The 57,671-nt window shown below is 31.2% G+C and carries 69 protein-coding genes (1 of these 69 running past the window's edge); 68 read left to right on the top strand and 1 reads right to left on the bottom strand.

The features are described from left to right. From FM121_RS13645 to FM121_RS13545, 23 genes are all read left to right on the top strand, one after another. Positions 1 to 480, top strand: the 3' portion of a protein-coding gene (locus FM121_RS13645; protein WP_086952739.1) for a helix-turn-helix transcriptional regulator. It extends 57 nt beyond the left edge of the window; the window shows 480 of its 537 coding nt (coding positions 58-537); the start codon falls outside the window, past its left edge; its stop codon occupies positions 478 to 480. An 8-nt stretch (positions 481 to 488) separates the two neighbouring features. Then, positions 489 to 1,214, top strand: coding sequence for a helix-turn-helix domain-containing protein (locus FM121_RS13640; RefSeq protein ID WP_086952738.1), 726 nt, complete (start codon positions 489 to 491; stop codon positions 1,212 to 1,214). Then, complete coding sequence (locus FM121_RS13635; protein WP_086952737.1) at positions 1,211 to 2,104, top strand: helix-turn-helix domain-containing protein; 894 nt, start codon at positions 1,211 to 1,213, stop codon at positions 2,102 to 2,104. Before FM121_RS13640 ends, FM121_RS13635 begins: the two co-directional genes overlap by 4 nt. Positions 2,105 to 2,139: 35 nt before the next feature. Next, on the top strand, positions 2,140 to 3,123 hold the full coding sequence (locus tag FM121_RS13630; RefSeq protein WP_086952736.1) for a DUF2786 domain-containing protein: 984 nt from the start codon (positions 2,140 to 2,142) through the stop codon (positions 3,121 to 3,123). Between the two features lie 147 nt (positions 3,124 to 3,270). Continuing rightward, positions 3,271 to 3,636: a hypothetical protein gene (locus FM121_RS13625; RefSeq protein WP_086952735.1), complete on the top strand. Its 366-nt coding sequence runs from the start codon at positions 3,271 to 3,273 to the stop codon at positions 3,634 to 3,636. Between the two features lie 186 nt (positions 3,637 to 3,822). Next, entirely contained in the window at positions 3,823 to 3,981 is a 159-nt protein-coding gene (locus tag FM121_RS14535; RefSeq protein ID WP_179203889.1) for a hypothetical protein, read from the top strand. Positions 3,982 to 4,070: 89 nt separating this feature from the next. Further along, positions 4,071 to 4,259, top strand: coding sequence for a hypothetical protein (locus tag FM121_RS13620; RefSeq protein WP_086952734.1), 189 nt, complete (start codon positions 4,071 to 4,073; stop codon positions 4,257 to 4,259). Positions 4,260 to 4,334: 75 nt separating this feature from the next. Further along, positions 4,335 to 4,724, top strand: coding sequence for a hypothetical protein (locus FM121_RS13615; protein ID WP_143597097.1), 390 nt, complete (start codon positions 4,335 to 4,337; stop codon positions 4,722 to 4,724). Between the two features lie 35 nt (positions 4,725 to 4,759). Beyond that, entirely contained in the window at positions 4,760 to 4,894 is a 135-nt protein-coding gene (locus tag FM121_RS14705) for a hypothetical protein (protein WP_256958480.1), read from the top strand. Between the two features lie 90 nt (positions 4,895 to 4,984). Then, a complete protein-coding gene (locus FM121_RS13610; RefSeq protein WP_086952732.1) occupies positions 4,985 to 5,731 on the top strand; it encodes a hypothetical protein in 747 nt (248 codons plus the stop codon). A 66-nt stretch (positions 5,732 to 5,797) separates the two neighbouring features. Beyond that, complete coding sequence (locus FM121_RS13605; RefSeq protein ID WP_086952731.1) at positions 5,798 to 6,109, top strand: hypothetical protein; 312 nt, start codon at positions 5,798 to 5,800, stop codon at positions 6,107 to 6,109. Positions 6,110 to 6,251: 142 nt separating this feature from the next. After that, complete coding sequence (locus tag FM121_RS13600; protein WP_086952730.1) at positions 6,252 to 6,581, top strand: type II toxin-antitoxin system RelE/ParE family toxin; 330 nt, start codon at positions 6,252 to 6,254, stop codon at positions 6,579 to 6,581. A gap of 131 nt (positions 6,582 to 6,712) precedes the next feature. Then, positions 6,713 to 7,030, top strand: coding sequence for a helix-turn-helix domain-containing protein (locus FM121_RS13595; RefSeq protein WP_086952729.1), 318 nt, complete (start codon positions 6,713 to 6,715; stop codon positions 7,028 to 7,030). Positions 7,031 to 7,160: 130 nt separating this feature from the next. Further along, positions 7,161 to 7,643 carry a DUF6075 family protein gene (locus tag FM121_RS13590; RefSeq protein WP_086952728.1) on the top strand — a complete coding sequence of 161 codons (483 nt, stop codon included), beginning with the start codon at positions 7,161 to 7,163 and terminating at the stop codon, positions 7,641 to 7,643. 137 nt (positions 7,644 to 7,780) lie between these two features. Further along, positions 7,781 to 8,173 carry a hypothetical protein gene (locus FM121_RS13585; RefSeq protein WP_086952727.1) on the top strand — a complete coding sequence of 131 codons (393 nt, stop codon included), beginning with the start codon at positions 7,781 to 7,783 and terminating at the stop codon, positions 8,171 to 8,173. Between the two features lie 66 nt (positions 8,174 to 8,239). Further along, positions 8,240 to 9,082, top strand: coding sequence for a hypothetical protein (locus tag FM121_RS13580; protein WP_086952726.1), 843 nt, complete (start codon positions 8,240 to 8,242; stop codon positions 9,080 to 9,082). A 600-nt stretch (positions 9,083 to 9,682) separates the two neighbouring features. Continuing rightward, positions 9,683 to 10,315 carry a hypothetical protein gene (locus tag FM121_RS13575; RefSeq protein ID WP_086952725.1) on the top strand — a complete coding sequence of 211 codons (633 nt, stop codon included), beginning with the start codon at positions 9,683 to 9,685 and terminating at the stop codon, positions 10,313 to 10,315. A 160-nt stretch (positions 10,316 to 10,475) separates the two neighbouring features. Next, positions 10,476 to 10,727 carry a hypothetical protein gene (locus FM121_RS13570; RefSeq protein ID WP_086952724.1) on the top strand — a complete coding sequence of 84 codons (252 nt, stop codon included), beginning with the start codon at positions 10,476 to 10,478 and terminating at the stop codon, positions 10,725 to 10,727. A 346-nt stretch (positions 10,728 to 11,073) separates the two neighbouring features. After that, positions 11,074 to 12,690: a primase C-terminal domain-containing protein gene (locus FM121_RS13565; protein WP_143597096.1), complete on the top strand. Its 1,617-nt coding sequence runs from the start codon at positions 11,074 to 11,076 to the stop codon at positions 12,688 to 12,690. 205 nt (positions 12,691 to 12,895) lie between these two features. Further along, positions 12,896 to 13,270: a DNA topoisomerase gene (locus FM121_RS13560; RefSeq protein ID WP_256958479.1), complete on the top strand. Its 375-nt coding sequence runs from the start codon at positions 12,896 to 12,898 to the stop codon at positions 13,268 to 13,270. A gap of 21 nt (positions 13,271 to 13,291) precedes the next feature. Beyond that, positions 13,292 to 15,379: a type IA DNA topoisomerase gene (locus FM121_RS13555; RefSeq protein WP_086952722.1), complete on the top strand. Its 2,088-nt coding sequence runs from the start codon at positions 13,292 to 13,294 to the stop codon at positions 15,377 to 15,379. Between the two features lie 70 nt (positions 15,380 to 15,449). Further along, on the top strand, positions 15,450 to 16,025 hold the full coding sequence (locus tag FM121_RS13550) for a metal-dependent hydrolase (RefSeq protein WP_086952721.1): 576 nt from the start codon (positions 15,450 to 15,452) through the stop codon (positions 16,023 to 16,025). 23 nt (positions 16,026 to 16,048) lie between these two features. Further along, on the top strand, positions 16,049 to 16,645 hold the full coding sequence (locus FM121_RS13545; protein WP_086952720.1) for a type III toxin-antitoxin system ToxN/AbiQ family toxin: 597 nt from the start codon (positions 16,049 to 16,051) through the stop codon (positions 16,643 to 16,645). Positions 16,646 to 16,695: 50 nt separating this feature from the next. Here FM121_RS13545 and FM121_RS13540 read toward each other — a convergent pair whose 3' ends face one another. Continuing rightward, the gene (locus FM121_RS13540) at positions 16,696 to 17,166 is read right to left on the bottom strand and encodes a hypothetical protein (RefSeq protein ID WP_256958478.1); all 471 of its coding nucleotides are present in this window, start codon (positions 17,164 to 17,166) and stop codon (positions 16,696 to 16,698) included. Positions 17,167 to 17,313: 147 nt separating this feature from the next. On the opposite strand from FM121_RS13540, the gene FM121_RS13535 reads away from it, so the two are divergent. The 45 genes from FM121_RS13535 to FM121_RS13325 all read left to right on the top strand — a co-directional run bounded on the left by FM121_RS13535 (position 17,314) and on the right by FM121_RS13325 (position 57,430). After that, entirely contained in the window at positions 17,314 to 17,961 is a 648-nt protein-coding gene (locus FM121_RS13535) for a hypothetical protein (protein WP_086952719.1), read from the top strand. Between the two features lie 222 nt (positions 17,962 to 18,183). Next, positions 18,184 to 18,504, top strand: a complete 321-nt coding sequence (locus tag FM121_RS13530) for a hypothetical protein (RefSeq protein ID WP_086952718.1) — start codon at positions 18,184 to 18,186, stop codon at positions 18,502 to 18,504. 17 nt (positions 18,505 to 18,521) lie between these two features. After that, on the top strand, positions 18,522 to 18,743 hold the full coding sequence (locus FM121_RS13525) for a hypothetical protein (RefSeq protein ID WP_086952717.1): 222 nt from the start codon (positions 18,522 to 18,524) through the stop codon (positions 18,741 to 18,743). Positions 18,744 to 18,952: 209 nt separating this feature from the next. Further along, positions 18,953 to 19,168: a hypothetical protein gene (locus tag FM121_RS13520; RefSeq protein ID WP_086952716.1), complete on the top strand. Its 216-nt coding sequence runs from the start codon at positions 18,953 to 18,955 to the stop codon at positions 19,166 to 19,168. Between the two features lie 86 nt (positions 19,169 to 19,254). Further along, positions 19,255 to 20,097 carry a ParA family protein gene (locus FM121_RS13515; protein WP_256958476.1) on the top strand — a complete coding sequence of 281 codons (843 nt, stop codon included), beginning with the start codon at positions 19,255 to 19,257 and terminating at the stop codon, positions 20,095 to 20,097. 11 nt (positions 20,098 to 20,108) lie between these two features. Then, positions 20,109 to 20,597, top strand: a complete 489-nt coding sequence (locus FM121_RS13510) for a hypothetical protein (protein WP_086952714.1) — start codon at positions 20,109 to 20,111, stop codon at positions 20,595 to 20,597. Between the two features lie 18 nt (positions 20,598 to 20,615). Beyond that, complete coding sequence (locus tag FM121_RS14530) at positions 20,616 to 20,921, top strand: hypothetical protein (protein ID WP_086952713.1); 306 nt, start codon at positions 20,616 to 20,618, stop codon at positions 20,919 to 20,921. Further along, positions 20,918 to 21,358 (top strand): CPBP family intramembrane glutamic endopeptidase, encoded by a 441-nt coding sequence (locus FM121_RS13500; RefSeq protein ID WP_179203888.1) that lies wholly within the window; start codon positions 20,918 to 20,920, stop codon positions 21,356 to 21,358. Before FM121_RS14530 ends, FM121_RS13500 begins: the two co-directional genes overlap by 4 nt. Before the next feature lie 146 nt (positions 21,359 to 21,504). After that, the gene (locus FM121_RS13495) at positions 21,505 to 21,849 is read left to right on the top strand and encodes a hypothetical protein (RefSeq protein WP_256958475.1); all 345 of its coding nucleotides are present in this window, start codon (positions 21,505 to 21,507) and stop codon (positions 21,847 to 21,849) included. A gap of 384 nt (positions 21,850 to 22,233) precedes the next feature. Beyond that, positions 22,234 to 25,608: a prealbumin-like fold domain-containing protein gene (locus FM121_RS13490; protein WP_143597095.1), complete on the top strand. Its 3,375-nt coding sequence runs from the start codon at positions 22,234 to 22,236 to the stop codon at positions 25,606 to 25,608. Between the two features lie 49 nt (positions 25,609 to 25,657). After that, on the top strand, positions 25,658 to 26,023 hold the full coding sequence (locus tag FM121_RS13485; RefSeq protein WP_086952709.1) for a hypothetical protein: 366 nt from the start codon (positions 25,658 to 25,660) through the stop codon (positions 26,021 to 26,023). An 18-nt stretch (positions 26,024 to 26,041) separates the two neighbouring features. Beyond that, entirely contained in the window at positions 26,042 to 26,191 is a 150-nt protein-coding gene (locus FM121_RS14525) for a hypothetical protein (protein WP_179203887.1), read from the top strand. A 160-nt stretch (positions 26,192 to 26,351) separates the two neighbouring features. After that, the gene (locus FM121_RS13480) at positions 26,352 to 26,681 is read left to right on the top strand and encodes a hypothetical protein (protein ID WP_256958474.1); all 330 of its coding nucleotides are present in this window, start codon (positions 26,352 to 26,354) and stop codon (positions 26,679 to 26,681) included. 14 nt (positions 26,682 to 26,695) lie between these two features. Next, on the top strand, positions 26,696 to 28,138 hold the full coding sequence (locus FM121_RS13475) for a CpaF/VirB11 family protein (protein WP_256958473.1): 1,443 nt from the start codon (positions 26,696 to 26,698) through the stop codon (positions 28,136 to 28,138). After that, entirely contained in the window at positions 28,138 to 28,959 is an 822-nt protein-coding gene (locus FM121_RS13470; RefSeq protein ID WP_086952707.1) for a hypothetical protein, read from the top strand. The genes FM121_RS13475 and FM121_RS13470 overlap by 1 nt, the downstream gene beginning before the upstream one ends. Positions 28,960 to 28,983: 24 nt before the next feature. Beyond that, positions 28,984 to 29,805, top strand: a complete 822-nt coding sequence (locus tag FM121_RS13465) for a hypothetical protein (RefSeq protein ID WP_256958472.1) — start codon at positions 28,984 to 28,986, stop codon at positions 29,803 to 29,805. Positions 29,806 to 29,823: 18 nt separating this feature from the next. Continuing rightward, positions 29,824 to 30,183: a hypothetical protein gene (locus tag FM121_RS13460; protein WP_086952706.1), complete on the top strand. Its 360-nt coding sequence runs from the start codon at positions 29,824 to 29,826 to the stop codon at positions 30,181 to 30,183. A 12-nt stretch (positions 30,184 to 30,195) separates the two neighbouring features. Next, on the top strand, positions 30,196 to 30,339 hold the full coding sequence (locus FM121_RS14520; RefSeq protein ID WP_179203886.1) for a hypothetical protein: 144 nt from the start codon (positions 30,196 to 30,198) through the stop codon (positions 30,337 to 30,339). 12 nt (positions 30,340 to 30,351) lie between these two features. Next, positions 30,352 to 30,600 carry a hypothetical protein gene (locus FM121_RS13455; RefSeq protein ID WP_086952705.1) on the top strand — a complete coding sequence of 83 codons (249 nt, stop codon included), beginning with the start codon at positions 30,352 to 30,354 and terminating at the stop codon, positions 30,598 to 30,600. Positions 30,601 to 30,619: 19 nt separating this feature from the next. After that, positions 30,620 to 30,895, top strand: coding sequence for a TrbC/VirB2 family protein (locus FM121_RS13450; protein ID WP_086952704.1), 276 nt, complete (start codon positions 30,620 to 30,622; stop codon positions 30,893 to 30,895). Positions 30,896 to 30,960: 65 nt separating this feature from the next. Then, complete coding sequence (locus FM121_RS13445) at positions 30,961 to 32,775, top strand: hypothetical protein (protein WP_086952703.1); 1,815 nt, start codon at positions 30,961 to 30,963, stop codon at positions 32,773 to 32,775. 11 nt (positions 32,776 to 32,786) lie between these two features. Continuing rightward, the gene (locus FM121_RS13440) at positions 32,787 to 33,506 is read left to right on the top strand and encodes a hypothetical protein (protein WP_086952702.1); all 720 of its coding nucleotides are present in this window, start codon (positions 32,787 to 32,789) and stop codon (positions 33,504 to 33,506) included. Between the two features lie 14 nt (positions 33,507 to 33,520). Then, positions 33,521 to 36,412: a VirD4-like conjugal transfer protein, CD1115 family gene (locus FM121_RS13435; RefSeq protein WP_256958471.1), complete on the top strand. Its 2,892-nt coding sequence runs from the start codon at positions 33,521 to 33,523 to the stop codon at positions 36,410 to 36,412. A gap of 13 nt (positions 36,413 to 36,425) precedes the next feature. Then, positions 36,426 to 38,849: a pLS20_p028 family conjugation system transmembrane protein gene (locus tag FM121_RS13430; protein ID WP_086952701.1), complete on the top strand. Its 2,424-nt coding sequence runs from the start codon at positions 36,426 to 36,428 to the stop codon at positions 38,847 to 38,849. A gap of 52 nt (positions 38,850 to 38,901) precedes the next feature. Continuing rightward, positions 38,902 to 39,210 (top strand): DUF5592 family protein, encoded by a 309-nt coding sequence (locus tag FM121_RS13425; RefSeq protein ID WP_086952700.1) that lies wholly within the window; start codon positions 38,902 to 38,904, stop codon positions 39,208 to 39,210. Further along, positions 39,207 to 39,827 carry a hypothetical protein gene (locus FM121_RS13420; RefSeq protein ID WP_086952699.1) on the top strand — a complete coding sequence of 207 codons (621 nt, stop codon included), beginning with the start codon at positions 39,207 to 39,209 and terminating at the stop codon, positions 39,825 to 39,827. The genes FM121_RS13425 and FM121_RS13420 overlap by 4 nt, the downstream gene beginning before the upstream one ends. An 18-nt stretch (positions 39,828 to 39,845) precedes the next feature. Continuing rightward, positions 39,846 to 40,193, top strand: a complete 348-nt coding sequence (locus FM121_RS13415; RefSeq protein ID WP_086952698.1) for a hypothetical protein — start codon at positions 39,846 to 39,848, stop codon at positions 40,191 to 40,193. A 2-nt stretch (positions 40,194 to 40,195) separates the two neighbouring features. Beyond that, the gene (locus FM121_RS13410) at positions 40,196 to 42,136 is read left to right on the top strand and encodes a VirB4 family type IV secretion system protein (RefSeq protein ID WP_086952697.1); all 1,941 of its coding nucleotides are present in this window, start codon (positions 40,196 to 40,198) and stop codon (positions 42,134 to 42,136) included. Between the two features lie 2 nt (positions 42,137 to 42,138). Beyond that, entirely contained in the window at positions 42,139 to 43,278 is a 1,140-nt protein-coding gene (locus FM121_RS13405) for a bifunctional lytic transglycosylase/C40 family peptidase (RefSeq protein ID WP_086952696.1), read from the top strand. 19 nt (positions 43,279 to 43,297) lie between these two features. Next, entirely contained in the window at positions 43,298 to 43,936 is a 639-nt protein-coding gene (locus FM121_RS13400; RefSeq protein ID WP_086952695.1) for a hypothetical protein, read from the top strand. A 15-nt stretch (positions 43,937 to 43,951) separates the two neighbouring features. Next, entirely contained in the window at positions 43,952 to 44,851 is a 900-nt protein-coding gene (locus FM121_RS13395; RefSeq protein WP_086952694.1) for a hypothetical protein, read from the top strand. Positions 44,852 to 45,236: 385 nt separating this feature from the next. Beyond that, positions 45,237 to 45,521, top strand: coding sequence for a hypothetical protein (locus FM121_RS13390; protein WP_086952693.1), 285 nt, complete (start codon positions 45,237 to 45,239; stop codon positions 45,519 to 45,521). 10 nt (positions 45,522 to 45,531) lie between these two features. Then, a complete protein-coding gene (locus FM121_RS13385) occupies positions 45,532 to 46,014 on the top strand; it encodes a hypothetical protein (protein ID WP_086952692.1) in 483 nt (160 codons plus the stop codon). A gap of 31 nt (positions 46,015 to 46,045) precedes the next feature. Next, positions 46,046 to 47,563, top strand: a complete 1,518-nt coding sequence (gene mobP2, locus FM121_RS13380; RefSeq protein ID WP_086952691.1) for a MobP2 family relaxase — start codon at positions 46,046 to 46,048, stop codon at positions 47,561 to 47,563. A 92-nt stretch (positions 47,564 to 47,655) separates the two neighbouring features. Further along, a complete protein-coding gene (locus FM121_RS13375; protein WP_143597094.1) occupies positions 47,656 to 48,003 on the top strand; it encodes a hypothetical protein in 348 nt (115 codons plus the stop codon). Positions 48,004 to 48,026: 23 nt separating this feature from the next. Then, positions 48,027 to 48,542 carry an AP2 domain-containing protein gene (locus tag FM121_RS13370; RefSeq protein ID WP_143597093.1) on the top strand — a complete coding sequence of 172 codons (516 nt, stop codon included), beginning with the start codon at positions 48,027 to 48,029 and terminating at the stop codon, positions 48,540 to 48,542. Further along, on the top strand, positions 48,543 to 48,932 hold the full coding sequence (locus FM121_RS13365) for a hypothetical protein (protein ID WP_086952688.1): 390 nt from the start codon (positions 48,543 to 48,545) through the stop codon (positions 48,930 to 48,932). A 151-nt stretch (positions 48,933 to 49,083) separates the two neighbouring features. Continuing rightward, positions 49,084 to 50,469 (top strand): pentapeptide repeat-containing protein, encoded by a 1,386-nt coding sequence (locus tag FM121_RS13360; RefSeq protein WP_086952687.1) that lies wholly within the window; start codon positions 49,084 to 49,086, stop codon positions 50,467 to 50,469. Between the two features lie 26 nt (positions 50,470 to 50,495). Beyond that, positions 50,496 to 53,666, top strand: a complete 3,171-nt coding sequence (locus tag FM121_RS14370) for an ArdC-like ssDNA-binding domain-containing protein (RefSeq protein ID WP_143597092.1) — start codon at positions 50,496 to 50,498, stop codon at positions 53,664 to 53,666. A gap of 18 nt (positions 53,667 to 53,684) precedes the next feature. Next, positions 53,685 to 54,695: a DUF3991 domain-containing protein gene (locus FM121_RS13350; protein ID WP_086952686.1), complete on the top strand. Its 1,011-nt coding sequence runs from the start codon at positions 53,685 to 53,687 to the stop codon at positions 54,693 to 54,695. Positions 54,696 to 54,701: 6 nt separating this feature from the next. After that, positions 54,702 to 55,283, top strand: a complete 582-nt coding sequence (locus tag FM121_RS13345) for a hypothetical protein (protein WP_086952685.1) — start codon at positions 54,702 to 54,704, stop codon at positions 55,281 to 55,283. Beyond that, on the top strand, positions 55,283 to 55,609 hold the full coding sequence (locus FM121_RS13340) for a hypothetical protein (RefSeq protein WP_086952684.1): 327 nt from the start codon (positions 55,283 to 55,285) through the stop codon (positions 55,607 to 55,609). Before FM121_RS13345 ends, FM121_RS13340 begins: the two co-directional genes overlap by 1 nt. Before the next feature lie 239 nt (positions 55,610 to 55,848). Beyond that, positions 55,849 to 56,214, top strand: a complete 366-nt coding sequence (locus tag FM121_RS13335) for a phage holin family protein (protein ID WP_086952683.1) — start codon at positions 55,849 to 55,851, stop codon at positions 56,212 to 56,214. 26 nt (positions 56,215 to 56,240) lie between these two features. Then, entirely contained in the window at positions 56,241 to 56,627 is a 387-nt protein-coding gene (locus FM121_RS13330; protein WP_179203885.1) for an ArpU family phage packaging/lysis transcriptional regulator, read from the top strand. Positions 56,628 to 56,743: 116 nt separating this feature from the next. After that, the gene (locus FM121_RS13325) at positions 56,744 to 57,430 is read left to right on the top strand and encodes a hypothetical protein (protein ID WP_143597091.1); all 687 of its coding nucleotides are present in this window, start codon (positions 56,744 to 56,746) and stop codon (positions 57,428 to 57,430) included. The last annotated feature ends 241 nt before the right edge of the window (positions 57,431 to 57,671 follow it).

The raw sequence follows: 57,671 nt of genomic DNA, 5'->3' as shown, positions 1-57,671 counted from the left end.
AAGGAAATAGGAATGAGCAAACAAGCGTTAGGGGCTTATGAAAGAGAAGAAAGATGGCCTAACAAAGAAAGGTGGGTCAAATTGGCGGAATATTACAATGTAGATCCGGCATATATTATGGGGTTATCTAAGTTTAGAAATGCGGAATCTGATCGTGTAGAGAGGGATATTTCTGAAACAGGAAAAAGAATTCTATTAATTAGACAGTCAAAAAGTTTAACTATGGAAGAATTTTCTTCTTTGATTGGGGCTTCCAATTCCAGTGCCGTTAATAATTGGGAAAAAGGGTATAACCTACCTAATAAAACAAGGTTAGAGAGAATAGCTGTTATTGGTGAAAATACAGTTGATTGGCTACTATCCGGACATACTAATTATCAAGAAGAAATTATTCAGAATTTGAAAATGGAAAATGAAATACTTAATAATAAAATAAATGAAATGAAAAAAATATTATTTGGGGAAACAATAGATGTGTGAGGTGGCAAATGAAAATTAATCTTGTAGAGTCCGGAATTCGTATCAAACAGATTAGAGAAGAACATAACTACACTATGGCAGATTTAGGGAAGTTAGTTGATACTAGTAGCCCAAGCACGATTAATAATTGGGAAAAAGGTAATAATTTACCTAATAAAAATAGATTAGAAAAAATTGCCCTTTTAGGCAATACTACGACTGATTGGATTAAGTACGGGGGGGTTGGTGATTACGTCTGTAAATTGACTTATCTACAGGAAAAAGAAGTTCTTACTCGCTCTGGTGAGGATTCCCTTATTAAGTACCGAAATAATTTGTTAGAAATTTTAAATAGGCAAAAAATAAGTTATGAGGAAGACCTAGTTATAATTCAATGTGCCAACCATTTGTTAGAAATATTATATATGAATGAAAATGATTCCCCAGATAATAAGCCAAATCCTAAATTAACAGGACAAATAATACGAACCATTAGAAAATCTAAAAATATGACTATGAAAGAATTTGCTGATTTAATAGGAAGTTCACAAAAAGGAAATGTTAATAATTGGGAACGAGGGTTTACATTACCGAACAAAAAAAGGTTGTCTAGGATTGCTGAAATTGGTGATACAACAGTTGAATGGTTGCTACATGGCCGTATTGATTATAAAGATGAAGTTATCAAAAATTTGAAGTTAGAAAATGAAAAGTTTAAAAAAATAATAGAGAATTTGAGGGGAAAGCTATCATGAATAGGTTTAGTAATAAAGAAGGGGAAAAAGTTAAGGCTATAGGTTATGGTGAACGAATCGAACAAATCAGAAAAAGTATGAAGTTAACCTTAGAACAGTTTGGAAAACTTTTTGACCCACCTGCTTCTAAAGGATTAGTTAGAAATTGGGAAATAGAAAATAATTTACCAAACAAAGATCGTCTGTTAGACATCGCTATGATAGGAAACGTTACAGTGGATTATATTATATACGGGGAAAGTAATCAAAATATACTTGAAAAAAATAATACTAATATAGATCCACAAAAAGTAGGCCAAAGAATAAAGCAAATCCGTTTGTTAAATGGGTGGACTATGGAACACTTAGGAAGATTATTGGGGGGATCTCCGAAAAGCACTATCGCAACTTGGGAGAGCGGAAGAAATTTGCCTAAAAAGAAATATATAGATAAGTTAGCTGAAATAAGTCAAGTAACGGCGGAATGGATATTACTTGGTGAAGAAGATTTTAAAGATATTATTATTAATAATTTAAAAATTGAAAATACAAAGTTAATAAGAATAATTAATGATATTGAAAATACTAGTTATGAAAAAAAAATTAATCCTTTAGCAGTTGGAAAAAGAATAAAAGAATTAAGACAATTGAAAGGTTGGACAATGGAAGAATTGGGAGAGAAATCAGATAACTCACCTAGAGCAACTGTTTCTAATTGGGAACGTGGAACTAATTTTCCTAGCAAAAAAAAATTACTGTTACTAGCCAACGTTGGTGAAACAACAATTGATTGGCTGTTATCCGGTCAAATTGATTTAAAAGATCAAACCATTCAAGAACAAGAAAAAGAAATTAAATCACTAAAAAGAAAAATAGAACAAATTAAAGAAATAGTAGTTAACTACCACTAACAAAGACTACAAGTAGTCGGATTGGAAGGCGTAAAATGGGTCAAGCGAACGAACCTAAATATGATAAGATTGTAAAAAAAGTGAAAGGGTTATTAGCAATTTCTAAGGATCAAAAAAATGATGAAGAAAGCCAATCAGCTTTTGTACTCGCTCAAAAACTAATGATCCAGTATAACATTAACAAAATTGATGTGGAAGATTCAGAAGTTTCTACAGAAATTATCGGTGAAGACAGCGTGACAATTTATAAAAAATTATTCTGGTGGGAACGCCAACTAGCTATTATTATTGCAGAAAATTTTAGAGTGAAAAATTTTATTTCTAGTAAACGGTTGTCTGGATCAATGCACCAAAAAAGAAAAATTGTTTTTTATGGAATGGAAAAAGATTTAGAGTTGGCCAAAGAAATGTATTTATTAGCTTATGAAATTATTGTTTTTCATAGTAAAAAATTCATTAATGATTTTTATTTAGAGAATGATTTAATTAGAGAGAGATACTATACAGAAAGCCTTAAATCAAGCTATATAAGAGGTTTTTTGATAGGTTTAGATAATAAATTTAAAGAACAGGTTTCAGAATTGAGAAAAAGCTATGAATTAGTGGTTCTTATGCCGAAAGAGGTTGAGGACGCCTACAAAATCAAAACAGAAAGTTTTGGTAAACCTTTAGAAACAAACATACCGCCAGTAGAAATTATAGAAGCTTATAAAAACGGATTAAAACAAGGTGGTTCGGTAGATTTTACAAAAAGTAGTATCTATACAGATTATTCTAGTTTAGTAGGTAAATGTATTCGGTTTTCACAAGGCGTAACTAGCGATTTACAAGCTAAAGTTACTAGAGTAGACAATGACACTCTTTATATGATAGTTGTTAACACAACAAGTAATGGAGCTTTAAAAGGGCGTCCTAGCGTCTACGAATGGGAATTACCAGTAAGTTATGACTTTGATTTTGTTAATGAGAGTGATATTGAATTTATAGAGAATTCTATAAAGAAAGAATTCCCGTCCTAGTATATTCTAAGGCGGTTTTGAAAAGATGAATAGTAAGTATTTTTTTATATAAATTAAGATAATAGAAAGAAGGAGCTAAACAGATGTATTATCAATTGGTGTTAGATAAGTGCCTAAATATAGAAAATTGTAGAAAGGATTGAGATTATGAGAGATAAAAATAAAAAAGTAACAGCTGTATCACTTTTAAGAGAAAGTTTTGGAATGGTATTCGCTGTAACGGTCTTAATAGTTGGTTTAATCGTTTTAAATGAATTATTCTTATCAGATTCAATTGATACGGAAAAGACGCCTACAATCACTGATACGGAAAAGAAGCCTATAATCATTGATAAGAAAAAGATACATACAATCATTGATAAAGTAACGTCTGACGCTCTTGCACCAATCCTTGTAGGCGTAATGTTTGTAAATCTTGATAGGTATTATAAGAATATAGAAGCAGTTGAAAAAGCGAATGATTTAAAAAAGATCCGTAAACGGCGAAAAGGTAGGAAAAAAGTATGCGTATAATAGGAAGAATGATGGGATTGATTTTAGCACTGGAACTAATTATGTTTTTTGGATTTGTTTTTATATCTAAACCTTTCTTTTTTGTATTTGGACTAATGGTTCATTTTTTTCTTGCTTATGTGATAACAAAAGTAGGGCAGAGATTTTAGATAATAACAACAAATGTGTAATGGGGTGACGGACAGAATGAATGAACGGAAAAGAAAAAAACAATTAGAAAAAAAATTGAGAAGGAATAAAAGTTTAATTGCTTTTTTATCTCCTAAAATAAAAACAACATTTTTTTTTAAAAAAGAGATTGTTGAGAATGTACCTGTTTCAAATTTAAAAAAATTGAAGCACTAAAAAAAGAAAATTTAAAAATTATTGCAGAACTCAAATCGCATAACACATGATTAGTATTACTTAAAATAATAAAAAGTGAGGTAATGTAAATGAATGAAGTATTCGAAAAGATTTACGCTAACCGTAAACAAATGGAAAAAGAAGTTTTTAATTTAGATACAGGTCAAACCGAAACAGGATACGACATAGTAAAAGTTAGAAAAGTCTGTGTAGAAGAAGGCGTTAGTTTCTATGAGTTTTTAAAATTCGCACAAGCAAAAGTCGTTATGGAAAATTAGTGATTACCTAGAACAATAGCAACGTGTGTATTACTTAAAATAATAACAAGAAGATTAATAAGAAAGTGTAAACAGGTGAGCAATATGGCAAGGGATTGGTTAAAGGCTTTTGAAGAAAAGTATGACTTGAATTTTTTTGAACAAAAAAACGTAAGCATTAAAAGAAAAGCATATTTTGAAAAAACAAATCATTTTGAATGGTTTATTGAAATTGATGAAAACAAAAAAACTATTACTCTACCTAAGTTTAATCTAAATAGTTACAGGGAAAGTGAACTTAAAGAAAAACAAATTATTGGTGATTTATTAGAGAATATAAGTAATTGGAACATAATTGGTCTATCAAATTGTAGTGGGGTATATGAAATATCAAAAATTACTCCGTCTAACGATAAATATATTATTCATTATGCAGAAAAAGAAAGTATCAATGCCTTTGGCTATTTGGATTGGGATAATTTTTAGGGTGGGAAAGGATAGATAGTAGTAATATAAGTCCTATGAAGGATTTAAAAGCATTAAAAGTTTACGATGACATGTTATTATTGGAAAAAATTAAAGGCTTTAGAACGCATATTAACAATGAAAATACTATCAGAAATGCTAACCTAATTATTAAAAAGTTAGGTTTTTAATTTTTAACCTATTGACTACTTGTAGTCGAGTGTGCTATATTAGTTGTAACAGCAAATGACTACAAGTAGTCATTTAGAAAGAAGGGTTTTATGAAAAAAGAATTGACGTTTGCAAGTGTTAAAAATGGTGAGTTTGAATTGGTTTATCAGATAGCTAGTGAGGTAGGCGAACGCTACGAAGATTTAACATCATTCCGTAGAGGGCGAGATTTCAATGTAGAAGTTAAAGGCTATATAATAGATTTTGTATCTAAATTTCAAGATTTATCAACTAGTGAGAATGAAAATGAATTGAATGAAAGGTTAGTACAATACAATAAATTAGTAGTCGATTTAAGAACTAGTATTTTACAAGGAACTACCATTCCCTCGGTTATGATTTGTGGTGGGGCTAACTATCCCGTTAGAAAAAAAGAAAAAGAACTAGCTAGGATTCACGAACGAGAAAAAGAACTATATTCAAAATCTGGAAAACACGCAAAATTTTTAAATAATACAAGAAAAATGTTCGATCCGGTATTGCTAGATCAACAAGTTAAAACAGAGAAAATGAGGAAAGAAAGAGCAGAAGAAAAAGGGTGGCAATCATTTTATAAAGAATTAAATCATGATGAACTGGTGGGCTATGGCATAGACTTAGAAAATAATCGAGTATATATAAAGACTGACGGAAAACCTTGCGATGAAACTAGAACGCTATTAAAAAAGGGTTCTCTTAGATGGTCACCAAAAAATGAAAGATGGCAAAGGATATTAACTGACAATGCTATCTATAGTATAATTAGAAGTGTGTTTAATGAATTAGAATTAGAAGTAAATGTAACTGATTTTAAATAATATAATAGAATTCTTAGAGTGACTTCTTGTAGTCATTCTAAGTTAATTATAAAAAGGGCTAATAATATGAATACAATCAAAGTTAATTTACCTAGAAATGAACAAGGCTTTAATGGTGGATATGGTGAGGGGTGCTTTGTAGAAGTCGCTAAAGAGGTTTCAGATAAATATGATAGTAATGATCGTGGCGGACATTTTGAAGGCGTCTTAGCCAATGACAGCTATTATTATCCAGAACTGAAAACAGGCGACAAAATACAGTTTACAATGAGGGGTGACAAAAGACCAGTTGCATTGATAGAAAAATTTTTAGAAAATTATTATGCTATAAATGACGAGGAATTTAATGAGTTGATAGAAAAACTCGCTTATAAATAAACTTCTATCGAGGTTTATTTTTTTGAAATATGCCACAAATGCAATATGTCACGCTTGACATACAAGCGTATAAATGCTATAATTAGTTATAAAGTTGAAGGGGGGATTTACATAGTAAATAATGTGAGAGAGGTAAAGGCAAATGTATGAGTTAACTTTTTATGAAACTAAAAAAGGTGTTGTGCCAGTTGATGAATTCATTGAAACACTGAAAGAAAGTAAGGTTAACAGGTTGTTGTTAATATTTGATGAATTAGAAAAAAAGGGTGCTAGAAAGGGTCGTCCAGTAGTGGGGCATATTGAAGGCAAGATGTATGAAATTGTTCTCGATAGGCATAGAATTTTCTTTTATGTAAAGGGCAATGAGCTAATCTTGTTACACTCTTTTTTAAAACAGACACAAAAAACGCCTAAAGCTGAAATTAAAAAAGCTTTTAGAGAAATTGACGACTGGTTAAATCGTGGGGGCTAACGCTCCCTTACCAGTTATCAAACATAGGAAGAAACTATTAAGAATAGATAGGTATGAGTATGAAAGAAAGATATTCCTACCGGCAAAGGTTTGAACTTTAAAAGATCATTAAAGGAAAGAAGGGTTAATATATGAAATATTCAGAAATAAAAAAGAGAATGATTGATCGTGGCCAAACTACTGAATTAGATTTACAGTTAATTGAGATCGTCAATGCTATTAAATTTGCTAGGGAAGATAAAAAAATTACACAAGTTGAAATTGCTGAAAAAACCGGAATGAGTCAAGTTCAGTATTCTAAATTTGAAAATTATTACAATAGACCAACGCTAGAAACTGTTGTAAGGGTCTTAAATGCCTTAGATTTTGATGTAGCAAACATTTTTTCAATGGGGATCGAGCAACAAATAAACAAAGGAAAACAAGAAAAAGCTGTAGCTCATGTTTAACAGTTAGCTATCAACTTGACGTAGTTTTATATTGATACTGCGTCAAGTTTTTTTTTAAAAAACTCATAGACTACTTGTAGTCATTGGGTTATAATAAAGGTACTACAAATAAAGATAGGTGGGAATCAATATGAAGGAATTAGTATTTATTAATCCGGATCATGAAGAATTTTATATGAAAAATAAAACTGATTCGGACGTTTACAGAAACAGTTTGTTTTATCTTATAGGTCTAACAGAAGACACAAGAAACCACTTTTTAGAAATATATAGTGAAGGTGGTATTAATCGTTCTGTTATAAATAGTGCGTGGGTTACTGGCGAAACTATGCGACTGCTGATACTAGGATTCAATTTGTTTAATGGTTACAGTTACGGTTATAGTGATCCTAAAAATGATGAAATTGATTACGAAGATTTTAGTAAGGATCAACTTATTGAAATGGTTAAATTTGGTTTTAGAAATAATATTGATTGGATTTTTTCTGGTGGGTTGGGCTATTATTACTTTCAAGCAATCAATATTAGGTTCAAAGTTACTGAAGGGGAAAAAAGCAGAAAAGAATTAGATTCTATAATAGAAAGAATGAGTGCAGAGGAACAAAGCAAGTAGACTACAAGTAGTAAAGTTATAGTGTGGAATACAGGGGGTATTTAAAGACTGTTGACGGATAATCGGCCATTGCTGTTTACGAAAACGTCTTTAAATGCTCCTCTGGTGATGTCAAATTGATAGATAAAGGTGGAATTATGAGAATAAGTGAAGAAAACGAAAAATTTATAAAATTAGTTATCTTATGTTTTATTTTGATTTGTCTAGTTTCACAACAAGGATTTTTTATGCTTGTAATGTCTGGTGGTATGATGTTAATTATGATTATGTTTCAATATTGGTTAGCAATGCTATTTTTATTTAATGTAGTCTGCTTACTAATGTATATCTTAAAATGGAAGAAAGAAACTAATAAAGATAAATTAATTCTAAGGGGGAAGAAACTATTATTTTTTGAAATTATTTATTTGGTCAGTGTGCAAAGCAAACTATTTTTTGTTATCTGGGTGGTTATCATGATAGATTGGTTGTGTGTGTTTCTGCTAATGAAATTAAAATTAATTGTAGATGAATTTTTAAAAAAATTGTAATATAGAAGGTTTTTAACTTCACAAAAAAATACTAACGATCACATCGTTAAGCTAGGGGATTTAAAGATGGAAGAAACTAACGGTAAACAAAAAAAGAATAAATTGAAGGGGTTGCATAATCATGAATATTTCTATTTAGATTTGGTTAGAATTTTCAAAATATTGTTTTCATTATTTTGTATGATTTTTTTAAGTATTCTTGCAAATAACGGCTTTTCTAATTTGTATTCTCTTTTCTCTTTAATTGTTGGTAATGAAGATACTTATGCAAATGTTGCGTCTGGGGAACTAAAAGACTTAGTAAACAATATAGGTCAAGCGATATTTTCATTATCACTTTTGGGCTGTACTGGAATAATATTGTTGGAAGCAGTGACAAGATATAATCATCTTTCTTTTAGTTTCATTAAACTTATAAGGAAGTATGTTAAAGCAATTAACAGCATATTTCGTATCGGTATTGCATTGTATTTTATAACATTTTTAAATAGTTCTGTAGTAGTGGTTAGGCCATATGATAATAATAGAGGTGTTGTAATTTTATTACTTATTTTTGGCTTGATATATGGGCTAATATATATTGCCGAAAAAATGTGCTTGAATAAAATAAAGAGAAAAATACAAGCGGATCTAATTATCAAAGAGATTGATATAGTAACTAATTACGGTAAATTAGATAAAGTACCGTTTCTATTTTTTAAATCAAATAGTTGTTGGGGTGACTATAGTATGATTATTAGACAAACAAGCGTATCGACAATGGATCAAAATATATTATTTAATGATATTGAAAGCGAAAGGTTAAAACGTGGGGGGTTGTATGACAATGAGCCGTTACTTATTAATGATTTATTTAAGGACTATGTTTTAAGTATTGAGTGGCCAGTTTCCAGAGTGGCAGAAGAATAGAGTTAAATAAAAACAAAAAAAGGACTAAGAAAAAATTTAGTCCTTTTTTTTGTATGAAAAAAGCCACTGACAGCTACCACACTGTAAGTGACATTTCAGCTCTTTGTGACCTAGTTTTTGGCGAACGTTCACAAGAACCTATTTCATAATTTTTAAATTTATATTATCAGTATACTAAACAATTATATAAAAGACAAGTGTTTAAATTCATAATAGCCCAATATTAACGCTATATGATAGCTAATGATAGTTTATGATAGTTTTTAATAGACTACAAGTAGTCTGTCGAGTGTAAGGCTACAAGTAGTCGAACAGATAAAAAAAGGTTTTTGAAAAAAAGTAATTGACTACTTGTAGTCAAGTGTGGTATACTTAGTATAGAAATAAAGGACAGGAAAGGAAGTCATCACAATAAATTCAAAACCCAAAACCCAAAACCCAAAACCCAAAACCCAAAACCCAAAACCCAAAACAAGAAAGCAAATAGAAACTAGGCTAAATTCATTTATAAAAGAACAGGTTGAAGTAAAAGAATGGTTTGCTAAGAAAAAAGAAGCTACTGAAAAAAATTTAGTTGTTATTCAAAAGAAAAATTACTTAATGGATTTTTCTTTAGATAATGCAACGATAGATAAAGAAGATGAAATAAAAAGAATGGTATGGAATGAAGGTGATCGCTCTTATAGTGAAAATGCTCCAAAAACTGTGCAAAGTAAAATCAATTCAATTAGTACGCTACTGTCAGATTGGTTTAATAAATTAAAGAGATTGGAAAGAGTGCCAGAATTAATCACTAAGTATCAAAATGAATTAGAAAAATTCGGCGATTTATCTCCAGAACAAATTAAGCAAATTGAAGAACAAAAAAAAGAAAGGGAATTATATAAATACATTAAGGAACAAATTGATAATATTAAAATAAAAAGTCTTGATGATTGGTTAGAAGAATATAAAACAATTTATGAATCATGGGTAATGGAAAATCTTAAAGGTTACGAACAAACAAGAGCAATGAGAGAAACAGAAACCGTAGTAAGAAATCAGAAAATTAGTATTGTTGTTAAATCTTATGAACGAGTTGGAGAAATTAAAGATATTAAATTTGGGCGTTTGGGATCAGATGGAACGTTTAACGGAACAGTGATAGGGGAAAAAGGAACTGCAAACATTGAAACTATCCTTGCCGGTGGCTATAATATCCAAAGACTTCACTATAGAGTATTAGTTAAATAAGGGGCGTGTAAAGGGGGATTAAGTTCTCCCTTTAAAATGGCATTATTGACTACTTGTAGTCGTAAGGGCTTTGGCGTAGCTGTCCATGAGCTATTGACTACTTGTGGACGTTTGATAAAAATAGTATATGACTACTTGTAGTCGGGGAAGGTGGAAGGCAATGAATTATGAAATTAATGCGATATATCGGGATAGCGTTAAGTTACGTTCGGTTAAACCGTTGTTTGATAAATTTAATTATGGTGCTGTTTTAACGTTTGTAACAAGTGAAGGGATCGAATTGATTTGGAAATGTGTTTCAGTTATTTCTACAGGCGGTTTTAAAGAAATTGATAATATAAATATTTCGTTTAAAGTAAAAGAGATCCTAAATGATAAAAAAATTGAAATTTGGGAAGTTTCTGCATTTTAATTTTTTACTTGTATAATTTGTAAATTTGTGAGTATAATGTGTTTATAGTTTTTAACGCCAATAAAAACACGAAAAAATTCTAGCTAGAAAAAACATTTTTCTATTGCTAAGTAAAAAAATCAATAAATATAATTTAATAAAAAAAGACACAAACATAACTGATACTACCATAATTTAAGTTTTGTTTGTAAATTTGTAATCTAGTTCTGGCGGACATTACAAGTCTTTTACTAATTGTTTTTTGAGTTAGTAAAAAATCAATCTAACAACCTTTCTTACCACCATTGGATAACTGTAGTAGTTTTTATTGGCGGATCAAAAGTAAAGATTTAGGGATTGTAAGACTTTGTTTGAGAGCTTACAAAACCTAAGTCTTTTTTTGTTCTCAAAAAAGGAGGTAAGCACCATGTTAGATGATAAAAAATATTCAGAACTTTTAGAAAACATACTGCACAAAGGATTAAAAAAATATTCTTCTGATAGTATTGTTCCCTTTGGATATAAAGAAAGCGAAGATAAAAAGGGGAAAGTTTTTGGTTATTTTTCTAAACGTGATTTAATTCGTGGAACAGGAACGATATATCATTCACTGCAACACCTTTTAAGCACGTATGAGTTATTATCTCACTGGACACCAAACATTTTTTCTTACGGTAAATACGGGGAAAATAACATTGTTAGCGGTCATTTTGAGCGTAATTTAGTACAAATTAACACGTTTGTTGTTGATCTTGATTTCCATAACATAAATGATAAAGTGGCTTTGAAAAAATTAATATCAGTATTAGTTGATATGGATTTATTGCCTACCATGATTCTGAATACTCCTAAAGGCTATCACTTGTATTTTGTTATAAATAATAAAGATACAAAAACTGGGGAATATACAAAACCTAGTTATATTTCAAGTGCAAACGATTATAAATCGTTAGATGTTGCTAAAAGAATTTCAGAAAATATTAGATTAAGAATAAATCAAGTATTGCCGTTTGTAGATTTAGGGTGCAATCATTTTGGTGTATTCCGTTATCCGACTAGAGAAAATATCCTACACTACGATCAAAATTCGACTAAGACTTTTGAAGGGTATTTGGAATGGTCAATAAAAGTAGAAAAACAAAACAATTGGTCAACGTCTGCAAGAAAATTATCAGTAGCCGGCCAACGCAATATCCGACAAGTTGAAACTAAATGGTTTAGATTATTAGCAAATGTAAAGAGCTATGACAGCTCGTATGGGTATGGCCGTAATCATGCCGTCTATACGTTGTCTTTGGCCTGTAAACAATCTGAAATAGGTTTAAATGACTGCATAGATATGATGGACGAATTTAATTCGGCTTTAAATAATCCTTTAAGAGATAAAGAAGTTGTTAGTTGTGTTAAAGGGGCTTACAGAAACGATAAACAAGGGGCTAGTAGAAAATTTGTTAATTATCTATTAGAAGCCTACGCTCCGGATTCACCAGTGACGTTTGATGATATTACGTTAACAAATAATCGTGGGTGGTATAAATTTAAAAAAGCTCGTGAAGACCGTAAATATTCTCATGATTCTGAAAGTATAGAAGATCTTTTGGCTTTTGTAGAAGCCAATCAACAAGAAGATTTACATATCCAATTTACACTACCAGAAATTTCAAATAAAACAGGAATTCCTTTATCGTCTTTAAAACGAATTCTGAACAAATTACAAGAAAATCGTGTCATTCATCGTAAAGTTACTCGTGGGCGTAATGGGTCAACAAGAATAGCACTTACAAGCCAACTAAACAAACAATTAGTAATATCTTATTTACTAAAAAAAGGATCTATGGCGTCTATAACGGCTGATTTACCAGATCTTACCGAGGAAGAACACAAAACAGTTAAGGTTATCTTAGAAGCCTACAGAACGGAAACCATGACGGAAAAAGAGCGAAACAAACGCTTAATACATTACCAGATGTCGATAAGCAGTTGATACTTTTCTACCGGCAAAAAGCCCTTGATTTTTTTAAAAATAAAACAGCTCAATTGCCAAAGAACATATCTAGTTAATAGTTTGCTAGGTTTAGGCTACCAGATAATAAGCTAGTTATATTTATTAGTGAAGTATGATAAACTAGAGATAGTTACTGTCTAACCGATAGATAATTATTGAGAATTGAAAGGGGGGCTAGGTTGGGTTGAGTAAAAGAAAAGATGGGGTATTATATCCTAAAGATTTTTTGAATGAATTTAGTGATATTAAGCGTAATGAATATTTGTTCCCAGAAGAGGTAGGAAAGTATACTGTTGAAGGTATTGTTCTTTGTAGGTATTGGGGTAAAAAAGGAAATATTATTTTATTAGTGGATAGCAGTTGCGGTAGGAAGTTAAAGTTTTCTTTTTGGAATAATGCTAAGTATTGTCCTCAACCTATAGGGGAACAGAAAAAGGTTTTAGATGTTGAGAAACATAGTGTCAGATTTTTTAGTGATGGAATACGCATAGAACTTGTTTATGAAAGGTTAGAGGGGTGGAATCATACTAGGGTTCGTTGGATTGAGAAATTAAATTAAAAGGAATGTGAGGGGCTATTTATGACTACAGTTATATTAGCGGAGAAGCCAGATCAAGCGAAAAAATTTGCTAGTGCGTTGTCTGGTGAAGTTTTAAAAAATCAAGGTGGTTATTTTGAATTTAAAAGTGATATATTTGGTGAAACGGTTGTAACATGGGCTATAGGTCACTTGGTTGGATTAGCATTGCCTAATGAATATGAATCAACGCCTAATAAAAAAGGGTTTGATTATGCGAATATACCTTTCTTACCCGAAAGCCAAAACATGAAATATAAAGTGATTGAAGGTAAAGAAAAGCAATTTAAAGCAGTTAAAGGGCAACTTGAAAAAGCGAGTACAATTATTATTGCAACTGATCCAGATAGAGAAGGTGAAAATATTGCCTATAATATTTTCAAACTATGTAAGAGTAGTATTTTTAATAAACCGATGAAACGTCTTTGGATCAATTCGTTAACAACGAAAGAATTATTAAGAGGTTTTCAAAATTTGCGTGACGCTGTAGAAACTGAACCATTTTTTGATGAAGCAAATGCACGACAAATGGCTGATTATTTGGTAGGTATGAATTATAGTCAATTATTTACTTTAAAATTAAGAGGGAAGGGCTTAACAAATACTTATTCGTTAGGAAGATTGCAGACGCCGGTTAATACGTTAGTTGTGGAAAATGATTTAAGTATTAGTAATTTTAAATCAGAAAATTATCAACAATATATTTGCAAAACTAAAGAAAAAGAACGACAAGTTATTTTTAAGAATTCTATCGAATATTTTTCAGAAGAAGAATTTTTGAATGACACGAAAAAATATCAGCTTGATACCGCTAGTAAAGGTATTATCACTAGTAAAATTGTGGAAGAAAAACAGCAGTTGTCACCAAAATTATTTAATTTAGGTGGGATTCAAAGTTTTGCTAATAACAAGTGGAAATTTCCAACTAAAAAGACAGATGAAATAATTCAAAGTCTTTATCAAAAAGAATATTTGTCTTATCCTCGTACTGATTCAGAATATATTACTAATAATGAATTTGATTATTTGTTAAATAATTTAGAAGATTATAAAAGGGTGCTTGGAATTACTGTAGAAACTACGAATTTAACAGCAAATAAAAATTATGTGAATGATGGGAAGGTTTTAGAACATTACGCTTTAATTCCAACTGATAAAATTCCTAATTTGAGTAGTTTGTCAGACGATGAAAAGAAAGTTTATGAAGTTGTAGTAACTAGAACGCTTTTAATGTTTAGTCAACCGTATATTTATGAATCAACTAAACTAGTTTTAGACGTGAACGGATTAGAGTTTAAAACGACTGGTAACAGGCCTATTAATCTTGGGTGGAAAGTAATTGCTAATAAAATTGATGATTCTAAACAGGAAGAAGTAATTGAATTACCAGATTTTCAAGAAAACGAACAAATTTCAATAAAAATAGAGCAGTTGAAGAAACAAACTAAGCCACCAACTCGGTTAACAGAAGCTAGATTAGTTGGAAAAGGCGGTTTGATGGAAAAAATGAATTTAGGAACGCAAGCGACTAGATCGAATACAGTTGAAACGTTAGTTAAGCGAGGATATATCAAAATTGAAGCTACAAAAATCACGCCTACGGCTACAGGTTATCTTTTGTGGGATCTCACTAAAAATCGTGATCTTTTGATTGGCAAACCAGAAATGACGGCTAAATGGGAAAGTGTTTTGGTTAAGATTGGAAAAAGAGAATACACAAAAATAAAATTCATGGAAAATATTCATAAGTTCTTAAATGAAACCGTAGTAAGATTAAAAGATGATCCTTTTGATAGTGATTATTTTGAAAAAAGTATTAATCAAAATTTGATAGAAATTGGCGATTATTTGTTGGAAGATAAAGGGGCTTTGTATGATGTTAGGCCTAAAGACGGCAGTGGCGATTTTAAATTATGGAAAAAGTTCTCTGGTAAGTTATTAACTCAAAAGAATCTAACGGATCTTTTGACAAAAGGTAAGACAAGTTCAAAAGTAAAAGGATTGATTAAAAAGAACAAAGAGAAATACGAAGCTGTCATATTTTTTGATAAAGATACGAAGAAATTAGGGTTTGAAAAAAAAAATAATTAATATTTTTATATTAATATATTTGTAGAAAGGTATATATTATATACATTTTGCTGTATAATATGGTGAGTACATGAAACACACAACACATTTATTAATTAGTACGGCTGTAGCAATACCGATTATGGCCAATACAGGAACGTTAACAGTAACCAGTATGCTTGCTTTATCATTAGGGGCATTAGCACCGGATATTGATGAACCAGAAAGTTATATTGGACGAAGGACAAGAGGGGTTTCGGATTTAATAAAACTTCTTTTCGGTCATAGAGGATTAACTCATACATTAGTTGGATTATTTTTTGGTATGTTTCTAGCATTATTGCTAGGAACATATTTTATTAAGGATCATACGTTGATTTATTATTTTATTTTGGGGTATTTTCTTCATTTGCTTGAAGATAGTTTCTCAAAAAGTAGTATTATGTGGTTATACCCGTTTACTGAAAAAACCATACATTTTCCTTTTTATTATGTTACTGGTAGTTTTACAGAAGCAATTATAGGATTTGTGGCTATGGGAATAGTATATTTACAGTTAACAAAGACAGACTACGCTTTCATTTCTGATCCCTACATAAACTTTAATAATTTGACACAATTGTTTGATGTACTGTTTAATAGACTTAGTAGGATTTTTATTAGATGATGTAATGAAAGGTTGGTTTGCTAATGAGCGATATTCGGAATGACAAAAAGCTATATGTTGTGTCTGATGGGTATATAAAAAAATTGCAAAAAGAAGACTATCGTGTTCAGAACAACTATAAAGGCAATCGCTTATATTACAAAAGCAAGCTGACAGTTCCAGATAATGAGGACGTAAATTACTATATTCCGTTATCGTCTGCAAAAGAAAGTCAAAAAAAAATAAATAATCAGTCTGTGTTTAAAATCTATGGTTCTGAAAATGATTCTGAGGACTTCTTAGGCGTTTTGCACGTAAACAATATGATTCCCGTACCAGATAGCAAAGCGAAGCAGTGGGAGCCTAATAATGGCAATACAGATGAACGTTATAATATGTTAATCATTAAACAGAGTAAATTCATATTTAAGAATGTAGACCAAATAGAAAAACAAGCACAATTACTTTTTGATTCGAATAACAATAATGTTGATCCGGAATATTTTAAAAAAAATAAGCGTAATAGATCAGAAATTATGTTGTATAAGCGAATTATGCCGGATTTAAAAAAATTAGAAGATGTTAGTATAAAAGAAAATAAAAAAGAAAATCGTCAAGATTTAGAGTACGATTTTAATTAAAAGAGAAGCTACATTCTAGCTTCTCTTTTGTTATATTTTTTTAAAATGTCCTATTGGGAATTATCGTTCAGTTGGTGCGACAACCCCGTAACTAGTAATAAATGATTTTTTAAACTATTTAACTCTTTTTCTTTATCTTCTCCAATAGTAAATTTATCTCTATCTATGGTTACCTTGTTATTTTTTGAAACTTGAATATCTTGTACCACTTTATTTTCCTTGTAAAATTTTATTTGATATTTGAATATCTTTTGTTCTGATGTCAAGTCCATATCAAAACGTTGAGCATTCGTATCAGATTTATCAAATAGTAGATTTATATTCCCTAATAATGTTTTTAAGAAGTTTGAATCTTGTCCCTCCCACGAATGTTCTTTCCCTTTATCATCTTTAACGAAAATAACAGCTTTATCAACTTTATCTGCGGAAATAACAGGATTGCTAGTTTTCTTGCAAGCACTTAAAAAGATTAAACAACATAGTGAAACTACCGTCATAATAATAAACTTATTTTTTTTCATTCTACTCGCCCCTTATCTAATTATGTTAATATAAAATAACTTATTACACTATTCTAACTGTTTCGTTTGTTTTATTCAAAGAAAACGGTTACAATGAATTTGAGTATACTCATATAATTTAAAAATAAAAAATAAGGAGCTGTAGAAATGAAATTAAAAAGGTTTATAAGTCCAATTTTAGCTAGTACATTTCTTTTAGGTTTTCTTGGTTTAAGCATGTTAACAACTCATCAAGTTTACGCAAGTGAACTAACAATAAACGATAGTATATCTAGCGAAATTGATTTGAATTCTGATATGGTAACAGAATCAGAAAAAATGACAAAAGAAGAAGTGATACAATCAATTTCGAATGAGTTTGGAATTTCCAAAGAACAGGCTGAGCAAAATATATTTAAAGGTAATGAACGAGTGAAACGTCAAGTAAATGATGAAAGTTTTGTTTTACTAAGAGCTACTTGGCAAGACCGACAAATTAATAATAGTGTCGAAGGTGGAACTGCATATTTTTACTGTAGAACAACCGAAAGTGGCGGATTTAGAGCAATCAAAGAAATTATATATGCCGGATTTAATCACCCAAAATATGGATTCGCCGGAAGCTTACAATATGGGCTTCCAGACGCTAACCGTATTCACTATACTTTGAACGGAGCTTTATATAAACATGCGACAACAAGTGTTACAGGTGGTGGGAGTGTAGGTGTAGGTGGAGTAGGATCAGTTAACCTAAGTTCAACAGTGACTAGCAATTTTGTTAAAAATGTTTTTGTAACAAAAGATGTTAGGTTCTAAATAAAAGACTTACTGGTTTGAATAGTAAACTTTCATACCTCTTTTTAAAGAAAAATATGCTAAAACCTTGATATTAAAAGGTTTTTAGCATGTTTTTTTTTTTATAGTTGTTAAAGGGGGATTTGGAAATTTCCGTATCTTCTTTTATCTTGTTGTTATGACTAGCTTTGTATGATAATATTAATTATATGACAGATATATAATAACTAGGGGGGTTCTCCGGTGAACGAAAACAAAACTACCACAATTAAAAATCGACTATTAGAGGAATTAAATCAAGAATTTATTGACTATTGCAATACAGGTGTGATTATTGATGATTTATTTGATAATGAATTTGAAGTGATTTCAAATTTAAAATCGCTTATCAGTAATGTTATAAAAAAAGAAAAATTTGATTTGAAAAAATTAGAGATTATTTTTGGTACATTCGTAGTATTAATTAATGTCTATGACCTTCTCATTGATCTTTTAAGCCGGCAGAAACAATTAGATGATGAATTAGTTGTTGATTGCTTTGAAAGTCTATTACGATCAACGTAGAAAGCAAGGTGTTCATTTTGGCCAGACCTAAAATATATACTAAAGAACAAGAAAAGAAAGCAAGAAAAAAATCGCAAAAAAAATGGGCAAAAAAAAATCAATCTAAGATCGACTATAATCGTGCGAAATCAGCTACGAAAAAATTTGTAAAAGAAGCTAAAAAAGAAGATATTGAATTGGTTGAATCGTGGATTGATGAAAGAAAAACCATTATAAACAGCGAAGGTAAGGACTTTTAAAAAAAGTTCTTCTTTCTTTTTAAAACACTTGACTACTTGTAGTCAAAAGAGTATACTATGTTTATAAAGTTACTACTTGTAGTCAATTGACTACTTAAATAGTTGTAGGTCAGCAAGTTTATAAGTATACTACTTGTAGTCAAACTTTAATATAAAAACGCACTTGTTTGTAAAAATTTATAAGTTTTACGGGGGGAGAATTACGGGTTATGATCGAGAAAAAGTTAGTATCTGTAATACAATGTATCGACAACAATCAAGATGATTTAAAGTTGGTTGAAACAATCGTGTTCAATACCATTGCTTTAAACTTGAAAGTATCAAATGATTTAAACGGCGAGGGTTGTGTTGTTACAAGTATGATTTTAGATAGAGAATCAGCTAAAGAGTTAGGGGAAGCCTTGCTAAATTGGGTTTCTGAATAAAAAAAATTGTCCAATTGACTACTTGTAGTATTGACTACTTGTAGTAAAAGGGATAGAATTAAAAAGAATAGAAAGTAGGGAAAATGATGGCAAAAAGAAAAGATGGAAAAATAATCACAATAAATATGTTTAAAGGTGGAGTAGGTAAAACAACACTAACTCAAATGTTAGGTACGTTACTTTCAGACAAAGGTTATAAAGTTTTGATAATAGATTGTGACCCACAAGAAACTTTAACTAATAAAATTTTTCGCCAATTTGAAGGGTTTGACCGTCACAAAGCCGGTAGCTTTTATGATGGTTTAGTTGATTTATCTTTCAAAAATTGTATAAATGAAGTTACTGAAAATTTAGATATTATTGTAGGATCTAAAAAGATGGCAAGTTTTAGTCAATTGTTGCGTGATATGTGGAAAGAATCTGGTTTGACCGAAGAAGGAGAAAAAGTATTCTGGGATCTTTTTAGATATATTTTTGAAGCAGATGATATTAGAAGCCAGTACGATTTCATTTTAATTGATACTATACCTACAGTTTCAGATTTTACGGATAATTGTTATATTGCTAGTGATTATTTATTAGTGCCAACACAAACAGAACAAGATAGTGTTGATAATTTGAACAGCACAATTTATGATTATACAGATGTGGCCAAAGAAATTAATAACGATTTACAAGTAATGGGGATTGTTCCTTATTTGGTCGATAATAAACTTAAAACTGGTAAAGATGTCTTAGAAGAACTGAAAGACGAATATGAAGATCTTATTTTTGAAAATGTTATTACTGATAGTGGTGTAGTTAAAACATGGGGTCGTGAAGGTGTTAAATATTCAATTCCTTACGGTAGAATTGCTAAAAAAATGTATGATAACGTTGCAGATGAATTTATTGCAAGATTTAATGAAATGGAAAAAAAGAAAGCATAAGGTGAACGATAATGGATAAGAAAAAAGATAAAGTCAAACGACTTGAACCAAACGAACGAGTTAAGAAATTAGATGATCGACCTAAAGTGAATCCTTTTAGTATTGGTGCAAGTGCAAATAAAGAGAAAACAGCAACTACGAGTAATATTGGCCAAACTATGTTAGAAAGTAAGGTACAAGTAAAGGAAACCGGAGATAAGCGAAAAGCTGTAAGAATGCCAACTGAATTATATGATGATTTAATGAGTAGTCGGAATGATTGGGGGGCAAAGGGATCATTATTGACAGGCGTTCTTGATGGTTTTTATACAGCTTTCCAAAGAGAAGGTGAGAAGCTACTGACTACAAATAGTCACGGGGAAACTAGGCCTGTAAAAGTTAGTACGGCAGATTTTAAACTACTTAAATTAATCAAGTTTGAAACGGATATGTCATACACTGATATTATTGCTAGTGCGATACTATATCATAATAAAGTGACTAAAAAAAGTAAAAAATAAAAAAGGAAGTGAGAGCAGATGGGAGAGGAAAAAGTAACTAATGATTATCCAATCAAAGAACGTGCTTACTATATTTGGCCAATCTTAATATTTATATTGTTTGGTATTGTAGTTACTAAATGGCTAATTATACCTATTTTGAAATCTGTTATTATCTACGGCGTTCCTGTGTTTTGGTCGTATGTAGGTTATTTTTTAATTATTTGGGTATTTTATAAATTTTGTAAAATACTTTGGTATCCTATTTATTCAATTTTGGGTAAATGGTCTTTATTAATACCGTTAGCAACTATAATATATATTTTTTGGAGTGTTTCAAAATGATTAAAGAGCTAAACGATAATAAAAGAAAAATCGTTTTATCTTTGTTAGGGATTATTTTAGTTAACGTTGTTTTTAGTTTTTTTAGAGCAAACAATGAGCCGGTAGAAGAAGTTTTAACCTTTAGTTTCACGCTGACTGGATATTTACTATCGGCTTTTTTTTCTCCTTTTTTTGAAGAAACATTAATGCGTGGTATTTTTCAAAATTATTTAATGAAGAAGAAATGGCTTAACAATTTGTGGATTAGTATTGTACTATCTAGTGTTTTTGCTTTACTTCATTTAGATCTATTTTTTTTACCATATTTTATAACAGGACTAATTTTATCGAACTTGTTTATAAAAACTAACGGATCATTACTAAGCAATATCGTTGTTCATTCTTTATATAATAATTTTGTTTTTATCATTTTTTTCTTAATAAAATATTTGTCATAATAACTGTTGAAACGTTGAATAATTAACGTTTTGGCAGTTTGTTTCTATCTGTCGGGTAGACAGTTATCGGAAAAGATGTTATAATAGGTTATGAGTTGAGAAACTCATGTTTTTAAAATAGTTTGATGGTAGAAAGGAGTGGGGATTTGGATAATCAAATCGCAATAGAGAAAACTAATGAGAGAAAGAGCCTTCCGGTTAAAAAGTCAGCGAAGAAAAAATTTAAAGCGGTAAGCCCGACTGATGTGTTACAATCGGCTTGGATAGTTAGAACTTTTGACGAAGACCGTTTCCTTAAAGTTTCGTTAAATGGTTTGTTCGTCCAGATTGGTAACTACTCGAATTTTCGTACGATTGATGAATTATATCCAGAGATACGAACTGTTGTTGACGCAAAAGGTTTAATCATTTCTAAAAGAAAAAACCGAAACAATCAACTGGCGTATTGCAAAGACAAAGGAAAATTCATACCGTTACCATTGAACTACTAATAAAAAATGTCCTTTGAAAATTTAATACGGCTCGTACTGTGGCAATGTCGTTTTGTTGCAGATAAAGGCGGAAGGCTATAAAGCGAAAAAACGACAAATAATCATTACATAAAATTATTTGCGAAGACACTTTTATGAAGTAGAGCGAAATTATTTTTAAGGTTTAAGCTCGAAAGAGTATGTGTTTCAAGCCAAAAAACACTGAAAACTCCGTTCAAGGAGGTGAGAAAAATATTATTAGCAATTAAATTGCACGAAAAAATTCGACATGTTAATGTCAGAGAAACAAATTTTAATTATAGTTGACCAGACTAGTGGAGGTAAGGCTGTCTGGCAATTGATAAAATGTTAGATGTGCCTTTCTTGTATAGAAGGGAGAGTAATATGAGTTTTAAGAAAAGAAGGTTCTTTTTGTCTGTTTGTATTTTAAGTGCTTTATGTACTGGCGTATTTGCTAGTTCTAGTTACGCAAAAGAGAAATCTGTTTTAACTGAAAAAGTCGGTGAAACAATTGAGCTTAAAAAACACGTTCTTTCAGATGAAACGAACGGAAATGCTGTGCAAGGTGCTGATGGATTGTGGTATGTAGTAGTCGAAAATGAAGAAACTTTGTTAATTCCAGAAACACCAGAAGTTATGTCGCCTTCAATAAAAAACGATGATGAAGCGATTGAAGTTGGTGTAGATAAATCTAGGCAAAGAAAGGCCGATAACGCCAAAGACGATGTATCTGATTTTGAAGATATAGATGTTAAAGACGTTCGATCTTTGCAATCTGCACTTAATGCAGAAGATTTCCCTTTTGTTGATGAATCCGAAAAAAAAGAAGCGTCCAGTACAGTTGAACAAGATGAAATCCATGAAAAAACGAAAACTTTTTTCGTTGAAAGGATTTTAGAAGAAACTAAAAATATGAATGATATTCCTAGTGGTTTTAAAGCTAGAAATAAAGCAATCGTTGCTTATGCAACGTCTAAATTATCAACGACACTTATTAGTCCGCCCTCTGGTTATGGTTGGGTTTTTTATATCATACTAAACAACGGTAGTTCTTATACAGAAAACTATTCTACTCGAAAAGTGATAAATGGTAAGGACGCTTTTTGTTTAGAACCCGGAATTGCCACAGGTGTTTCATACACATCGGCGAATTTAACAAGCTTTTTGAGCGTTAAGCAAGCTGAAAGGGTTTCGGCTTTGGTAACTGCATATAGACAAACCGGAGGATATAATCAAACTAATTATTTAGCTACACAGTTAGCTATTTGGGATAACGTGCCTACTAAGCCACGTTCTGTATCTATAACTCCTAACTGGCGAACGTCTATCGGAAATGCTAAAAAGGTAATTAACAATAGTGCTACATTGATTCAACAAGTTACCAAATTTAATAGAACGTCTGTTACTGTTAATCAAGGTCAAAATGCAACTTTCACGATTACTAATTCTGAAAAAAATGTAAGCATAAGTAGCGTGTCGAATGGTGGAACGGCTAAAATTAGTGGGAAAACTATAACGGTTAATACTAACAACGCCACTGCAAATCAAATTAAAGTTGTGATTTCAAAAGGCGTTACAGAAGCACAAGCTAAGGCGGAACCACAATATGTTTGGAATAGCGGATCGGCTCAAAAGCTAGTTACGGGTCTTTACAGAAAGAATGTTGCTACACTGACAGTTAATGTGAATCGTACTGGTGTTTTAGAAGTTACTAAAACCGGAACTGTAGACGGGAAACCGTTAAACAATGTAACTTTTAAAATATATGATGTAAAGAATAAAAAAGATTATAAAACTGGATTGAAAACAAACGCAACAGGCAAGTTGACTGTAAAAGATATACCTATAGGTGATTATTATTTACAAGAAACGGCAACCGTAACAGGATATACACTAGATAACAGTCAGTATAAGTTTACTATTACAACGAAAAATACAGTTTCTGTCCCTTATAAGATCGCAATAAAAAATAATTATTCGATTGCTGTTTCTAAAACAGTTTCCGATAGTGACGAAAAAAACGTTATTAATAATACGTTGTTTTCAGATGATAGTTTTTCTTACGAAGTATTATCTAGTGTGATCCGTAAATCTGGAGATAAGAATTTAACGAAAGTTCAGCTTACAGATCGTTTTGATTTTTCTAAAGTTGAGGTAAAAGAGGTTTTAGTTCTAAATGAAAAACAAACGAATGTCACGAATTTATTTGATGTTAAATTTGATTCAACTACAGGGATAGTTACCGGTACTGCTAAAGCAACAACTTTAGCGAGTGCGGATTTTTATAATCATTCGTATACTCTTAAAACAACTTTAAAGTTTAAAGAATCAATATTTACGGAGAAAAAGTTAGATATAAAAATGATACATAACGGAAAGTTAGAAGTTGGTTTGTTATCAGTGGATTCAAATAATGTATCAAGTGTATTGCCGGTATATCAAATGACTGTTAATCACTCGATCGTTGATAAATCTGATAAAAAAACGGTATTAGCAACGATGGAAAACACAAAAATACCGTTGTATCGTGGTGAAAAATATCTATTTAAAGCTATGTCTAACGGCAAGTTTAAAATTAATAATAAAGAAATCCCTTTTTATTTTGCAGAAGATTTAGGGGATAAGGAATACAACGGAAAGGCTACAAGTAGTCAAGTTGTTTCTTTTTATTATTATTCTATTAATCACGTTATCCAACTAGATGAAGTGACAATTGATACGAAGAATTTTAAAAACGGTCTTGAAGCAAAGGTTAGGTCAAGTCTTAGTAGCTTTATTCCTAATGCTAATGCGAACGATTTAAAAGCTAAGATTAAATTAGAAGTGACGCCTAAAAAAACTCAAAAAGTGTTGTATTCAAAAGAATATACTTTGTTAGAGTTAACGACTAATGATGGAATAGAACTTAAACTACCTGTAGAAAACTTTCTACTAGCAGATTCTAAAGATGATTTTTCTTTTAAGTTGATAGTCGTTGACAAAAATTCTTACTCTTTATCAAACTTCAATGAGGGGCAAGAGTTTTTATCTTTAGAAGGTTACACCGCTAGCGAAAGAATGTTAACTGCGAATTCTTCAAAGGACGCAAAATTAAGTTATTCTGGTGTTGTTAGAACTTTAGTAAATCGGGAAAATCCTAGTAAGACAGAATACGATTATGAAACGTTTAATATTAACTTGACAGCGATTAAAGATGTTCAAAGTGGTTATTCTAGAGAGTTTAATTTTATAGTGAATTATCAAAATCCTATTAATAAAGATACTTCTGAAATGCCAGAACTTGAAACTAGGCTTTATGTAACAGAAAACTTACTTGATACATCTATGACGCTAAAAAAAGAAAAAGGTTTATCTTATTATGAAATGGAAATTGTTGAGGCTGATAAGGAAAAAACAAAACAAGAATTATCAATTAAAATGCCAAAGATAATGATCGAGGAAAAAACCGGTAATTCGTATTTAAGTACATCAACAAATGGTAGTGAGTACAAGTTGATTGAAGGGGGCAGAGGGTTATATGTTCCGATTTGGATAGATACATTAGGGGTCTACAGTCCAGAATTTCAGAATGTAGGTGTCATTGGTGTAAATCAATTTAAATTCAAAGTTGTTAACCCAATGGAAGTATATGCTTTTATGTATGCCACTATTGGTAGTAAGACAGTACATAAAGATTCTATTCTATTAGAGCCGATTTATCCAGACACTAAGGTTCCTAATGGTTGGACAGAATCGCAAAAAAAATGGTTGCGTAATTAATATCTATCTGTTAGTCTTTAATCAGCAAAGCGAATAGGAGAAAATCAAAATGAGAGTGCATAGTTCGGGTTATGGGAACAGCGTTTTTGATGTAAGGCGTGAGTATAGAAGCGGTCAAAAAAAAATAATCAAATTGAGCGTATACTTTGCTTTGTTTAGCTTTGGATTCTATGTTTTGCGTTTTGTGTTTGAAATCAATATGGCGGTTATAAAGGACATGGCAATGAAAGCTATCTCTGGTGACATCGAGAGCATTAATCTTGATGTTTATGCTGATCGTTTTAAAAGTAATCAAGTGGTTGCGTTTATTATCAGTAGTTACTATGTGGTAGAAAAATTTGCCGGCAATGTAAAAACTTTTATAATCAATATTATTGATAAGTCACTTCTTTTTTTTAAGGAGAAAGTTAATTAGTAGAAAGGTGGTGTAATAATGGACGATAATTTAAATAAAATCATGTGGGCTATCGGTATTCTTGGACTTGTTGGGGGTATCATCTTGGTTGCCGGAAAAGCATTCCCAGAATTAACAACAATGGTTGTTGATGTTGTAAAATCAAAGCTTACTAATGGTTTCAATTAGTAAACACGAAAAAATCTACACAAGTTATTGATGTGTAAGTAAACTATATAAAGAACACGCAAAAAGAAAATTTTTGTGTGTTTTTTATTTTTAAGGAAGTGGCTATCTAATGAGAGATATACCGAAAATATTCTTAATAATATGTATAGGTGGGTTTTTTATGACGTTAATCTTGAATAATTCCATGCTTAGTTTTACGCAAGATTCCAATGTTAAAGGCATTACTGAAACGTTGAGAACAACGGCTATTGCTAATCGTGATGATAGTACAAGAGTTAAACAGGGTCAATTTAAAATAATGAAATCTGATTTTGAAAAAGATTTTAAGAAAAGTTTTGAAAAAAGTAAATTGGTAAAATCAAAAACATTATCTTATACATTTGATTATTTGCCGGACAGTTCAGATGGCATTAAAGCAATAAGGGTTAAAGTTGTTGGTGATGGTCAAGAATATCAAGCAACTTGTGTTGTTAATTTTGCCGAAAGTTAGAATGAGGTGAAGAATTGAGAATTATAAAAAGCGAAAATCCAGAAAAGGCAGTTGTCGTGAATGAACCACTTAAAGAACCTAAAAAAAGTTTTGTTCCTTCTTTTGATTTTGGTAAGAAATCACCTGTAGTAGAAGCATTGACTAAAGATGAATTAGTTGATTTTTTAACTACTGATATTTCTGGAATGGAAAAGCCGGTATCAGATGATCGTTTAGACGCAATTCGTGACGATATAACAACTTATTATAGTAAAGAGGTATTAGATGGTCTTACAGACGACACTATAAGGGTTAATCTGGTAGAAACAGTATTGAAACAATACAAGGCCATTCTTGGTAGTGACACTAAAAAAGCGAGAGAAAAAGCTGAATATATTGTTCGTGAATGTGTCGGAACTGGTGTAATTGAAAAAATCCTATTAGATGATAGGATCACTGATATTGGTTGGAACGGAAAGTTGTTGTCAGTTAAAACAAATGATAATAAATGGATCGTTGAAGGTGAAAAAGTTGGGATAACTCAAAAGTATATGGATCAAGTAGTATCTAAGTATGCTGTAGCTAATGACTTAGAAATTAATGACGGCAATCCGATTTTTAACGGAATGTTTAAAAATCTTCGTATATCAGCTACTTACCAAACTAATGCTCCAACTGGAACAACGGTGGCAATGCGTGTGGCAAGACCTCGATTAGCATTAGATAGAGAAAACTTTCACCATTTTGCACCAGATTACATGCTTGAATTTTTTGAAAAGGTTGTGCGAACAAAAAGCAATATTGTTATATCCGGTGAAACAGGAACGGGTAAAACAGAATTTCAAAAATTATTATTAAGTTTTATTGATCCGATTGATCGTATCGTGATGATTGAAGATGTACAAGAAACACACGCCCAAATTTTATTTCCAGATAAAGATATTTTTTCTTGGGTCACTGGTAATGGGCTGTCAATATCTGATTTAGTATCACAAAGTCTTAGAAATGAGCCACGATATATAATCGTAGCGGAAACTCGTGATAAGGAAGCTTATGAAATGTTAAAAGCTATTTTGTCCGGACACTCGGTTATAACTACGCTCCATGCGATTGATTGTAGAGCGATTCCTAGAAGGTTTGTTAATATGTGTGCGTCTGGTTACGACATTAACGAGGAATCAGTAGAATCGGATATTAATAGATACTTTGATTTTGGTTGTCATATCAAGAGTGTTAAAGTTGATGGAAAAACAATCAGATACCTTAATGAAGTAGTTGAATTTAACCAAAACGAAACAGTGACTTTGTTTAAACAAAAATTCGTTAGAGGTGAATTTATTTGTGAGGTAGGCGGTGAATTGTCAGAGAAATTCAGAGAACGTATGCACGAAAGATTTATTGAATTTGAATTTCCAACAGAACCGGAAGAAATCGAGGATCAAACTGACGATAGTGTTCTATTAGAGGTGGTCGAATAATGGATATAAAAAAAGTTACAACAAAAAGAAAAGGGCTTGTGGATCTAAATGAACTAAACGCTATTCAAGTTGCTTATGGAAAGCCGATAAACCACAAAGATTACTTGAATTATGTTGGTATACCGGCATTTTTTCTAGCCTTATTCAGTTTTTTATTACTTTTCTATTGGTGGGTGTCACTTGGATTCGCTGTTTTGGGGGCTGTTTACGGCCTTAAAGTAATAATGCCCAAATCAATTAAAAGGGCATACGAAATGGCTAGTTTGAACGAAAGAAATTCTTTTATCAATAGCATGACGCAAATTTTAACTGATAAAAATAAGACCGTTTCAAAGGCTTTAGAAATAGTAGCAAGTCGTTTAAGTGGTGAATTAAAAGAAGACGTTGAAGTTTTGTTGGCTCGTACAACGGGAGCTGATCGTTTTCAAGTATCAAAAGCATTTTCTATGATTAGTAAAAAGTATGAAAAAGATGTTGTCTTTTGTCAATACTTAGAACAACTTGAAACTTCAATTTATGAAGGTAGGGAAAATGTTGATACGTTTAAACAAATAAAAACACATCATAAAGACGTTTTGCTAAAAACAAATAAATTTCTATCCATTAAAAATGGCCACTTAATGAATATGAAGATCATGTTATCTGCAATCTTTTTATTCATAATTATGGCTATTTTTTCTAATACGCCAGAACAATATTACAATCAATATTCAAGGCATATAATCGGTTGGATTACTAGCGGGGTATACATGGCCGTAATTTCAACGTTGATTAGTGGTTTTTTTAAAAAGTATTTTGATGATGAAATTATGAGCTTATGATCGGTCTGGTAGGAAGGAGTTTATATGAAAAAATTTGTTGAAAGTTACAAAATGAAAAAAGGAACAAAGAATATTATTAAAAGTTCCCAAAAAAACAAAGTTAAAATAACCAGACGGAAAAACGGTGTTTTTATCGACTTGTTAGGTAATGATAGATACGAAAAACTTTTAGAAATGGGTAATAGCAAAAGCTTTATTTTGAAATGGCAAAGAAAAAGAGTGATTAATGCGGTGGTTACTATTTCTATAGGTGGCTTGTTATCTTTGGGATTTGGGAAGTTTCAATTTGTAGGGATCACTACAGCAGTAGCGGTGGCGTTATATGTTTTACAATCTATGAAAGTAGATACGATTTATAAGCAGTTTAGATTTGAACGCCATCTAGCTTTTTCTAAGTTTACAAGAATGTTAGTGCCATATTTGCAACAAAAAAAAGATGGTGGTAATTTATATGGCGTATTTAATAAAATTCTTAAACGGTTAGATCATGAAACAGATAAAAAAATATTACAGCGATTAATGCAAGAAATGAGAGATAATCCGAAAGAAATTCAGCCATTTATCGACTTTGCGAAACGTACTTCTGGAACTAATATGAGTATATTATTTATGTGTACTATTTTTGATGTTAGTCAAGGGTATGCTGATTTAGATGTTGTTAAAGAATTAGATGAAATGGCTTCTCATGAATTAATGATTGGAATAGATTCGATCATAGAGTATAAATCACGTAAATTTAATACTTATCCAACTAAGTTTGTAATGTCAGTAATGATTATTATGGTTGGTATTGGAACGGCCAGAATATTACAAACAATTCAAGAAATGTTTCTATCTAACTTTTAAAAAAGAAAGGTTGATTTTATGGAACATGGAATCGCTGAATTAGCAAAAATTTACATTGGTTTTATGTTGATATTGACCGTTGTTAGTGCCGGATTATTTATGTTTCAAGTACAAGATGTTAACACATTTAAGCAATCTGTTAACTATCAAATTGAGCGTTCTGGTGGCTTAACAACCGAAGCAGTCAATAATATTAATAAACATTCAAAAGAAAATTTCGGCGGTAAATATACAATTAAAAGTAGTCAATTAAATAAAAAACTTGATTACGGTTCACAAGTTGACTATCAAGTAATAGCAACTATTCCAATCGTATTTTTACCGATACCAGATGTGAACCTAGTTTTCGGTGGGAATTCAGTTTCTCAAATTCGATAAGGTGGTTTTAATATGGACGATAATTTAGCTCGGATAATGCTACTATCTGCCGGATTTATTGTAATGGTTGGAGTGATAGCAATTATTTCAACACATTGGGAAGAAATTCTAGGGATAATAGAAGTAATTAATCAAAAACGAATTATTAAAATGTAAAGGGGAATATACATGAATCATACAGTACCTAGTAATAACAATTCTACGCAAGTTCCAGAAACTAAAAAAGAAGAAAAAAAGAGACGGGCAACTAAAAAGGATCAATTACTAATTGATACGGATTTAATTATTAAAAGTCAAGGGCTAACGCCTACGGCTTTTGACAAAAAAGTTGTCAAAGAAGCTAGAGAAGCCTTGTTAAATGAATTTTTAGGCGGTTTCTCTGTTGCAGAATTACTAGCAGTAAATAAAAGCAAATAAAAATTAGGAGTGTGAAAAAATGTTTACAAATGTTTTATCAAAATTAGGTGTACTACAAAGAATGGACTTCTTTGATAACGTTAATAAATTTATGTCAAATATGACAGGAAAACTACAAGGTGTATCATTATCAGTAATCATTTTCTGTGTATCTGTTACTGGTTTAATGTTCTTATTTGGTGAAGGGCCATCAAGAACAGCTAAAAAATGGTTAACGTATATTGTTATTGGTGCTTGTATCGTGTTTGGGGCATCAACTATTGGGAATACAATTAAATCAGTTGGTGGATTTTAATATATCTTTGAGGGAAGCAAATAAAAAATGCTTCTCTCTTTTTTTTTAAGAAAGGAAAGTTGATAATGGATAATAGATTTCAATTTAGTTTTGAAGCGGTAGACAAAAAGATTTTGAGAAAAAATAAAGATTTTAAAAGCAAAAACAAGTATTCTTTAAAAGAAGTGGACAGTTTAATTAATTGGATTCAAAATAATTGGAAGTACCAATCTGAAATTGCTTTGGTATGTCAAGATAAACAAGAAGGTGATACATTAGCATTTGATGTTATTTCAGTCACGCCTTTTTCTATTGGCGGAAAAGCGATAGACATTATGCAAGAGATTGAACAGCAGTTACTTTCTCTAAATGCAGATGTTTTAAGCAATCCAGATGATTTATTTTTAGCATTTAACAACCAATTCAAAAATGAGCCAGATATTCGGCCATTAGAAAATAACAACGGTCATAACGAAAAAAACGTGCCGGCTTCAAATAATAAATTTTCACTAGGGTTTTTAAAGAAAAAAGCTAAAGAGACGATTACTAATACTAATTTGACTGAAAGTATCTTTGAACCAGAAGACGAATTAGAATATGAACCCGATCCGGTAGTAGTTAGCGAAAGTGACACGTTGGCCAATGATGGAAGCGAAGACTTACAAGCTGACGATCCAGAATCACTTATGATTCAAGATGATGAATTGATCGATGAAGACGATTATTACGAAGACCCAGAAGAAACTGACATAAATCAGCCAGAAAGTTTTTATCCGGCTACAAGTAGTCAAATTCCGGAAGGTGGCTACAGTCCGGCTAATCAACAATATCATGTACCTGTTATTCAAAAGAAACATGAATCAGTTAGACTTGTACCTTATGAAGAATATGTGGAGATAGACGATACTATTCTAAATGCAATAAGTACAATGGAAAAGAAGCTTAGTCCAGAAAGTTTAATTAACTTTGTTGGTATTGCTAGTAAAGGGATCACGAATACCAAAATTGAAAAATATCGCATTGATTTTGTTAAGCGAACTTTATCAGAAGTCAAATTCGAGCGTTTGCGTGAACATCATAGAACTGAAACAAGCCGTTTGGTAAGTGAATATGTATCTAGCTTGAAAAAAGGTGTAACGAGGGCTTGGGGCGTTAACTATGAAGAAAAAGCAATTGAAAATAAAGCCGAATTATTAGAAATGTTAAATGAAACAGCACAAACGAGAATTGCTGATTTCACTGAAAAGCAAGAAAACATTTCAAACGAAAAAGTGAAAAAATTACAGGCAGAACAACAAATTGCGTTACAATCATTTTTAGCTAAACAGCAAGCAGAGTATGATTTAGTTGTTGCTACAGAATCAGAACGTGTTAGATCGCTAACCGATACATTCAAAGATTCTACTACAAGCGAATTAAAAGCTAAAAAAGAAGAAGTTATCGACAATGAGTGGTGCAATGTTAAAAATGCTACAAATGTTCTATTGATTGACGGAAAACAGGAACTTTCTGATTCAACGTCCGTAGATATTCAACTTGCCAATGATGATGTTTGGAATAAAGCGATGGAGTATATTATAGAAATTCAAGAAATTTTAGAACAAAAAACGCCATTGTGGGCTTCTGAAATTAAAGAATTTAGCCAACTTGAAGAACAAGAACATAATCGTAAAGTTTCCAGTGAAGAATTACGTTTGAAATCAGAACGACTTGAAATTGAACGGGCAAAAGCAGAAGTTGATTTAGAAAAAATGAAACGTACTCAACAAGAGTTAGACATGGCTAACCTTAAATTAGAAAAAGAATCGGGCAAAAATGAATTGTTAGAAATGCGTTTATCACAACTGCAAGAAGAAAAACAATCATCAAAACCAAACATGCTGAAAAAAATTATTGGATAGGGGTGTAAATAATGACTGTATTTACAAATAACATGACGGTTAAGGGAAGAATTAACCATATCGGTTCACATGTAGGCGAAAAATTTTCAACGTTATTTTTGAAAATAGGATTTAAACATTCTTTTTCTAATGGCAACGAAGAATACGAATCAGTAAATGCTCGAATTACGGTGAAGATTGATAACGAGGGTAAGCCGGTAGTTAAAAATAATAGTGCCAGATCTTTACAAAATGTTAATATTTTTAATTACTTAAATAATAATGCTGTTGTTGGTATGCCAATAGAGTTATACGGGGCTGTACGGGGAAGTGATATGGCGTATGTAAATGGTTATTGGAAATTGTTTAAATCTCTTACAGAAGACGAGAGAGCCGTTTACGAAGCAACAAAGATCGCTAAGAACGAAACGTATCTTTATATTGAAGAAGCACAACTTTTAGCTAGAAAAGAAGAATTTCTAGCACGTCAAGAAAAACAAGAACCAGACGGCCAACAAGAAGGAATGAAGGCGGAACAGGAAAAAATAAATGACGCTGAAAAAGTTGAAGAAAAAGATTTAGATAATGATGAATTGGAAGTTATCGAAGCAGAAATCATTGAACAAAATGAAGCGAATAGAAGACAAAAAGCGTCAATGAGTGGTCAAGGAAAACGTGAAGGATATGTTCCTTTTGATTCGGTGGTCTTTCCAGATATTTTAGTTGATGATCCAATTGATTTGCCGTATTAAAGGGGGCATAAAGATTGAAAATAACGAAAAGTACGCCCCGAAAAAATGTAAGAGATTTATTAAAAAAAGGTTTGACCAGTGCGAATAATATTGAAATATCCTCTATTATTTCAAAAATAAGACGTCCTAAAAATCAATATCATAAAAATGGAATTGATGGTGAAGATTTACCAGAAAAAGAACAAGTGATTAATAAAAAATTAATTTTATTAGGTTTGCTTGCCGGCAATGTTGTTTTCTTCTTTGGTAATTATGGTATTAATATGTTTTGGAACTTTTTAGACAGTATCATGACTTCTGATAAAAGTTTGTTAGACAATAATATTAATACCTCTTTTAACTTTAAATATTTCTTTGTTAATAGTGGCGGTAGTAAGTTATTTATCCCGATGTATTTTATAATGGTTCTCGGAATTACAACACTTCTATACGTTAAACTAAAAAGAAATTCAAAAGAAAGTATCGCCTACGGTCAAAAAGGGGATAGTCGTTTAGCAACTATTAAAGATATTCAACAACAATATGCGGAAATTCCAGAAAAAACAGTAACATATAAAGGGATAGGCGGTGTGCCTATTTCACATTATATGGATAAATATTATGTTGATGTTGATACAGTTAATACTATTGTTCTTGGGGCTTCTCGTTCCGGTAAAGGTGAAACTTTCATTGTGCCAATGATTGACAATTTAAGTCGTGCGACTGAACAAAGTAATATGGTTGTCAATGATCCAAAAGGTGAGTTGTTTTCTGCAAGTAAAGAAACGTTAGAAAAAAGAGGTTATCGGGTACTTGTTTTAAATATTGATGATCCATTACAATCAATGTCTTTTAATCCATTGCAACTAGTTATTGATTCTTGGGCTAACAAAGATTATCACGAAGCAAGCAAGAGAGCGAATACGTTAACCGCCATGCTGTTTGCTTCTGGTATGGGTACAGATAACGAATTCTTCTATAAGTCGGCTAAATCGGCCGTTAATGCAATAATTTTAACTATCGTAGAAGATTGTTTTAAAAATAATGCAATTGAAAAAATCACAATGTACAATGTCGCCCAGATGTTGAATGAATTAGGTAGTTTGTTCTATACAGATCCAACTAATCCAAACAAAGAATTAAACGCCTTAGACGAATATTTCAATACGTTGCCACAAGGTAATCAAGCGAAAATTCAATACGGTTCAACAAGTTTTGCGGGTGATAAGGCCAAAGGTTCAATTTTATCTACGGCTAGTCAAGGTATTGAAATGTTTACAAGTGATTTATTCGGTAAATTAACAAGTAAAATGTCAATTGATTTGAAAGAAATCGGTTTTCCAAAATCATTGCAATTTAGACTTGATACGTCATTAACTGGAAAACGTGTTTTTGTAAGGTTTCTTAGAAAAGAAGGTAATACTTTAACTTTAATAAGTGAAAATCGCATTAAGGTTAAGGCGTTAGGTTTATGTGTGTTAAATTTTGATGAACAGCTAAAACATGGGGATATTTTGGAAGTTGTTTATAAAGAATCTGACAGTAAAAAACAGCACGTTAGATATTCAATGGATTTCAGCGGTCAGATAAAAGATCCGCATGATTCAAGTGTAGAATTAAGAAAATATAAAACTGGAAAAGGTTTTACTGCCTTATCTACAGAAAAAATAGTTTTAAAATATACTGATAAACCAACGGCCGTATTTATGGTTATTCCGGATTATGACCCTAGTAACCATGTTATCGGTTCAATATTTATCTCACAATTATATACAGAATTAGCGACTAACTGTAAAGATACACCATCAAAAAAATGCTTTAGACGAGTACACTTTATTTTAGATGAATTTGGTAACATGCCGGCCATAGATAATATGAGCGGTATTATGACCGTTTGCTTAGGTCGTAATATATTGTTTAATCTAGCTGTGCAATCGTATAGTCAGTTGGAAGATAAATACGATAAAGGGGCTAAAACAATTAAAGAAAACTGTCAAAATCACATTTTGATTATGACTAATGATCCAGATACAATCGAAGAAATATCCAAAAAATGCGGTAGGAAAACAGAAGCTGTATATAGTTCAAACGGAAAACACATGGATATTGACCCGTCAATTGGCCGTAGTGCTGACGAACAGCGTTTGATTACGCCAGAACGTGCTAGTCAATTAATTGAAGGTGAACAAGTAATTTTAAGAAATCTGCATAGGCAAGATAAAGATAGAAATAAAATTAGACCGTTTCCGATATTTAATACCAAAGAAACTAACATGCCCTATAGATGGCAGTTTTTAAATGATGATTTTGATACAAGAAAAGATATAAATGATATAGATATTGAATGTTCACATATTGATTTATCGCTATATGATAATTTGATTCCTTTTGCGTCCTTTATCAAGGATTTAAAAACCAGATTACATTACTCCATTTTAAATAAAACTAAAATTACTATGAAAGATTTTGAATTATTTAGTCTTTTACCACCTAAACAACAAGAACAATTTGATTATGAAGAAATTGTTAGTTTGTTAGAAAATGAAAGAAATCAAAGTAATGTGGTTGATATGGAAGCGAAAAAAATAGATGAACAACTAAAAAATTCAATAAGTAGTTTTAGAGAAGTGGTTGAAAGTTTAAAATTAAGTTTTAAACGTGTTCCGGAAGATCAAATAAATGAGGAACAAATCCAATTTTTTGAAAGACACTTATTTAGCAAAGATTTTTGTCAAATGATGTTGGACAGTCATATACAATCAATAACTTTAGAGGACTTAATGAAGTTTATTCCAGATATAGAAGCGTGTTTAAAATTAACTCAACACGTCACACTAACTTTAAAAGCTCCTGTGGTTATCATCAAAAATGCTACGAAAGTTAATGAATCTATGGAAAGGCTGTTAGACGTTACCAAAGTAGCGTAAAGGGTGTGTAATAATGATAAGTAAATTAAATAGTCAAAAAGCAAAAGTAATTTATTTTGCGAATAAAAACCATAAAAAGATTTTATGGTTTTTATTTTTTAGTTTAGTAGTAATGATGATAGTGTTGCCGACTAGTGCTTTAGCTAGTTTTTGGGAAGATGATGAAGACATTTTAAATTTTCTAGTGAAGTATAAAGAAAACTTGAAATATACTAAAGGCGGTTGGGGAAGCGTCTTGGTGCAATCATTAACATGGGGGATTGTTCGTGGTGCTTATTGGATATGTGTTAAGGTCGAAGGCTTAGTTCCGGAAGCTTTGTCACTATTTAGTTTTGTAAATGGAAGTGGTGTGAATTCCGTTTATAATGCTGTTTTAAATACAATAGTAGTCACTCTTATGATTTTATCGCTTGTGATTATTGGATTTAAAATGATTACTCAAAAAGGGTCGCCAGACTTTAAAACGGTTGGAATGAACGTGGTTATGTCGATAACTTTAATTCTATTAATGCCAACAATGATTACATCTGGGATTCAATTTGCAAAAACTTTTTATTCGGACGCAACTTCTATTTCAAAAGGTGATAATGGTGTAGCTTGGAAGCTGATAGAAGACGGCGTAACGGATATTGTTTATATTAATAAACAAAATGGTTATGACCGACTAGGAAAAGAAGCCGAAAAGAAAAATGCTCTAAAAGCAAAAGATTTCTTTGTTTACGATTTGGGGGAAATTGTCACGCCCGATAGTGCGAAGGATCTTGAATCGGATAATAAAAATGCTAAATATTTAAAATATAAATTGACGACTGACGGTGACGGTAATCAAGTTGCTGTCAAAATAGATAAAAGTTGGATGTCAGTTTTTTCCGATAGTTTTAAGGGTGGTTATTACCGATATACTAAAAATACTTTTTCTTTAGTAATTGGCATGGTTGCTTTATCGGTGGCTTACCTTTTTAGTGCTTTTGTAATAATAACGGCCATCTTAGAATTAGCTTTTAAACGTGTTTTAGGGGTCTTGGTTTTTGCTACAGACCTAGAAACAGGTCAACGATCTAAAATGGTAGTATCAGATGTTTTAAGCTGTTATTTGACAGTAGGGTTTCAAGGTCTTGGAATGAGTTTCTTTGCTTTATTTATAACATATCTCGGCTCTGGCGGTGGGGCGTCTACCAATCCAATTTTAAAAGCTATAGCTTATGTGTGTGCCGTCTTTGTCTTAATTAAAGGATCAAGCACGATAATGAGATACTTTGGCATTGATATTGGTGTAAGTGACGGGTTCGGAAAAATTTCAAGCACTTTAGCGTTAGGTTCTATGGCACTTAGAAATAGAAAAAATGGTTCTTCTGGAAAAGCAGAAAAAGGATCAACCGATTCAGAACCAGAAAAGAATTTTGGGGCTTCTATCCAAAATAGAGCAAATAGAGCAACACAAGGTCTTTCATACGCTAAAGAGCGTGGTTTTAAAGGGTTAGCTAAAGATGGTTTAGAAAGTGTTGGTAATCAAGCTAAGAAGCCTGTAGAAGCATTTAAAACGTCTGCTGAAAACTTGAAAAACAGTGCCAATGACGGAACGGCCGAAGCGATTAAGAAAAACATGACTAAATCGCCAGTAAGTAAACCAGAAGAAACAGGTAATAATATTGAAAGTCTTGATAAAACAAGGATATCTCGTAAATTACCTTCTGAAAATGTAGGATCTACTTCTACCGGCAATGATGAACAAAAACGTTCTGAAGCAATGAAAAATCAAGCTTCAGTTAATGAGCAAATGAAGCAAGATATTAAGCAACGAATTATTAAAGATTCAGCAAGCGAAACAGAAAAAAGTCGTGAAGCCTTTGTTAGAGAGCGAATGGAAAAGGCAACTGCAAACGTACCTCAAACAAGGTCAGAAATGCTTAAACAGCAATCAGAATCGAATAATATTAATGATAACGAACGTGTAAAACAGGCAAGAGAAAATCTAACGAGATCTGTTGATCTAAAAGAAAACTCTCATGGTTCTGGATCGGGTGTAAGGGAACAAGCTGTTAATCTTAAAGAAAACGTTCAAAATGCTAGTTCCGGTGCAAGAGAACAGGCAGTTAATCTTAAAGAGAACGTACAAAATTCTGGATCTGGGATAAGAGAACAGGTTGTACAAGAAAGAGTTCAAAGAGATCCTAGTGCCAGTATGACAAGTCAGCGGAATCAAATTGTAAAAGAATCAACGGACGGAATAAATGAAACAAGCGAACGTACTCAACGTGTAAACATTGTAGAACAAAGAAGTAATAGTGTTGACAGTAGCGATAAGGTAAAAAATGTTACGGTCAAAGAAAATATTGAAACTGGTCAAGCAACACCAATCAATAGAAGTAACAAAGGAAGCATAGAAAAAAATCCTTTATTTAGTAGCAACAAAAAGAAAAATCCATTTTTTGATTAAGCAAAAGGCTGACAAATAAAATTGTCAGTCTTTTTTTATAGGAGGAAAAAAGATGTATAGAAACCCAAAAAATATAAAACAAGAAATTAAATTATTTTTCTTTTATTTATTGGATCTTGGGATCATTTCAGCGTGTGTAATGTTTAGTGTTTATTTTGCAAAATTATTGCCAATATCTCCATACATGAAACTTTTATTTTACGGTCTATCTGGTGTTGTTGGTTTATGGTTATGCGTTAGGACGCCGGCACACCCGAAAGAAAGAAATTTGCAAATTGTCTTTCACATGTTTAGTAGAGATAAAAATAAATATCATGACGTAGAATTTAAGAGAACTAAGAGGGGGAAAATTGAATTATGAAAGTTGTTGAATCAAATCAAGAAAGTCCTATTATAAAAGCCAAAAATTATTTTTTGTCTTTTATTGTTTCGGCAGATAAAAGTATTACGGATCGTTTCCCTTATAAAAGGGTGCTAGATGATGGAACATTAGTTACTAAAAATAATACTTATCAAGCATACCTAAAAGTAAAAACAACGGATCTAACTTCAATTAGTGAAGATGGATTTATGCGACTGGTTAATAAATTAACTTATTTGAATAGAGTTTTTTTAGATGATTTTAAAATCGTGTCGCTAACCTATCCTACAGAAACGATTGAACAAGGCATGTACTGGAAAAGAAGAATAGCACAAGCAAAGAGAGAATTATTTAATAACGAACATGCCCACTTAGATACTTATTTAAAATGGAATTTGAAATTAGCTTATGATAATTTATCTCGTGTTGATTTCGTATCGACATTGCCGGAATTAACATTTTCTATTGTTGTTTACGGAAAAACCAGAAAAGAATTAAAAAATAATGTTGAAGTTATTCGTCAAGCCGGCGGTAAAGAATTAAATTTACGAGTACAAACGCAAGAAGAAGTTACCAATATTGTAAAAAAATTACTAAATATGAATTCACCACTATAAACACAAGGAGGGATCAAGGTGATTATTGAATTAGAAAAAGGTAAAGTTCATAACGTGGCTACTTGTAGTCATGTTATGTGTGACGTTAAAAAAAATAAATGTGAAAAAAACACTTTAATTATTAGTAATATAGTAGGCCATTATCCAGAAGGTGTTAGGGTGATACAACAACCGTTGATCGACTTACAAATGCTAAACCTTTTAGATGATATTTTGGAATGTTATAGCCAATATAATTATATTATTTTAGATAGTTATATTAGTGAAACGAAACGAGAAATAATTTTAAATAAAATGGATAAGATAGCCACGAAAAATAAAGTGGTTATCTTATCCATTCAAAATGAAAAAATGGGGGCTGTTTAAATATGTTAGCGACAAAAAAGCAAGTTAGAACACTAATCGAACAAGGTTACGATTTAAACTTTATCGAAAAAGTACAAACTAAAGGTGGTTTGAAATTTGGTGAACGTCATATATCTACAGGCGATGGTTATGTTAGTTGTATTGCTGTGTATGAATTTGCCGAAGATGTTAACTCCCGTTGGTTAATTGATATTATGGGGATCACTGACACTGTGGCAACGCTTGATATTGCAACTGCTGATAAAGAAGATTTGTTGAAAAAAATAAATACTTCAATTGGTGAGTTGGATTATAGATCTACAAATGAAAATAGAACAACTGATAAAACGGACGCTGTTTTAGATAAATATAACTTAGAAGATTTTGCCTTAGAAATCACTAAACGAGGTGAAGTTGTTAAAGTTGTTCAAGCTAGAATTTTTGTTTATAACGATTCTTTAGAAGAATTAGAGAAAAAAATTGCTGAAATCAGAAAAGATTTGGGAAGTGTTAATCATAAAGCAGTAGTACCGTTATTTCGTATGGATCAAGAATGGCAATCCCTTTTTGAAAATTGTTCATCACAAGAAGCACAAATTTTCGCAAGAAAAGGACTAACAGTTCCGGCAAAAAATATTGGTGGCGGTATTCCGTTTCATCATAAGGCTTTAAAAGATCCGCAAGGCTTCTATCTTGGTACAACGTCAACTGGTGGTGCATTTATTTTCGATCCGTTCTATTCAACACAACAACGCCGGTCTTTTAATGGATTTATTTTAGGTAAAATGGGCTTTGGTAAATCTACAACCTTAAAACAATTTCAAGAAGGTTTACAAGCTAAAAATTGCTTTATTAGAGGGTTTGATAAGTCTGGTGAATATGAAGAAATGGTTCGACAATCTGGGGGCGTATACGTTGATTTAAGTGGTGGTGATATGACGGTTAATCCTTTACAAGTCTATTCAACCGTAATTGATAAGTTTGGTAATGTTGACGAAAGCAAAAGCTTTCAGAATCACATGACTAAATGTTCTAATCAATTAAGATTCTTAGAACCAGATATTCCTAACTCGGCCATTCGTGAATACAAACTATTACTACAGGAATTTTACTTAGAAACGGGATTACTTCCTAGAACATGGGTAACGGCAAAAGATGATAACGAACGTAATTCATTAAATACGAATATTTGTAATTTAAGAAATGAACAATATCCAATCTATGAAGATTTTTTATCATATATGAAAGAACGACAATACAAATTAAAAAATCCAACGCCGGAACGTGTGCGTGATATTGAAATGGTTATCTTAATTGTAACTGACATGTGTGTTAGCAATCCTCAAATCTTCAATGGTATAACGACAATGCCGAATTTTGATACAACTAAAATTGTTTACTATAACATTGATAATATTAGTAAATTAGATGAACCCGTTTTTCATTGTCAATTATTTACGGCACTAACGACTATTTGGAATAGTGCGTTACAAAACGGAAAAACACAAACAAAGCTAATTAGAGATAAGAAAATTCAGTTACAAGATTCTTTAGACTTCATGGTGTTAATTGATGAGTGCCACAATGTTATTAATGCAAATAATAAATATGCTTGTAAGTATGTGTTAAGTTTTCAACGTGAAATGCGTAAAATGAGAGCCGGTGTTTACTTTGCAACACAAACCCCAGAAGAAATTATTCCTAAAGATGGTTCATCAGAAGTAGCAGATATTATTAGAAATATTTTTAACCTATGTACTTTTAAATGCTTCTTTAACTTAGATTCAGCATTATTAGAGGACTTGAAAAAAGTATTAAAAAATAGTGTAACAGATACAGAATTGATGTTATTACCTAACTTAAACGTTGGTGAAGCAGTTGTTCAAACAACGGGGGAAGATACTTACTTAGTGTTCTTTGATCCAGAGAAAGACCAACTAGAGCGGTTTAATGGGGGGGAATAAATATGGAACAGCAACCTCAAAAAAAGAAGCCTAATAAAATAGGTAAAAAAATAAATAAAGGTATAACAAAAAAATACGGTAAATTATTTAAGATTAAATTTTGGGCTATAGTTGGTATTGTTGGATTGATAGTAATGTTGGTTATTGGTGTAACGTCTTCTATGCAGTCTTTCACGTCTAGCAAAAAAAGCAGTGGCTCAACTATAGTTGGTGGCTCAAAACCTTTGTCAGAAGATGTTAAAAAATGGCAAAGCGTAGTTGAGCGTTATTGTAAAGAACATGGAATACCGGAAATGGTTCCGTACGTTTTAGCGATAATGCAAGTTGAAACGGGCGGAAGGTATGCAGATTTAATGCAGTCAAGCGAATCTTTAGGTCTGCCAGTTAATACATTGACAGAAGAAGCAAGTATCGAACAAGGGGTTAAATATTTAAAAAGTGCTTGGAATTTATCAAAAGCTAATGGTAATGACGTGGATATGTTGGGTGTTGTCCAGTCGTATAATTTCGGTACGGCGTATGTTTCCTATCTATCCCGTAATTCTCTAACTCATAATGTTGATGTTGCTGAACAGTATTCTAAAACTGTAGTTGCACCTAGTCTTGGAAATTCAAGCGGTGCAACTTATAGTTACGTTAACGAGGTATCACAAAAATATTTAAAGCCTTACCTATATACTAATGGCGGTAACTTTTTATATTCTTACTTAGTTCAACAATATTTAGGTGGGAATGGAAGTGGTGTTCCAACAAATCCATCAGAATTTTTCGATCAAATGCGTGATGAAATGGAAAAATTTAATGGTTTTCCTTATGTCTGGGGTGGCAAATCTCCAACAACTGGTTTTGATTGTAGTGGTTTAACTGGTTATCTTTACATGAAAATTTTAGGTGTAGATATTTCAACGTATACAGTTACACAATATGAAGCAAGCGAAGCAGTATCGTTAAGTGAAGCACAATCGGGGGATTTAATTTTCTTTAGGGGAACTTATGGATCACCAGATTTTATTTCTCATGTGGGTATTTATGTAAACGAAACGACAATGTACGATTCAAACGGTTCTGGTACAGGTTATCATAATTGGCAAGATTCGTATTGGCAAAATCACTCGCCAGAAATTAGACGAGTAAAAAACTAAAAAATAAGAGGTGTACTAAATGATGAAAGATAGTAAATATTTGAAAATTGCGGTATTAGTTTTGATTAGTGTTTGTCTAATAGGGGGAATGTTATTAAACCAAAGTCGCATTTCTGCGAAAAAAGAAAAGATGGATTTAGCGTCAACTGTTGAACGGCTTGAAGGTGAAAATAAAAAAATAAAGGAAAATTATGAAAACTTGTACGGCCGTATTAAAGAAAACGAATCAAAAGAAAACGATTCAAGTGTGGCGTTTAAAATGAATGAGGTAGCGAATAAATTCGTTACTTTATATCCAGTATATGATATTCAAACTATATCGGATAAGAAAAAACAATTAAATGAACTATCAATAAAAAATGTAGCTAATACTATTGTTCCGGAAGATATGATTAAGGAAAGTGAAAAATTAAAAGAAAGTCCAGAAGATTTAAACTCGGTTTATTCTTCTGACCCAACTTTTAAAAGCTTCTATGAAGACGCTGAAACGTACACGCAATACATTAGTGAAGATCTAACTAATTACTTTTCAAAGATCACTTACAATACAACAAGTAGCTCTGGTGACACTGTGAATACAACTTATATTGAATTTAGCGTTGAAAATGTTGAAGGCAAATTTTTAGTTACTAAAATTAATGTCCTCTACTTCAAATAAAAAGGAGTGTCAATAATGGAAAATAAACCTTATTCAATTAAAAATAAAAATGTTAAAAGCAGAAAAAGCAAAAGGGAAATTGACAAAGTTTATAAAAAAATATCGCATACTAAATTGTATTTAGGGGCGTTATCAACTTTCGTAGTCTTAACTATTGTTATCGTGTTTTCGCCACTAGTTACAGGTAAATCGTATGAATACAATACAGTAAAATTAGATGATCCGATAAATGTTGTCGCTAGTTTAAACCTAACTGTAACTGAAATGGAAATAAATAAAGAAAACGGGTTGTTCAAAGTAACGTTTAGTTATTTTGATGAAACGAATCAAAAATCGTTATCTAATTTACAGTATGACTACAAGTTGAATTACATTACTAATAAAGGAAAAACGAATACCAAACAATCAATAGTCAAAGTAGAAGATAACTATAATGTTGTTTACTTTGAGAATTTACCGAAAGATTTTGGTGTTATATCTATGACGATCATTCCTAGATATATCTATCCAGAATTAGAATCGACTAATGATTTAGAAACAAAAGAAATAAAAGTTTATGCAGTTGATGAAGATATTAAAGTAAATAATAAGCTTAAAATTCAAAATGAATATCAGTTAAAAGTACAAAATTTTGAATATCAAATCAAAACTATAGAAGAACAAATAGCGAATGAAAATTCTAACATTGAACAATATCAAACGGGAATAAAAATCAAAAAACAAGATATTGAGAAGTTAGAGAATGAAATTGCGTTTCAGACTAGTGCTGAACAAGTGCAAACTCAAACAGAAATTAGCAGTAAAATTAGCCAGATTGAAACAACTAACGGGCAAATAAATGAATCAAATGAAAAAATTAAAGAGTTGAAAAAGAAAATAATCAAAGTGAATGAAAATAAGCAAGTGTACAAATAAAAAAGGGTGGGGATTTCCCCACTCTTTTTTTTGTTGTTTTAATTAATTCCTAAAGGGCTGTTTTCTTATATGATAAATATTCTTCAATAAGACTTAAACGGTCTTTAATAAGACTTGAACGGTCTTTTATAAGACTGAAAAGTGCTTGGATAAGACTATGAAATGATTGTATTTAGTCCTTAAAAATGGTAAAATTAGAGTATAAATGGGGTCACAAAATGTTAGACGTAAATCATTAAAAACGTAGTTGGCACAGCCAACTTCCCAACTTTGAAAATCAAAGTGGGGATAGTTTCCCTTATGCCCTTTACTCAATTTACTCAATTATTTTCTTTTTTCCTTAGTTATTCAAAAAATGAACTTTTAAGAAGGGAAGTGTTTCGATTTGGAAATTAAAGTGCGTGATGTTGACCCACAATATATAAGTGAAATAGATAAAAAATGTAAGGTTATGTCTGAAAGAAGCGGTAGGAATTATAGTCGCAATGATTACTTAAAACAGTTGATAAGAACTGATAGTGAAATTGATCTTATTGACTATAGAAAAAGTGAATTTGATATAGCCATCGACGAAATGAAGTTAGCTTTTAAATCTAACGAGGAATCAATAAAAGGGTTAACTGATACTTATAAGATGTTGTTTGACTATCTTATAAAAAATATTGAATAGGGGTGAAAAAATGAGTGGCAAAACTGAAAAAGTGGCTCTGTACTTAACTGTTGAGGAATTAAATAAAGTGAATGATTTTGTTAAGTTGAATGAGGGGTTGTTTACCAATAAGCAAAATCTTTTTAGATATGTAGTAAATAACTTGAATGAAATCGGGGCAGAAACAACGCTGATTAAAAATAGCACTACAATTAAATTGCATGAGGCTGAAATTGAAATTGCGATTTTGAAAGAAAAAAACAAAGCGTTAAAAAGGGAACTTGAACTATTTAATGACTTGTCAAAAATGGAAGAAACGATAGATGTTATTGAAGTTGTCGTTAGCAGTGATTTTCTTTTGACTAATGAAATTAAGGGGTCAAAAAACACAAAAACTTATAATGAAGCTTTGGCGGAAGTGAAAAAGAGAAAAGTAAATCCTAGCGTTATAGTAGAAGATGTAAGCAAATCTGAACGTAAAAAAGAAGCGAAAAATCTTATGGATTCTTGGTAGACCGCCTGTAGAAAAAAATTGGGGTGATTGAATGGCAAATTCATCAAGTATTGTATTAGTTTGTAATTTTTCTGTTGGTAATAGACATTCTGGAAAAGGTAAACAGAAAAAAAGTGCAACGCTAGAATCGTTTGTTGATTATATGGCACGACAAGAAGCGTTAAGAAAGAGTGAAAAAAAGAATGGTTTATCAGATGATGAATTAGAAGAAATGAAACGAATTGAAAAAGCTTTGGAAAAAATTTCTATTTCAGATGAACCAGATCAAGAAGGTGTAGTAAAAGATGTTTTGCAAATAGAAAAATATATTGACTATATGGCAAGAAAAAAAGCGTTAGTAGATAAAGGTAATGAGGAAGTTTTAGGCGGTGCATTTAGTAGTTGGAAACGCCACATGACGCAAGAAGATGTAAAAGGAATTAAAAAAATGGTTGTAAAGGCTAAAAAAAATAATGCGGTTATGTATCGTGATGTATTGTCTTTTGATAATAATTTTTTGATAGAAGAAGGTTATCTAGATCCTAAAACTAATAAGTTAGACGAGGAAGCAATGTATAGAGCTGTTACTGAAATGACCGGTGTTTGTTCTGAACAAGAGAAGCTTTCTAATAATTTTTGGTTTGGTGCAATTCATAGGAATACGGATAACATTCATATACATGTAACATTAATGGAAAATGTTAATACAAGACGCATAGTTGATTTTGAAGACCAATTAGAAGCAAGGGGAATGAGAAAAAAAAGTACAATTGATTCAATGAAACATGCTGTTGGTAATTCATTGCTAAATCAAAAAAAAGAGTTAAGTAGAATTAGCGAATTGAGATCCAGTGTTCCTAAAGAATTTTCTAATGAGTTAAAAAATGGATTGATGGGTATTTATATTTCACAAGAAGATCATAAAGATAAAAATTTAATCATTCATAATTTGGTTAAATCTTTAAAAGAAGAAATACCTCGAAATGTTAGAGGGTATAATGAATTGCCGGAAGAAACAAGAATTAAAATTAATGTTGTTACTAAAAGCTTAACGAAAAATAATGCCGGAAGAAAAGAGTATTTAGATAATGCAAGAGTGATGGACGATTTATACAAAAAAACTTATGGTGATAGTCATAAAGCAAATTCATTTTACGAAAATAGAGAGCAGATTTTAAACGAAAGATTGGGTAATGCTTTTGTAAGAGAAATGAAAAATGTGAAAAATAGTGAAAGTAAAAAATTATCTGGTGGCGATTTAAAAAAAATGTTATTGGAAAAAAACAGAACGTATAATCCAATAGGTAAGCCCAATTTGAAAACGAAAGTAGGTGAAGAACGATATAAAGAATTCGTAAAAAAAGTAGAGTCAAATAGATTAGTGAAAGAAGAACGAGAAAAAAGCATTAATAAAGTAGTTACAAAAAATCTAAACAGGAAAGATTTTAAGAAAGTGGATCGTGCTATTAATGATGATTCTGAAATGAATTCAGCAGAACAAGACTATGAAGAAATGATTCGTAAAGTAGAGAGGGAAAAATACTTGCGTGAACAAGGTTTTGAAATGTAAGTCTAGTATCAAGTTTGATACACTAAAAAATTCAGTGCAAAAGCACTAGCAAAAAAATCAAGACCTAAAACCGCCTGTAGAAAAAAATTGGGGTGGCTATTATGGAAAAAAATGAAATGGATCTAATCGGCTGTATCTATGGCCGGTTAGAAGTTACAAAAATTAGCTCGATTAGTGGTAACGTTATTTGTGTATGTGAATGTGGTGAAACAATAGATGTTAGAATTGCTTGTCTTAAACGTGGGCGTAAAAGTTGTGGGTGTCTAAGACATGCTGACTACTTGAATAAAAAAGTTGGTAAATTATTGGTAATAGAAAAAGTTAAAAATCCGAAGGCTTTAGGATTTGAATATAAAAGTCAAATGATTTACTGGAAATGTATTTGTGATTGTGGTAAAGAATGTTATAAAACTAGTGGCCAATTAAATATAAAAAACTAAACTATAGTATATCGTGTGGTTGTTTGTTAGAATTAAGTCAAAAGAATTTTGGTAAGCGTACAACTTTTTTAGATTTAACTGGAAAAACTTTTAAAAACTATACTGTTATAAATGAATCTCCGGATCGTTCTAAAGGCGGTAGTGTCATGTGGTATTGCAATTGTCACTTGTGCGGAAGGTTTTTCTTAATGCCACAAACGGCATACAAAAAAGATAATCCCTGTAATTGTCTTTGGGCGATCAGAAAAAAAGAAATTGGTGCAAGGCTTTATAAAGAACAGGTTCAAAAATTTCATGTAGAGGGTACGTTTTTACCGCTGTTATTAAAAGAAGATAATGTAAATAATACTAGTGGCGTTCGTGGTGTTAGTTTTAATGAAAAAACTGGTAGGTGGGTAGCTTACATGTCTTTTAAGGGAAAGAATGTATTGAGAAAAAGTTTTGAGTGTAAAGAAGAAGCTATCAGAGAAAGACGCAAAGCAGAATTGTTTTATTTTCGGCCGGTGTTAAAAAAATATGTGAGTGAAGGGGTGTTATGAATGGGTCAAAAAAAGAAGGTAAAAATTGGTTTAGTTTTTCTAATGAGTATAATTCTATCGGTTGTTTTAGTTGGGTGTGGAAGTTCTGAAAAGTCTTTAGAAAAAAAATTGTTGGAAGGTACTGCAACATGGCAAGCTGTTGTCAGTGATGGCGAAGGTTTTAAAATTACTTTTTTTGAAGATGGGAACGCTAGTGTTTTAGAAGATGGTGGAAGTGTTAGTGACGAAGGGAAGTATGCAATTAAAGGAAACTCTATTCAGTTTTTAGGTGAAGATGATGAAGTTTTAAACTCTATAGAAGATGTTAAAACACAAAAAAATACTGTTAACGGAATGATGGTTAATAAGAATTCAGATGAAAAAAAATCTGTAATCATGACACAAAAATAATAATTTTTTAAAAAGGATTTGACGAAAGTTGAGTTCTTTTTTTTGTTTAAAAAACTGCTATAAAGCTTGATATATCGCTGTTTATAGTGGATAAATAACTATATATCTGGTATAATATAATTGTACTTAATAATAAAATAGGAGGGCGTTTGTGGTCGATGAAATAAAAAGATCTAGTGGGAAGCTTGATAATCAAGCACGAAAAAATACCTTTGCGAACAGCAAAGAGAGATACCAAAATATAATTGAAGGGAAAAGCTTTACTGGTGAAGCAGATTTTAACACATTTAAAGATGGATATTTTCAAGATAGAAGATTTGTTTCTTGTCACTTTGATAAAATTATGATGTCAAATAGTGATTTTGAAGGGGCATATTTTTCTGATTGTAAATTTTCTAATGTTAATTTGTCTGGTAGTTCTTTAAAAGGTGCGGTGGTTCTTGGTTCTCGTTTCGATCATGCTAATTTAACAAGCGTTGATCTTGAAGGGGCTATCGTTAAACAAAGTGTTTTAACTAATCAGACTAATCTTTCTAATGCTAGTTTATTACTAGCAAAATTTGATAGTGTTAATCTGGATAGTGTTGTAATAGGTCAGTCGGTTAGATTTTTAGATCATTTAGAAGTAAGTAGCGGTGGGGCTACTCGTGAAGAAAATAAGCTACAAAAATCTAACGTGATTGAAAAACTAAATCGTCCTAATTTTAATCGTGAATTAGATCCAGAAAAATCTGATTTAAAATTTAATGACGCTTTAAAAAAGGGGCTAGATGTTCCGGAATCAAAACGTTATTATGAAAATATGTTGTCGTTTTATGCTGATAAGTATAAAGATATTGTTGAAATTGAAAATGAAACAGGTGTTGTGAGAGGTTACAGTATAGGTGAAAATAAATTACAGTATCATTCTGATACCAAAGAAGTTGTATTGTTAGATATGTATGGTGTTACGGGTGAAAATACAAGCACAAGTGAACATGATTGGAAAATCCATTCACCTTATAGGGATAATATGCAAGCGAATTATATAGAATCTTTCGTAGCAGAATCAATAAAAGCCTATGAAATATATGAAATAATGGGTGTTGATCCAAAAACGCTTAATAACATACAAACAGAAGCTCTGGGTGTTGTGGGGTTAAAAGAAATAGCTAAAAATGAAGTTAGCTATAACCTTTCTGATTCATTAGAAAATCATAATGATCCAGAATCTTGGAACGAAGAATTAGCCAAACAAAGTAATCTGTCTACTATTGAGGATCTAAATATTATTGTTAGTGTGTCTGAATTCTATAAAAATAATAAAAGTGAAATAGAAAAAACGATTGATGGAATTTCAGAAGAAACGGCAGTAAGTATTAGAGAAAGTATTCCCGAAAAAAAATATGAAGAAAGAGTATCAACCATTGCCTATAATAAAGCGTCGAGTGATCTTTTAAGCGATTTTAAGAAAGGTAATTTTGAAATTCCTGTTAATAAAAATATCTCTAGTGATACAAAATCAAGCAGTTTGAAACAGTCGTTTGAAATAGAATAAAAATACTGACGTTAGGGGATAAAAACATGGCCAAAAAAACTTTTACAAGTAAAACGACGGAACAGAAGCAGAAAGAATTAGACGACTTGTTGGATCGTTCGCTAAGTCGGATAAAAAGCTATAAAGATAGTCCAGAGGATCTCAAAGAATTTATGGATTTTATGTCAAAAATTCATAAATACTCACCAACTAATTTATCATTAATTCAAGAACAGTTTGAAGGGGCAACGGCAGTAGCTAGTTATAAAGATTGGAAAGATAAAGGGTTTCAAGTTCAACGTGGTGAAAAAGGCATTGAAATGTATGTATATACACCAGTTAAGACGTTTAAAAATGCAGATGGTGACATAAAAATGATTAGCAAGGCTACGCCACAAGAAAAAGCTAAAATTAGTTCTGGTGAGTATAAAGTTAGCTCAAAACCTCATTTTTCTAAAGGGAATGTTTTTGATGTATCGCAAACAAACGCTACAAAAGAGGATTTACCTAAAATGTTTCCGAATCAAGTGTGGAATTTCGATATTGATGGTGAAAGTAGCCTTAAAGAGCTTTCAGTAGCAGTAGGGGGGTTGTCTGATAAGTTAGGTATTGATATTAAAGATATGAAAGACAGTTCGTTAGGTGAGTTAGGATCTGCTCGTGGTGCTTATATTCAATACATTGACGGAAAAGAAGAAATATCTCTAAATAGTAGAAATTCAAGTTCGCAAAATGTCGCAACCGCAATCCATGAGTTAGCACATAAAAAGCTTCATAATTTAGATCGCTTAGATAACATGGGCGATAAATACAATAATAGCAAAGTATCTGCTAAAGCTATTAAAGAATTTGAAGCTGAAATGACTTCTTACATTGTTTGTAAAAATTACGGAATGGACACTAGCGAAAAAGCTATTCCTTATATAGCAAAGTGGACAAATAATGCTCAAGAAATAGATCCTAAGCTGATGAAAGATATTTTGGGGGATATAAAGGCAACGGTTAACGAGTTTACTCAATCAATGGACGAAACAATTTTGGAAATGCGTAAAAACGAATCTATAGAGCAAAAGCAAGAGGTTAATTACAGTAAAATTATTGAATCGTTAAATGACTTAGTTATTTATGATGTTGATGAAAGTGATGGAACTATTTTTGAAAATAGAATAGGTGACGCTATAGATGGGGTCGGATTAACTTTCGGGGATAAAGATGATTTCATAAACATAATTAATATCAATGTTGATAGGTCACAATTAACAGGGCTTAAAAGTTTTGAAGATTATTCTAAAAAGGTTAATTTGGCCGAATTAGTCGAGGCTAAAGAAACAATAATTTCACCGGATCAATTACCAGATGGTATTTATATGTTTGGGTATGATGGCTTAGGCTATGAATTGACTTACTCAACTAATGCAAAAGACGCAATAGATCAAGCAGTAGAAGTTGACGCCCTTTTAAGTGTAGGTTCTGATTTGTCAGATGATGAAGATGAAATCGTTAGATACTTTGATTATTCAGAAGTTACTAAAGAATTCGGAATAGACGATGAAGCAACTGAAAAAGGAATTGCCGGCAGTCTGACAGCTAAACCGGAGATAGAATTTTACGATCGTTTAGCTGAAATGAATAAATTAGAAAATATTTTATCACAATTAACTGAAGGCGAGCAAGAAATATTTTTCCAAAGAGCCAAAATGTCAATTCAAGAGTATAACAACAGATATGCTGAAATGTCTAATCATGAAGAAATGAGTAAGTATTACTCAATGCTTCAAGAACAATCACTACCTTTAGATAGTACGGATAAAGCGACTAAATTATTTAAAGAAAATGTATTAGAAATTGAAGGGTCTTCTAGTAATTTTTCAGCAGACGGCAAAATAAAAGTTGAAAATATTGAACATTTAAAACGAGAAATAGAAATTAATAGTTTGTTTTCAAAGCCACAAACACAAAAAAATCCCTCTGAATCATTATTTGATAATGTTAAGAGAGCAAACGAAGAACAGTTTAAAAATATTATGGCGGAATTGTCACTAGTAGAACAAGATTTATTCATGAAAAAAAATGGTCAAGCTGTGGAATCGCTAGATAATTACTATCGGGAATTGTCAAATAATGATAAAGCTATTGAATATAAAGAATTTGCTGAATCAATGCCCGATGAATCAATAGCCAAAGTTAATCAATTGTTTTTTGAAAATGTCTATCAAGGAACGGGAGCAAGCCCAGAAGGTATGATCCATATAGACGGGGTATCAGATTTAAAAAATAATTATGATAATGAAGTTATTATTCAAAAAGAAGCAGAACCGGCCACTTACAATTATAATGTGAGTGCAAAACAAGCTATCGAAAAAGATATTAATAGAGGGGATTCAAAGCAAGAACATTTTAGAAACATCATGATCGAACTAACACCACAAGAACAAGATCTATTCATGAAAAAAAATGCAGAAGCTATTGAATCGTTAAACAATTTTTATTCTGATTCATCTAAGCATTATGAGAGCAAAGCTTATGATGAATTAGCAAAAACTATGCCGGAAGAATCTGTATCGAAAGTTAAGCAGATATTCAAAGAAAATATTTATGATTCAACGGGTATGGGAAAAGAAAATGATATTCACATTGATAATGTTCCGGATCTAAAAAAACAATATGACAAGGATCAAATTTTATTAAGTGAATTCGGATCGTCAAAATCGGATCAGTCAACATACGAATATAATTATAATGTTAATGGAGAAGCAGAAGTTAAAAATTCAACTATAATAACGAATGAAGTTGATTCATTAAGTAATACACCAACGGCTATTAAAGACGTAGTAATTAACGAAAGTGTTTATCGTTTAAGTGAAAATATGTCTAATTACTATGATATTGACAGTTGGTCAAAAGATTTAACAGATCAATTAGAAATGACTGATTTTGGAAAATTAGAAACGGTTATGCCGGCAGAACAATTTTATAATACACATTTTGAAGAAATCGAAGAAACGTTGGATCATGTTGAAACTAATTCTGGTTTAAATATCCGTGATGGATTAACAGAAAATTATAAATCAGAAGCAAGTTTGATGGCCTACAAAGTGAATGTGATAGCCCTACAAAGCGACTTGAAAGTAAATGACTTCGCTATTCCTAAAGTTAAAAATGAGCCTGTAGATGAAGCTAAACAGACTATTCAGTCAACTGGTTATGAAATGGATTGATTCAGACAGGGGGAACTTATGGCAACGTTAGTTGATAAACTAAAAAAAATTAATATAGTAGATTTTTGTGAAGAAAATGGAATAAATATCAAACAGGATTCCAAAGACTATTTCAGATTAGTTGAGAATGATTCGTGTGTTGTAAACCAACGTAAGAACGTGTTTTCATGGAATTCACGTTCTAAGTCTGGTGATATAATTGATTTTGTACAGGCCTATTATGAGTGTGATTTTAAAGAAGCCAAACAAAAATTATTAGAAAAAGAATACGAACCGCATGTATATGTTGAACGTGAAAAAAAAGATTTTGCTTATGATTCTACAAAGGAACGGCCAGTAAATGAAGCAAGAAACTACTTAGTGAACGAAAGAAATATTAATCCAAAAATAGTAGATCCTTTAGTTGAAAAAGGCTTAATTCGTCAAGATGATAGAAAAAACGTGCTGTTTTGTTGGGCTGATTCAGAAAAAATAGTTGGTGTGACAGAACAAGGTACAAGCAAATTTTTTGATAAAAAATCAGAAGAAATGAAGTCGTGGAAAAAAATTCAAGCTGACGGAAAAGAAGACTTTGGATTTAATGTAAAAGTGGGGAAGCCGGACAATGTTTATTTCTTTGAATCAGAAATTGATAAGTTGTCTTACATGACGCTATATCCCCAAAAAATGAATAATGCACATTTTATTTCTATGAACGGTGTTAAACCTCAAACGGTAGTAAACGTTTTGAACGAAAATTATTCTCAAACAGGCGAAATCCCAAAATCTGTGACAATTTGTACGGATAATGATAAAGCCGGACGTAATTTTTTTGATGAATATTTTAAAGATAAAGGGATCGGTGTTAGAGGAACGGAAAATTATGTAGAATTTAAAAAAGATTTACCTAAAAAAGAAGGGGCAGACTGGAACGATGTTTTGAGAACTAAAATCAAAAGTAAGGTCATGAGCCTATCTAAAAAAGATTTATCTATGATAATACCTAAAAATATTAATGAAGCACCAAAAAAACAATTAGAAATGAGTTGAAATTATATGTATAATCACATGCTTTATGATGTTTTAATTGATGGCAATAAAGAGTTAGGATTAATAAATATATCAGACGGAACAGTCTTAGAGGTTGAAGAATTTAAAAAAGTGGTAGCTTCCTTAAATAAAACGATTGAATCTCTCGATAATGAAGAAATGAAAGAAGAAATAAAAATCTATAACACATTTAAACATTTATCACTATTAAATACGATGGATCGTGAAAGTAATAGTAGGTATCCAATTTCTTTTTTAAAAATAAAATATATTAAATTAACGGGAGCTAAACTTGATTCATCTGGTAAACCGTATAAGTGTATGGCGTGTGATCGTGATTTTCATTTGAATTTAAATGACTATAAATGGGAGTTGAATCCACGATCAAGTCTTTCTAATAGTTTTATAGATTTTAATGGTGATACTGAATCAGTAAGGGGGGATTGTTGTTCCGAAAGTTGCTTGATAAACGTTGCTAAGAACATCGCAATAAATAGTATTAAACCAGAGAAAATAGAATATTTTGAGTTGGAACATTTAGAAAATGATATAAAGCGTGTCATAACTGATTTGGTAGGTATAGTTTAATGATGAAAGAATTTGATGAAATAGTTATTAGCTCGGATTCTTTAATTAATCTTGGGAAAATCGAAACGGACTATATGATAATTGAAAATGAATTGAAAAATAAAAATCCGGATTTTGATGTGAAAGAAAAATCATTATTGATGAAAAGAAAAATCTTTGACTACGAAAGCATGATAAATTTTGTTTTATCTCTTGTAGAAAAATATGGATTAACTTATTATCAAGTGAAACTCATTAATCACAAAACATTAAAAGAAGAATTTTATTCTTATCAAGCTTTTTTTGAAACTGGATCAATATTTTTGAATGAAACGACAGTAATATAAGATATATAAAATAGCCCAATGACTAAAAACGTTGTAGGGTTATTTTTTTCGGCATAAGTCTTACAAAGTTGAAACGTAAGATAACGTTTACAAACGTATAGTGGAATGGTAATATATTAAGAGAACGTACGTTCTTTTAATGTGACGGGAGAAGTTTGAAAGAGAATTGACATGATAAATAACAATAAGAGAATTATTATGATAGTATCTTCCTCAAAAAAATAAAGGGGGGCTATCTTATGGAAAAGCCTATATTTGATAATAATATGGACTTAAATGATATTTACTTAAATCCATACATCTATTTATTAATTATTGTAATAATAGTTGATATTTTTACAGGGTTAGCAAAAGCTATATTTTCTAGAAATTATCCAGATCTAGATAGTACAATCGGTCTTAGAGGGTTAATTAAACATGTGGTAGTTCTTATTTTGGTAATAGTTTTTAACGCTTATTGCGTTATGTTTCAGTTGTCGGCTTATTCAGATTTATTTATTCTTTTTTATATTGGAAATTATGGTTTATCAATAATTGAAAATTTAGGGGCATTGGGAATTCCAATACCAAACTTTATAAAAAAACACATAAATAAATTGAAATAAATTTTTTGAGGGGGAGTATGTATATCATGAGAATTGACAAAAAAGAAATAAGAAAAAAGGGCAATGGCTTTCTTACGGATTATAGAACTATCTATAGAATGTCACCCCGAAGTACAAGTCCTAAATTAACCAAAGATTTTTTTTTAGAGGTAAAGGGTAGCGAAACTATTTCGAAAAACTCGTACGAATATGAATGTTATTTTAAAGATTTTGTTGAAGCTTTCAACAAACTTGAATTAGATGAAAGAATTCTTATTTATGATAAATATATCCATTTTGAAAAAAAAGACAATATAACGTTATATTGCAAACACAATATGAGTGAGAGTACATTTTATAGACAATTAAGTATAGCGATTATCCATTTTTCAGAAGCTTATAAGCAAGGAGTCTTATTAAAAATAACACGTTAAAAGTGTGAAATGTTTAAGAATTAGTAAAGAGGGCTTTGAAATGTAATGAAATTGTAATACAATTAACTTTAAGCGGTAACATTAATGAGAAAAAAGTAATGAAAGGGGTTTTAAATATGAAAAAAAAGATTAGTGGTTTAATAGTTGCAATAATATTTATGTTATTTTTAGGTGCTTGTTCTACGACGAAAGATGATTCCGTAAAGGAGGAAAAGAAGAAAACAGTTACATCTATTGAAAAAAATAAAGAAGATAAAAAAGAGAAAGAAAATTCTTCAATCTCAAATGATGAATCTGAAAATTTGAAAAATAGTGAATCAGCAATTATGGATAGCTCATTTAACAATATAAATGAATCTGATGTTGAAAATCATAATCCGTTGGTTGGATATTCTGACGAACAAATTGAATACAGTCGAGTATGGTTGCAGTTAATGGGAGATATACTGACTGATGAGACGTATACCGGATTAGAAACATTATATGTTGATAGAAAGAAGGAAGGCTCATATTTAGATTCTACGGATAAAACAAGCGTAGTATATCCGATTGAGGTCGTTAGATTATCTGGCACTCGAGAAATAGACGGATATTTGACGTATAAAAGTAACGGAAATGGAACAATAACTGTATATGATTTCCCTTATCGTTGGGATCATTCTGTTAAGGAATATTTAAATAATAATAACATTAATAGTGCTGAATATGCTCAATCAATAATCGATAATGGTCATACTGTTAGTATTGGAGTAGGTAATAATGAAGAAATAAAAGAAATTATAAACGTTATGAATATAAGATAAGTATTACTTAAATGATTAGAATAGATAGTTAAAAAAGGCGAATATTAAAATTCGTCTTTTTTTTATTTTTATAACAGATAAGTGACAGATAAGCGATAGTTTCTATATATATATTTGTCTTATTCTAATAGTACAAAGTAGATCTACTTTAAAAATAAAAAAAGTGAGGTAAGAATTATGACAACATATACTGTAAAATCTGGTGACAACTTAGGGGCAATTGCCTTAAAATTCGGAATGA

The sequence above is a fragment of the Vagococcus fluvialis bH819 genome, from assembly GCF_900163795.1.
Taxonomy (GTDB): Bacteria; Bacillota; Bacilli; order Lactobacillales; family Vagococcaceae; genus Vagococcus; species Vagococcus fluvialis_A.
This window is presented reverse-complemented; position numbering and strand designations above follow the sequence as displayed.

Excerpts from the sequence above, each read along its gene's own strand:
- FM121_RS13640 (WP_086952738.1), top strand. The coding sequence starts at position 489 with ATGAAAATTAATCTTGTAGAGTCCGGAATTCGTATCAAACAGATTAGA.
- FM121_RS13635 (WP_086952737.1), top strand. The coding sequence starts at position 1,211 with ATGAATAGGTTTAGTAATAAAGAAGGGGAAAAAGTTAAGGCTATAGGT.
- FM121_RS13630 (WP_086952736.1), top strand. The coding sequence starts at position 2,140 with ATGGGTCAAGCGAACGAACCTAAATATGATAAGATTGTAAAAAAAGTG.
- FM121_RS13625 (WP_086952735.1), top strand. The coding sequence starts at position 3,271 with ATGAGAGATAAAAATAAAAAAGTAACAGCTGTATCACTTTTAAGAGAA.
- FM121_RS14535 (WP_179203889.1), top strand. The coding sequence starts at position 3,823 with ATGAATGAACGGAAAAGAAAAAAACAATTAGAAAAAAAATTGAGAAGG.
- FM121_RS13620 (WP_086952734.1), top strand. The coding sequence starts at position 4,071 with ATGAATGAAGTATTCGAAAAGATTTACGCTAACCGTAAACAAATGGAA.
- FM121_RS14705 (WP_256958480.1), top strand. The coding sequence starts at position 4,760 with ATGAAGGATTTAAAAGCATTAAAAGTTTACGATGACATGTTATTATTG.
- FM121_RS13610 (WP_086952732.1), top strand. The coding sequence starts at position 4,985 with ATGAAAAAAGAATTGACGTTTGCAAGTGTTAAAAATGGTGAGTTTGAA.
- FM121_RS13605 (WP_086952731.1), top strand. The coding sequence starts at position 5,798 with ATGAATACAATCAAAGTTAATTTACCTAGAAATGAACAAGGCTTTAAT.
- FM121_RS13600 (WP_086952730.1), top strand. The coding sequence starts at position 6,252 with ATGTATGAGTTAACTTTTTATGAAACTAAAAAAGGTGTTGTGCCAGTT.
- FM121_RS13595 (WP_086952729.1), top strand. The coding sequence starts at position 6,713 with ATGAAATATTCAGAAATAAAAAAGAGAATGATTGATCGTGGCCAAACT.
- FM121_RS13590 (WP_086952728.1), top strand. The coding sequence starts at position 7,161 with ATGAAGGAATTAGTATTTATTAATCCGGATCATGAAGAATTTTATATG.
- FM121_RS13585 (WP_086952727.1), top strand. The coding sequence starts at position 7,781 with ATGAGAATAAGTGAAGAAAACGAAAAATTTATAAAATTAGTTATCTTA.
- FM121_RS13580 (WP_086952726.1), top strand. The coding sequence starts at position 8,240 with ATGGAAGAAACTAACGGTAAACAAAAAAAGAATAAATTGAAGGGGTTG.
- FM121_RS13575 (WP_086952725.1), top strand. The coding sequence starts at position 9,683 with ATGGATTTTTCTTTAGATAATGCAACGATAGATAAAGAAGATGAAATA.
- FM121_RS13570 (WP_086952724.1), top strand. The coding sequence starts at position 10,476 with ATGAATTATGAAATTAATGCGATATATCGGGATAGCGTTAAGTTACGT.
- FM121_RS13555 (WP_086952722.1), top strand. The coding sequence starts at position 13,292 with ATGACTACAGTTATATTAGCGGAGAAGCCAGATCAAGCGAAAAAATTT.
- FM121_RS13550 (WP_086952721.1), top strand. The coding sequence starts at position 15,450 with ATGAAACACACAACACATTTATTAATTAGTACGGCTGTAGCAATACCG.
- FM121_RS13545 (WP_086952720.1), top strand. The coding sequence starts at position 16,049 with ATGAGCGATATTCGGAATGACAAAAAGCTATATGTTGTGTCTGATGGG.
- FM121_RS13540 (WP_256958478.1), bottom strand. The coding sequence starts at position 17,166 with ATGAAAAAAAATAAGTTTATTATTATGACGGTAGTTTCACTATGTTGT.
- FM121_RS13535 (WP_086952719.1), top strand. The coding sequence starts at position 17,314 with ATGAAATTAAAAAGGTTTATAAGTCCAATTTTAGCTAGTACATTTCTT.
- FM121_RS13520 (WP_086952716.1), top strand. The coding sequence starts at position 18,953 with ATGATCGAGAAAAAGTTAGTATCTGTAATACAATGTATCGACAACAAT.
- FM121_RS13515 (WP_256958476.1), top strand. The coding sequence starts at position 19,255 with ATGGCAAAAAGAAAAGATGGAAAAATAATCACAATAAATATGTTTAAA.
- FM121_RS13510 (WP_086952714.1), top strand. The coding sequence starts at position 20,109 with ATGGATAAGAAAAAAGATAAAGTCAAACGACTTGAACCAAACGAACGA.
- FM121_RS14530 (WP_086952713.1), top strand. The coding sequence starts at position 20,616 with ATGGGAGAGGAAAAAGTAACTAATGATTATCCAATCAAAGAACGTGCT.
- FM121_RS13500 (WP_179203888.1), top strand. The coding sequence starts at position 20,918 with ATGATTAAAGAGCTAAACGATAATAAAAGAAAAATCGTTTTATCTTTG.
- FM121_RS13490 (WP_143597095.1), top strand. The coding sequence starts at position 22,234 with ATGAGTTTTAAGAAAAGAAGGTTCTTTTTGTCTGTTTGTATTTTAAGT.
- FM121_RS13485 (WP_086952709.1), top strand. The coding sequence starts at position 25,658 with ATGAGAGTGCATAGTTCGGGTTATGGGAACAGCGTTTTTGATGTAAGG.
- FM121_RS14525 (WP_179203887.1), top strand. The coding sequence starts at position 26,042 with ATGGACGATAATTTAAATAAAATCATGTGGGCTATCGGTATTCTTGGA.
- FM121_RS13480 (WP_256958474.1), top strand. The coding sequence starts at position 26,352 with ATGACGTTAATCTTGAATAATTCCATGCTTAGTTTTACGCAAGATTCC.
- FM121_RS13470 (WP_086952707.1), top strand. The coding sequence starts at position 28,138 with ATGGATATAAAAAAAGTTACAACAAAAAGAAAAGGGCTTGTGGATCTA.
- FM121_RS13465 (WP_256958472.1), top strand. The coding sequence starts at position 28,984 with ATGAAAAAATTTGTTGAAAGTTACAAAATGAAAAAAGGAACAAAGAAT.
- FM121_RS13460 (WP_086952706.1), top strand. The coding sequence starts at position 29,824 with ATGGAACATGGAATCGCTGAATTAGCAAAAATTTACATTGGTTTTATG.
- FM121_RS14520 (WP_179203886.1), top strand. The coding sequence starts at position 30,196 with ATGGACGATAATTTAGCTCGGATAATGCTACTATCTGCCGGATTTATT.
- FM121_RS13455 (WP_086952705.1), top strand. The coding sequence starts at position 30,352 with ATGAATCATACAGTACCTAGTAATAACAATTCTACGCAAGTTCCAGAA.
- FM121_RS13450 (WP_086952704.1), top strand. The coding sequence starts at position 30,620 with ATGTTTACAAATGTTTTATCAAAATTAGGTGTACTACAAAGAATGGAC.
- FM121_RS13445 (WP_086952703.1), top strand. The coding sequence starts at position 30,961 with ATGGATAATAGATTTCAATTTAGTTTTGAAGCGGTAGACAAAAAGATT.
- FM121_RS13440 (WP_086952702.1), top strand. The coding sequence starts at position 32,787 with ATGACTGTATTTACAAATAACATGACGGTTAAGGGAAGAATTAACCAT.
- FM121_RS13430 (WP_086952701.1), top strand. The coding sequence starts at position 36,426 with ATGATAAGTAAATTAAATAGTCAAAAAGCAAAAGTAATTTATTTTGCG.
- FM121_RS13425 (WP_086952700.1), top strand. The coding sequence starts at position 38,902 with ATGTATAGAAACCCAAAAAATATAAAACAAGAAATTAAATTATTTTTC.
- FM121_RS13420 (WP_086952699.1), top strand. The coding sequence starts at position 39,207 with ATGAAAGTTGTTGAATCAAATCAAGAAAGTCCTATTATAAAAGCCAAA.
- FM121_RS13410 (WP_086952697.1), top strand. The coding sequence starts at position 40,196 with ATGTTAGCGACAAAAAAGCAAGTTAGAACACTAATCGAACAAGGTTAC.
- FM121_RS13405 (WP_086952696.1), top strand. The coding sequence starts at position 42,139 with ATGGAACAGCAACCTCAAAAAAAGAAGCCTAATAAAATAGGTAAAAAA.
- FM121_RS13400 (WP_086952695.1), top strand. The coding sequence starts at position 43,298 with ATGATGAAAGATAGTAAATATTTGAAAATTGCGGTATTAGTTTTGATT.
- FM121_RS13395 (WP_086952694.1), top strand. The coding sequence starts at position 43,952 with ATGGAAAATAAACCTTATTCAATTAAAAATAAAAATGTTAAAAGCAGA.
- FM121_RS13385 (WP_086952692.1), top strand. The coding sequence starts at position 45,532 with ATGAGTGGCAAAACTGAAAAAGTGGCTCTGTACTTAACTGTTGAGGAA.
- mobP2 (WP_086952691.1), top strand. The coding sequence starts at position 46,046 with ATGGCAAATTCATCAAGTATTGTATTAGTTTGTAATTTTTCTGTTGGT.
- FM121_RS13365 (WP_086952688.1), top strand. The coding sequence starts at position 48,543 with ATGGGTCAAAAAAAGAAGGTAAAAATTGGTTTAGTTTTTCTAATGAGT.
- FM121_RS14370 (WP_143597092.1), top strand. The coding sequence starts at position 50,496 with ATGGCCAAAAAAACTTTTACAAGTAAAACGACGGAACAGAAGCAGAAA.
- FM121_RS13350 (WP_086952686.1), top strand. The coding sequence starts at position 53,685 with ATGGCAACGTTAGTTGATAAACTAAAAAAAATTAATATAGTAGATTTT.
- FM121_RS13345 (WP_086952685.1), top strand. The coding sequence starts at position 54,702 with ATGTATAATCACATGCTTTATGATGTTTTAATTGATGGCAATAAAGAG.
- FM121_RS13340 (WP_086952684.1), top strand. The coding sequence starts at position 55,283 with ATGATGAAAGAATTTGATGAAATAGTTATTAGCTCGGATTCTTTAATT.
- FM121_RS13335 (WP_086952683.1), top strand. The coding sequence starts at position 55,849 with ATGGAAAAGCCTATATTTGATAATAATATGGACTTAAATGATATTTAC.
- FM121_RS13330 (WP_179203885.1), top strand. The coding sequence starts at position 56,241 with ATGAGAATTGACAAAAAAGAAATAAGAAAAAAGGGCAATGGCTTTCTT.
- FM121_RS13325 (WP_143597091.1), top strand. The coding sequence starts at position 56,744 with ATGAAAAAAAAGATTAGTGGTTTAATAGTTGCAATAATATTTATGTTA.